Annotated in this window: 48 protein-coding genes, 1 tRNA gene and 1 pseudogene (2 of these 50 cut by a window edge); 41 read left to right on the forward strand and 9 right to left on the reverse strand. The window is 37.0% G+C overall.

From position 1 onward, the window contains the following. Positions 1-2,003 carry the 3' portion of an isoleucine--tRNA ligase gene (ileS, locus tag IGL48_RS03850; RefSeq protein WP_010824487.1) on the forward strand. 778 nt of this gene lie to the left of the window's left edge, so the window shows 2,003 of its 2,781 coding nt (coding positions 779-2,781); the start codon falls outside the window, past its left edge; the stop codon is at positions 2,001-2,003. A 51-nt stretch (positions 2,004-2,054) separates the two neighbouring features. Here ileS and zwf read toward each other — a convergent pair whose 3' ends face one another. The 3 genes from zwf to IGL48_RS03865 all read right to left on the reverse strand — a co-directional run bounded on the left by zwf (position 2,055) and on the right by IGL48_RS03865 (position 4,785). Continuing rightward, positions 2,055-3,578 carry a glucose-6-phosphate dehydrogenase gene (gene zwf, locus IGL48_RS03855; protein WP_002355906.1) on the reverse strand — a complete coding sequence of 508 codons (1,524 nt, stop codon included), beginning with the start codon at positions 3,576-3,578 and terminating at the stop codon, positions 2,055-2,057. After that, complete coding sequence (locus tag IGL48_RS03860; RefSeq protein WP_002358896.1) at positions 3,578-4,246, reverse strand: metal-dependent transcriptional regulator; 669 nt, start codon at positions 4,244-4,246, stop codon at positions 3,578-3,580. The genes zwf and IGL48_RS03860 overlap by 1 nt, the downstream gene beginning before the upstream one ends. Positions 4,247-4,416: 170 nt before the next feature. Then, positions 4,417-4,785 (reverse strand): DUF4828 domain-containing protein, encoded by a 369-nt coding sequence (locus tag IGL48_RS03865; RefSeq protein WP_002355908.1) that lies wholly within the window; start codon positions 4,783-4,785, stop codon positions 4,417-4,419. A 198-nt stretch (positions 4,786-4,983) separates the two neighbouring features. On the opposite strand from IGL48_RS03865, the gene sfsA reads away from it, so the two are divergent. From sfsA to IGL48_RS03960, 19 genes are all read left to right on the forward strand, one after another. After that, positions 4,984-5,715, forward strand: coding sequence for a DNA/RNA nuclease SfsA (gene sfsA, locus IGL48_RS03870; protein ID WP_010824488.1), 732 nt, complete (start codon positions 4,984-4,986; stop codon positions 5,713-5,715). 105 nt (positions 5,716-5,820) lie between these two features. Then, on the forward strand, positions 5,821-6,819 hold the full coding sequence (locus tag IGL48_RS03875) for a Gfo/Idh/MocA family protein (RefSeq protein WP_010822638.1): 999 nt from the start codon (positions 5,821-5,823) through the stop codon (positions 6,817-6,819). A 26-nt stretch (positions 6,820-6,845) separates the two neighbouring features. After that, complete coding sequence (locus IGL48_RS03880) at positions 6,846-8,147, forward strand: DEAD/DEAH box helicase (RefSeq protein ID WP_002378138.1); 1,302 nt, start codon at positions 6,846-6,848, stop codon at positions 8,145-8,147. Positions 8,148-8,191: 44 nt separating this feature from the next. Beyond that, positions 8,192-10,897: a sigma 54-interacting transcriptional regulator gene (locus tag IGL48_RS03885; protein ID WP_002355912.1), complete on the forward strand. Its 2,706-nt coding sequence runs from the start codon at positions 8,192-8,194 to the stop codon at positions 10,895-10,897. 228 nt (positions 10,898-11,125) lie between these two features. After that, positions 11,126-11,443, forward strand: a complete 318-nt coding sequence (locus IGL48_RS03890; protein ID WP_002355913.1) for a PTS sugar transporter subunit IIB — start codon at positions 11,126-11,128, stop codon at positions 11,441-11,443. Positions 11,444-11,584: 141 nt separating this feature from the next. Continuing rightward, on the forward strand, positions 11,585-13,048 hold the full coding sequence (locus tag IGL48_RS03895; RefSeq protein WP_002364646.1) for a PTS sugar transporter subunit IIC: 1,464 nt from the start codon (positions 11,585-11,587) through the stop codon (positions 13,046-13,048). A 43-nt stretch (positions 13,049-13,091) separates the two neighbouring features. Beyond that, positions 13,092-13,310, forward strand: a complete 219-nt coding sequence (locus IGL48_RS03900) for a hypothetical protein (protein WP_002355915.1) — start codon at positions 13,092-13,094, stop codon at positions 13,308-13,310. A gap of 13 nt (positions 13,311-13,323) precedes the next feature. Next, a complete protein-coding gene (locus tag IGL48_RS03905; RefSeq protein ID WP_002355916.1) occupies positions 13,324-13,524 on the forward strand; it encodes a DUF3188 domain-containing protein in 201 nt (66 codons plus the stop codon). Beyond that, entirely contained in the window at positions 13,524-13,934 is a 411-nt protein-coding gene (locus IGL48_RS03910; RefSeq protein WP_002355917.1) for a DUF3284 domain-containing protein, read from the forward strand. The genes IGL48_RS03905 and IGL48_RS03910 overlap by 1 nt, the downstream gene beginning before the upstream one ends. A gap of 275 nt (positions 13,935-14,209) precedes the next feature. Then, positions 14,210-14,536, forward strand: a complete 327-nt coding sequence (locus tag IGL48_RS03915) for a PTS sugar transporter subunit IIB (protein ID WP_002355918.1) — start codon at positions 14,210-14,212, stop codon at positions 14,534-14,536. Positions 14,537-14,558: 22 nt separating this feature from the next. Next, positions 14,559-14,879, forward strand: coding sequence for a PTS lactose/cellobiose transporter subunit IIA (locus IGL48_RS03920; RefSeq protein ID WP_002355919.1), 321 nt, complete (start codon positions 14,559-14,561; stop codon positions 14,877-14,879). Positions 14,880-14,944: 65 nt separating this feature from the next. Then, entirely contained in the window at positions 14,945-16,222 is a 1,278-nt protein-coding gene (locus IGL48_RS03925; protein WP_002355920.1) for a PTS sugar transporter subunit IIC, read from the forward strand. Positions 16,223-16,305: 83 nt separating this feature from the next. After that, positions 16,306-17,700, forward strand: a complete 1,395-nt coding sequence (locus tag IGL48_RS03930) for a glycoside hydrolase family 1 protein (protein ID WP_002355921.1) — start codon at positions 16,306-16,308, stop codon at positions 17,698-17,700. A gap of 57 nt (positions 17,701-17,757) precedes the next feature. After that, positions 17,758-18,951, forward strand: a complete 1,194-nt coding sequence (locus tag IGL48_RS03935) for a GNAT family N-acetyltransferase (RefSeq protein WP_065420517.1) — start codon at positions 17,758-17,760, stop codon at positions 18,949-18,951. Between the two features lie 524 nt (positions 18,952-19,475). Beyond that, entirely contained in the window at positions 19,476-20,009 is a 534-nt protein-coding gene (locus tag IGL48_RS03940; protein WP_010824491.1) for a hypothetical protein, read from the forward strand. 608 nt (positions 20,010-20,617) lie between these two features. Next, positions 20,618-20,929 (forward strand): hypothetical protein, encoded by a 312-nt coding sequence (locus IGL48_RS03945; protein WP_010824492.1) that lies wholly within the window; start codon positions 20,618-20,620, stop codon positions 20,927-20,929. A gap of 214 nt (positions 20,930-21,143) precedes the next feature. Continuing rightward, on the forward strand, positions 21,144-21,992 hold the full coding sequence (locus tag IGL48_RS03950; RefSeq protein ID WP_048949407.1) for a hypothetical protein: 849 nt from the start codon (positions 21,144-21,146) through the stop codon (positions 21,990-21,992). A 174-nt stretch (positions 21,993-22,166) separates the two neighbouring features. Next, positions 22,167-22,240, forward strand: a tRNA-Arg gene (locus tag IGL48_RS03955). A gap of 33 nt (positions 22,241-22,273) precedes the next feature. Then, positions 22,274-22,606 (forward strand): putative quinol monooxygenase, encoded by a 333-nt coding sequence (locus IGL48_RS03960; protein ID WP_010824494.1) that lies wholly within the window; start codon positions 22,274-22,276, stop codon positions 22,604-22,606. Positions 22,607-22,719: 113 nt separating this feature from the next. Here IGL48_RS03960 and ppdK read toward each other — a convergent pair whose 3' ends face one another. Further along, positions 22,720-25,365, reverse strand: a complete 2,646-nt coding sequence (gene ppdK / locus IGL48_RS03965; protein WP_010824495.1) for a pyruvate, phosphate dikinase — start codon at positions 25,363-25,365, stop codon at positions 22,720-22,722. Between the two features lie 169 nt (positions 25,366-25,534). On the opposite strand from ppdK, the gene IGL48_RS03970 reads away from it, so the two are divergent. Both IGL48_RS03970 and IGL48_RS03975 read left to right on the forward strand, forming a co-directional pair. Then, positions 25,535-26,164, forward strand: a complete 630-nt coding sequence (locus IGL48_RS03970; RefSeq protein WP_002355926.1) for a helix-turn-helix transcriptional regulator — start codon at positions 25,535-25,537, stop codon at positions 26,162-26,164. 12 nt (positions 26,165-26,176) lie between these two features. After that, on the forward strand, positions 26,177-26,989 hold the full coding sequence (locus tag IGL48_RS03975) for a pyruvate, water dikinase regulatory protein (protein WP_002366402.1): 813 nt from the start codon (positions 26,177-26,179) through the stop codon (positions 26,987-26,989). A 70-nt stretch (positions 26,990-27,059) separates the two neighbouring features. On the opposite strand, the gene mprF is transcribed toward IGL48_RS03975, so the two are convergent. After that, positions 27,060-29,591, reverse strand: a complete 2,532-nt coding sequence (gene mprF, locus IGL48_RS03980) for a bifunctional lysylphosphatidylglycerol flippase/synthetase MprF (protein WP_002358907.1) — start codon at positions 29,589-29,591, stop codon at positions 27,060-27,062. After that, a complete protein-coding gene (locus IGL48_RS03985) occupies positions 29,588-30,322 on the reverse strand; it encodes an alpha/beta fold hydrolase (protein WP_048949408.1) in 735 nt (244 codons plus the stop codon). The genes mprF and IGL48_RS03985 overlap by 4 nt, the downstream gene beginning before the upstream one ends. Positions 30,323-30,499: 177 nt before the next feature. Between IGL48_RS03985 and IGL48_RS03990 the strand changes: the two genes are divergently transcribed. Beyond that, complete coding sequence (locus IGL48_RS03990) at positions 30,500-31,084, forward strand: hypothetical protein (RefSeq protein ID WP_048949409.1); 585 nt, start codon at positions 30,500-30,502, stop codon at positions 31,082-31,084. 22 nt (positions 31,085-31,106) lie between these two features. Next, positions 31,107-32,162: an endonuclease/exonuclease/phosphatase family protein gene (locus IGL48_RS03995; RefSeq protein WP_010824497.1), complete on the forward strand. Its 1,056-nt coding sequence runs from the start codon at positions 31,107-31,109 to the stop codon at positions 32,160-32,162. 48 nt (positions 32,163-32,210) lie between these two features. On the opposite strand, the gene IGL48_RS04000 is transcribed toward IGL48_RS03995, so the two are convergent. Further along, positions 32,211-34,448 carry an ATP-binding cassette domain-containing protein gene (locus IGL48_RS04000; RefSeq protein WP_113825994.1) on the reverse strand — a complete coding sequence of 746 codons (2,238 nt, stop codon included), beginning with the start codon at positions 34,446-34,448 and terminating at the stop codon, positions 32,211-32,213. Positions 34,449-34,609: 161 nt separating this feature from the next. Between IGL48_RS04000 and IGL48_RS04005 the strand changes: the two genes are divergently transcribed. The 6 genes and pseudogenes from IGL48_RS04005 (at position 34,610) to IGL48_RS04030 (ending at position 42,141) form a co-directional block, all read left to right on the forward strand. Further along, a complete protein-coding gene (locus IGL48_RS04005) occupies positions 34,610-36,925 on the forward strand; it encodes an amidase family protein (RefSeq protein WP_048949410.1) in 2,316 nt (771 codons plus the stop codon). 79 nt (positions 36,926-37,004) lie between these two features. Beyond that, a pseudogene (locus IGL48_RS04010) lies at positions 37,005-37,924 on the forward strand (aminoglycoside phosphotransferase family protein). A 42-nt stretch (positions 37,925-37,966) separates the two neighbouring features. Continuing rightward, on the forward strand, positions 37,967-38,620 hold the full coding sequence (locus IGL48_RS04015) for a DUF4767 domain-containing protein (RefSeq protein ID WP_002376227.1): 654 nt from the start codon (positions 37,967-37,969) through the stop codon (positions 38,618-38,620). Between the two features lie 109 nt (positions 38,621-38,729). After that, positions 38,730-39,143, forward strand: coding sequence for a nucleoside-diphosphate kinase (gene ndk / locus IGL48_RS04020; RefSeq protein WP_002383435.1), 414 nt, complete (start codon positions 38,730-38,732; stop codon positions 39,141-39,143). A 159-nt stretch (positions 39,144-39,302) separates the two neighbouring features. Beyond that, on the forward strand, positions 39,303-40,913 hold the full coding sequence (aspD, locus tag IGL48_RS04025; RefSeq protein WP_002355939.1) for an aspartate 4-decarboxylase: 1,611 nt from the start codon (positions 39,303-39,305) through the stop codon (positions 40,911-40,913). Positions 40,914-41,055: 142 nt separating this feature from the next. Further along, the gene (locus tag IGL48_RS04030) at positions 41,056-42,141 is read left to right on the forward strand and encodes a hypothetical protein (RefSeq protein WP_010824501.1); all 1,086 of its coding nucleotides are present in this window, start codon (positions 41,056-41,058) and stop codon (positions 42,139-42,141) included. Between the two features lie 115 nt (positions 42,142-42,256). Here IGL48_RS04030 and IGL48_RS04035 read toward each other — a convergent pair whose 3' ends face one another. Next, a complete protein-coding gene (locus IGL48_RS04035; RefSeq protein WP_002355941.1) occupies positions 42,257-43,060 on the reverse strand; it encodes a Cof-type HAD-IIB family hydrolase in 804 nt (267 codons plus the stop codon). A gap of 205 nt (positions 43,061-43,265) precedes the next feature. Here IGL48_RS04035 and IGL48_RS04040 point away from each other — a divergent pair, with 205 nt between their 5' ends. From IGL48_RS04040 to IGL48_RS04050, 3 genes are all read left to right on the forward strand, one after another. Then, the gene (locus IGL48_RS04040) at positions 43,266-43,841 is read left to right on the forward strand and encodes a DUF1361 domain-containing protein (RefSeq protein WP_002386206.1); all 576 of its coding nucleotides are present in this window, start codon (positions 43,266-43,268) and stop codon (positions 43,839-43,841) included. A 152-nt stretch (positions 43,842-43,993) separates the two neighbouring features. After that, the gene (locus IGL48_RS04045; RefSeq protein ID WP_002355943.1) at positions 43,994-45,400 is read left to right on the forward strand and encodes an NCS2 family permease; all 1,407 of its coding nucleotides are present in this window, start codon (positions 43,994-43,996) and stop codon (positions 45,398-45,400) included. Between the two features lie 208 nt (positions 45,401-45,608). Next, on the forward strand, positions 45,609-46,805 hold the full coding sequence (locus IGL48_RS04050) for a multidrug efflux MFS transporter (protein ID WP_002381323.1): 1,197 nt from the start codon (positions 45,609-45,611) through the stop codon (positions 46,803-46,805). Positions 46,806-46,859: 54 nt separating this feature from the next. On the opposite strand, the gene IGL48_RS04055 is transcribed toward IGL48_RS04050, so the two are convergent. Continuing rightward, complete coding sequence (locus tag IGL48_RS04055) at positions 46,860-47,045, reverse strand: YjzD family protein (RefSeq protein ID WP_002355945.1); 186 nt, start codon at positions 47,043-47,045, stop codon at positions 46,860-46,862. Positions 47,046-47,162: 117 nt separating this feature from the next. Between IGL48_RS04055 and dnaE the strand changes: the two genes are divergently transcribed. The 8 genes from dnaE to IGL48_RS04095 all read left to right on the forward strand — a co-directional run. Beyond that, complete coding sequence (gene dnaE, locus IGL48_RS04060) at positions 47,163-50,492, forward strand: DNA polymerase III subunit alpha (protein ID WP_010824502.1); 3,330 nt, start codon at positions 47,163-47,165, stop codon at positions 50,490-50,492. 172 nt (positions 50,493-50,664) lie between these two features. Then, positions 50,665-51,627 (forward strand): 6-phosphofructokinase, encoded by a 963-nt coding sequence (pfkA, locus tag IGL48_RS04065; RefSeq protein ID WP_002355947.1) that lies wholly within the window; start codon positions 50,665-50,667, stop codon positions 51,625-51,627. Between the two features lie 64 nt (positions 51,628-51,691). Beyond that, positions 51,692-53,449: a pyruvate kinase gene (gene pyk, locus IGL48_RS04070; RefSeq protein ID WP_002355949.1), complete on the forward strand. Its 1,758-nt coding sequence runs from the start codon at positions 51,692-51,694 to the stop codon at positions 53,447-53,449. A 372-nt stretch (positions 53,450-53,821) separates the two neighbouring features. Next, the gene (locus IGL48_RS04075; RefSeq protein WP_002363429.1) at positions 53,822-54,391 is read left to right on the forward strand and encodes a YceD family protein; all 570 of its coding nucleotides are present in this window, start codon (positions 53,822-53,824) and stop codon (positions 54,389-54,391) included. A gap of 56 nt (positions 54,392-54,447) precedes the next feature. Then, positions 54,448-54,627 carry a 50S ribosomal protein L32 gene (rpmF, locus tag IGL48_RS04080; protein WP_002355952.1) on the forward strand — a complete coding sequence of 60 codons (180 nt, stop codon included), beginning with the start codon at positions 54,448-54,450 and terminating at the stop codon, positions 54,625-54,627. 204 nt (positions 54,628-54,831) lie between these two features. Beyond that, positions 54,832-56,253 (forward strand): NADP-dependent phosphogluconate dehydrogenase, encoded by a 1,422-nt coding sequence (gene gndA / locus IGL48_RS04085; RefSeq protein WP_002355953.1) that lies wholly within the window; start codon positions 54,832-54,834, stop codon positions 56,251-56,253. 157 nt (positions 56,254-56,410) lie between these two features. Next, positions 56,411-57,097: a response regulator transcription factor gene (locus IGL48_RS04090; protein WP_002355954.1), complete on the forward strand. Its 687-nt coding sequence runs from the start codon at positions 56,411-56,413 to the stop codon at positions 57,095-57,097. A 10-nt stretch (positions 57,098-57,107) separates the two neighbouring features. Then, on the forward strand, positions 57,108-57,671 hold the beginning of the coding sequence (locus IGL48_RS04095; RefSeq protein ID WP_002363430.1) for a HAMP domain-containing sensor histidine kinase. The gene runs 945 nt beyond the window's last position; 564 of the gene's 1,509 nt are visible here — the first part of the coding sequence; its start codon is at positions 57,108-57,110; its stop codon lies off the right edge, out of view.

Consider the following 57,671-nt stretch of genomic DNA (forward strand, 5'->3'; position numbering starts at 1 on the left):
AATTTGTAATTGCTAAAGATTTATTAGCAACAGTTAAAGAAGCGATTGGTTGGGAAGAAGTAGAAGTCTTGCGAGAATTTTCTGGTGAAAAATTAGATCGTATGACAGCTCAACATCCATTCTATGATCGAACATCACTTGTTATGCTAGGCGACCATGTGACGCTAGATGCCGGGACTGGCTTAGTTCATACCGCACCAGGACATGGTGAAGATGACTATATTGTTAGCCGTAAATATGATTTACCTGTTATTTCTCCTGTTGACAGCCGTGGGGTCTTTACAGATGAAGCACCTGGTTTTGAAGGAATTTTCTATGACAAAGCGAATCCAATGATTACTGAGTTATTAGAAGAAAAAGGTGCGTTATTAAAATTAGATTTCTTTACGCATAGTTATCCACATGATTGGCGTACCAAAAAACCAGTTATCTACCGTGCAACGCCACAATGGTTTGCTTCAATCTCTAAATTCCGTCAAGATATTTTAGATGAAGTTGAGAAAGTTGACTGGCTAATTCCTTGGGGAAAAACACGTTTGTATAATATGATTCGTGACCGTGGTGATTGGGTAATCTCTCGCCAAAGAGCGTGGGGTGTGCCATTACCGATCTTCTATGCTGAAAATGGGGAAGCCATCATTACGCCAGAAACAATTGAACATGTAGCGAATTTATTTGCAGAACATGGATCAAATATCTGGTTTATACGTGAAGCAAAAGAGTTACTACCAGCAGGCTTTACACATCCAGGTTCACCAAATGGCGAGTTTACCAAAGAAACAGATATCATGGACGTTTGGTTTGACTCAGGTTCTTCACATGAAGGAGTTTTACGAGAAAGAGAAGAGTTAACTTTCCCAGCAGATATGTATTTAGAAGGTTCTGACCAATATCGTGGTTGGTTTAACTCAAGTATTACAACAAGTGTTGCTATCAATGGGGTAGCGCCTTATAAATCAATTATTTCTCAAGGGATGGTTCTCGATGGCGAAGGCCGTAAGATGAGTAAATCGTTAGGCAATACTATCTTACCTGAAAAAGTTATCAATCAAATGGGGGCAGATATCTTACGCTTGTGGGTAAGTAGTGTTGACGCGGAAGCCGATGTGCGTGTCTCAATGGATATCTTAAACCAAGTATCTGAAGTGTACCGGAAAATCCGTAATACTATGCGTTTCTTGTTAGCGAATACGAGTGATTTTAATCCAGCTGAGCATACTGTAGCTTATGCTGATTTACGTTCTGTAGATAAATACATGACGGTTCGTTTAAATCAAGTCATTCAAGAAATCCGTGAAAATGGTTATGAAAAATATAATTTCATGCATATTTATCGGACAGTTATGAACTTCTTAACTGTGGATCTATCTTCTTTCTATTTAGACTTTGCGAAAGATGTCGTTTATATTGAAGCAGAAAATGATTATCAACGTCGTTGTATGCAAACTGTTTTCTATCAAACATTGGTTTCATTAACAAAATTATTGACACCAATTATTCCACATACAGCGGAAGAAATTTGGAGTTTCTTACAAGAAGAAGAAGAGTATGTGCAATTAGCTGAATTCCCAGGTTACGAAACGTTTACTAATGAAGAAGAATTGATGGATACATGGGCAGCCTTTATGGATTTCCGTGACAATGTCTTAAAAGCGTTGGAAGAAGCTCGTCATTCTAAATTAATCGGTAAATCGTTAGAAGCTAAAGTGACCGTTTATCCAAATGAACAAATTCGTCAATTAATGACAGCTGTTGATGCAGATATTGCTCAATTACTAATTGTTTCCGACTTTGAAGTATCAAAAGAAGTAGCACCTAGTGAAGCTGTTCAATTTGAAGACATGGCTATTTTAGTTGAAAAAGCAGAAGGCGAAACGTGTGACCGTTGTCGTTCCGTTCGTCAAGATGTCGGCTCAGATGAAAAATTACCAACACTTTGTGGCCGTTGTGCACACATTGTTGAAGAAAATTATCCAGAAGCGGTTGCTGAAGGATTCGAATAAACAAGGAAAAAGATCCGCTAGTCGTTAACTAGCGGATCTTTTTTGGCTTATTTATTGATCAAGTTGACCGCGGTCACGGTACCAGTTATCTGGTTGCCATTCCCAAGTAAAGCCATCTTTTTCTAATAAGTCGAAGGCAGCTTGCGGTCCCATTGTGCCAGCGGCATAATTAGGGAAAGAAACGTCTGTTTTATCCCAAGCATGTCGAATAATGTCAACAATGCGCCAAGATTGGGCAACTTCGTCCCAATGAGAGAAGTTTGTACTATCGCCATTTAGGCAGTCTAATAGAAGTTTTTCGTATGCTTCTGGACTATTTTCAGTCATTTCAGCACTTTGACGGAAATCAAGTTTCACTGGAGTTGTATTGAACCCTTGACCGATTTCTTTTCCATTTAAGGTTAATGAAAATCCTTCAGTTGGTTGGATATAGATAGTTAAAACATTCGGTGGTAAATCGGTTTTATCGCATTCTTCACACGTATCATCTTTGAAGACATTAATAGGTACTTGTTTAAAGACGATGTTAATGCGTGTGCCTTTTTCAGTTAATCGTTTACCTGTGCGAACATAGAAAGGGACGCCAGACCAACGGAAATTATCAATTAAAAATTTACCCGCAACAAAAGTTTCAGTGGATGAAGTTTCTGCCACATTCGGTTCATCACGATAGGCTGCAAATGTTTGATCAGCTAGCTGACCTTCGCCGTATTGGCCACGCACGAAATTTTGAAGGGCTTCTTCTTCAGAATAAAGGCGGATCGCACGTAAAGCTTTTACTTTTTCAGTCCGAATTTCTTTTTCAGAAAAGGCAACAGGAGGCTCCATAGAAAGCAAAGCAACGACTTGTAAAATATGATTTTGAACCATATCTTTTAGTGCACCACTGTGGTCATAATAGCCGCCACGATCCTCGACACCTAAGCTTTCAGCGAAGGTGATTTGGACATTATCAATGTAACGATTGTTCCATTGTGATTCAAAAATATTATTGGCAAAACGAATGGCTGAAATATTTTGGATCATTTCTTTGCCTAAGTAATGGTCAATTCGGAAAATATCTTGTTCAGGAAATGCAGCACGAATTTCTTCATTTAATTCGTAGGCAGATTCATAATCAGAACCAAATGGCTTTTCGATAATTAGACGATCAAAGCCTTCTTCCGAAATAATATGTTGTGATTTCAAGTGATTAACAATGGTTCCAAAGAATTGAGGGGCCATAGCTAAATAGTAAACGTGATTGCCTTCTAAGTGGTATTGTTCATTTAGGCGATCAGATAATTCTTTTAAGGTATTATAATGTTCCGTATCATTCACATTATGTGATTGGTAATAGAAATGACTAGAAAATTCAGTCGCCTCTTCGGCCGTGGGATTTAAGTCTTGAATGGTTTCACGAACGATTTCACGATAGTATTCGTCTGTCCATTCCCGACGTGCGGTACCAATCACCGCAAAACGCTCAGCTAATAATCCTTTTTTATATAAGCGGAACAGGGAAGGATACAATTTGCGTTTGGCAAGATCACCTGTCCCCCCGAAAATAGTAAATAATGCTACTTTTTCATTCATTAGTTTTCCTCACTTTCTCTAATCAACGGCTCAACAAAAATTGTGTTTGCTGCTTTAAAGCTGACGGATAATTCTTTGTTTTCATTATAAATGGTGATCGGTCCTTCATATGCAGCAATTTCTTTAATCGTGTATTCTTCTTGAATATTTAAATCAATGGAAACTAAATAATCCAGTAATTCTTTTTCGTCTAAGACACGTGCAATCCGAATTTTTGTGCCAACAGGGTAGTCTGTTAACGTTTGGCGTTTCTCTTCATGAATGGGTTGATTATCTTCGGGAATAACACCACCGTGTGGACAAAATTCTGGATGATTTAAATAATCCGCTAAACGGTTCACAAGCGTCTGTGAAGTAACATGTTCTAAAACTTCTGCCTCTTCGTGCACATCATTCCAAGTGTAATTTAAGTGCTCTACTAAAAAGACTTCCCAGATTCGGTGTTTGCGAATTAACGTACTCGCTTTTTTTAAGCCTTTTTCAGTTAATTGTACCCCTTGATAAGGAGAATGCTCAACCAAATCTTCTTTTACTAACTTTGAAATCATCTCACTAACCGAAGCTGCCGAAACATCGAGTCCAGAAACAATTTGTTTATTATTCACTTTAACTTCGTCGCCACCTAATTCAAAAATTAATTTTAAATAGTCTTCGCGATTTGGTGTCATAGGGGCTCATCCTTTCAAAAAAACATCATCCTAAGTTTATCAGAAAAAGGCGCATTTGACTATTTAATAATATTCAAGTTGTAAGAAAACTTTCTGAATGCTTTTGCAAGGGATGTAAAAAATAAATCACCCACCGCACATACTTCGTTTTATGTGTCGTGGGTGATTTATTAATTGTAAATGGCCCGTTCTAGTGTGTAGGTTTCATCGTCGGCTTCATCGTAAAGCGTCGCAGGGACACCATTTTCACATTGAATGATTAAATGGTAACCTAACTTGTCTAAGATAACTAAGCGTTTAGGGGTTAATTCAACAAGCAAGGCATGCGTTTGTTTGCCATCAATGAAAACATTGAAAGATGAGGTGATTTCCAAGGTGTGTTGCGTGGCTTTCTTCACGTCTACAAACCACCAATGTCCAGTATAGTTGTGTTGAAGCTCCTGTGGGGAAGGGAGCTGTTTATTTTTTTTCCAGAGGATAGAGCCTGCTAATCCAGTAAGTAAAGATGCACCAACCAAGAAAGTCCAATGTTTTTTCAAAGAAATTCCTCCTAACCTTCATTTTCATTTATTCGTCTTCGTTACCTTTATTATATAGAACTTGTCTAAAATATTCGACTAAATCGCTGAGAATTGACAAATATTTAATGATTGACACAAGATAGTAAAATTGTTGGTTTTGGTCTATACTTTTCCTTGTTTTTTTATGGTATAGTGTGTAAGAAAGGAAGTCTGTGTATGAAGTACTCGAATGTCCAACTTGCTTATTTTATCGAACGACCCAATCGGTTTATTGCACACTGTCGTTTAATGGAAACGAATGAAGAAGTGGTCACACATGTCAAAAATACTGGCAGAGGGAAAGAAGTTTTTTTACCAGGTGCTGTTGTGGCGCTTAGTTATCAACCATCGCCTAAAAGAAAAACAGATTACGATTTGATTGCAGTAAAAAAAGGTTCTTTTTGGATTAATATTGATAGCCAAGTACCGAATACATTAGTCAATGAAGCGTTAAAAAATGGTCAAATTGTGCTTCCTGGTTTAGTTGGTACGATCCAAACTGTTAAACGTGAGCAACGATTTGCACATTCAAAATTTGATTTTCTAGTGGAAACGGATGCAGACGAACAAGCTTTTGTCGAAGTGAAAGGCATGACTTTAGAAAATAAAGGCATCGGTGCTTTTCCTGACGCGCCAACACTTCGTGGCTTGAAGCATGTCACTGAACTAATGGCTGCAACTAAAGCGGGTTACCGCTGTTACGTTTTGTTTGTGGTCCAATTTGAAGAAATTAAGCAAGCAACGATTCACCAAGAGATGCAACCCGCCTTTGCTGAAAATGTGGGTGCTGCAATTGATCAAGGTGTGCAAGTCCTTGCTTACAATTGCCACGTAACACCAGCAACGATTGAACTTAAGTCACAGGTAACCTTTGATTTATTACAGGCATTTGATGATCCTAATAAATAACTTGAAGAACTCCTAGCGTTTTAAGGCAGGGTAATTACGTGACTTTTGTACGAGAGATTACTATTATAAAGAGAGTAAATAAACAAAAAATGGAGGTTTTTGATTATGATACATTTAGGCGTAATTGGTACCAATTGGATTAGTCATCAATTTGTTGCAGCAGCTTTAGAAACGGGTGCGTACGATTTAACGGCTGTTTATTCTCGGAAACTAGCAACGGCACAAGAATTTGGTTCTCGCTATGGGGATGTGGAATATGCAATTGATTTAGAGACGTTTTTTGGTATTGCACATATGGATACGGTTTATATTGCCTCACCAAATTCATTACATTTTGAACAAGCGAAACAAGCAATTTTAGCGAAAAAAAATGTAATTGTTGAAAAACCAGCTTTTTCAACGCCTGATGAGATGGCAGAAATTATTGAATTAGCGAATAAAAATCGTGTGTATTTCTTTGAAGCGGCTCGTAATATTCATGAGCAAAGTTTCCAAAAAATTGCTGAATTATTGCCATTAAAAAACCAAATTTTAGGTGCGAATTTTACGTATATGAAATATTCTTCTCGCTATGATCAAGTATTAGAAGGCAAAGAGCCAAATATTTTTTCTCCTCATTTTTCTGGGGGAGCCTTAGCGGATTTAGGCGTTTATTTAGTTTATGCAGCCTTAGGTTGGTTTGGCGTACCAAACGAAAGCCATTATTTTGCTAGTAAAATTGCGACAGGTGTCGATGGCTTAGGAACAATTATTTTACGTTATGATCAGTTTGACGTGACGTTAAATACTGGGAAAATTAGTGATTCTTTTGCGCCATCCGAAATTTACTTTGAAAACGGGACCTTGATTTTAGACAGTGTCAATGCTATTTCTTCGGCTGAGTACCATGATCGCGCAAATGAAGAACGTGATGTCTTAGATATTCAAGTAGCCGATAATCCAATGATTGAAGAAGCTCGTGATTTTGCAGCAGTTTTAAATAACCCAACAGATAAGTATTGGGGCACCAAGTATGAAGAATGGGTTGAGCTTGCTCGAAATGTCAATAAAGTAGTCACTGATTTACGTCATAGTGCCGGCATTATTTTTGATGCTGATAAATAAGAATTAAGCGATAGGAAAGGAACAATATGAGATTTTTAGAACAACTTCCAGAGGCTTGGCAAGAACAGTGGCAAGCTTCTGGCTTTAACGAACCATCAACAATTCAAGAAAAAAGTTTTACGCCCCTTCGCGAAGGAGAAAATGTTTTAGGAATTTCGCCGACAGGAACTGGAAAAACACTTGCTTACATGCTGCCTTTACTCTTAACTGTTGAAAAAGGACAGGGAAATCAATTGTTGATTATTGCTCCGTCTCAAGAATTAGCTATGCAAATTGCTGAAGTTGCTCGGACTTGGGCTAAGCCACTTCAATTAACGGTTCAAACGTTAATCGGTGGGGCAAATGTTTCACGCCAGATTGACAAGTTAAAAAAACGTCCTGAAGTGTTAATCGGAACACCAGGTCGGATTTTAGAGTTAATGAAGAATAAAAAAGTCAAAGCTCAGTTGGTAAAAACAATTGTAATGGATGAAGTTGATCAACTTTTCCAAGAGGAAGAGCTAAGTTTAACCAAACAAATTTTGACACACACACCAACCGAATACCAACTTGTTTTTTATTCAGCGACTGCTGATCGTGTCGTGAATCAAGCGCAATCTTTAAGCCAAAAATTACAGGTGATTGATGTGACGGAAGAAGATACTTCAGCAGGTCAAGTCGCCCACTACTTTATTCGGTTAGCACCAAGAAAAAAAGCTGATTACTTACGTCGTTTGGCCCATACAGAAGCATTCAGAAGCATGGTCTTTTTCAATCAAGTTGCTGATTTAGGTGCAGCAGAAGAAAAATTAGTTTATGAGAATGTGCCAGCTATTGGTCTGGCTTCAGATCAAAGTAAACAGTTGCGTAAATTGGCGATCGATCAATTTAAAGCAGAACGAGTGAAGTTGTTATTAACCACGGATATTGCGGCACGGGGCTTAGATTTCACAGGGGTCCCTTACGTCGTAAACGTAGATGTTCCTTTAACCGAAGAGAGCTATATTCATCGTTCTGGTCGCGTTGGCCGGATGGGTGCACAAGGGGCAGTGATTACGTTTATCAACGACGGCACCAAAAGAGATTATCAACGTTTGATGAAACAATTGGCCATTCCTTATCAGGAAATCTTTTTATATGATGGTGCACTTCATGAGCAGCCAAAAGCCAAAGATGAACTAGAAAAAAAGAACGTAGTCAAAGATACGTATTCAGAAAAAAAGAGTACGAAAGAAAGAAAACCAGAAACAGTAAATTCTGTTGTCAAAGAACCACAAGAAACACGCAAAAAGAAGAAAAACAAAAAGAAAAACACGAAAAACAAAGGAGCTCGTAAAGCGAAGAAATAACGCTTTACGAGCTTCAAGCAGAACGTTGTATCGAGGAGGATTCCATGAAATCTCGGAAGGAAGAAATCTTAGCGTTACTTCAAAAAAATGAAACTGGCTTAACGGCAGGAGCGGTAGCAGAACAGTTAATGATTGATCGCAGTAATGCCAGCCGTTATTTAAATGAATTATTCAAAGAAAAGAAAATTACTAGAAGTACTGGACGTCCTGTTATCTATTCAGTGCCAACAATCAATGAAGGAGAACAAGTCCATGTAGATGAGTCCACCTCTGTTAGTTTTGACACATTAGTAGGTGCCAATGATTCTTTAAAAGTGAGTATTCAGCAGGCCAAGGCGGCTATTTTATATCCACCAAGAGGTTTGCATACGATTATTTTTGGGAAAACAGGAACAGGGAAATCTCTTTTTGCTGAATGTATGTACCGTTTTGCCATTGATTCAAAAACCTTAGATGAAGATGCCCCTTTTGTCTCTTTTAATTGTGCTGATTATGCACAAAACCCACAATTATTATTTGGTCATATCTTTGGCGTAAAAAAAGGTGCCTATACTGGTGCGAATGAAGATAGTCCAGGCTTAATGGCAAAAGCAGATGGCGGGATTCTCTTTTTAGATGAAATTCATCGCTTACCGCCAGAAGGTCAAGAAATGCTCTTTACGTTTATTGATAAAGGCGTGTACCGTCCATTAGGAGAAAGTGGCCAAACCTATGAAGCCTCTGTTCAAATTATTGGTGCGACAACGGAATCCTCAGAAAACTTTTTAACCACTTTTAATCGGCGGATTCCGATGTCGATTACATTGCCATCTTTAGATGCACGGACGCTAGATGAGCGTTATGCCATCATTTCGTTATTTATTCAGCAAGAGGCAACACGTTTGGGCCAACAAATTGATATCGAACGCGAAGCAGTTTTGGCGTTCATGTTATACGATGCAGAAGGAAATATTGGTCAGGTGAAGCGGGACTTAAAATTAGTTTGTGCTAAGTCATTTCTTTATTATCGGACGCACAATTTAGAACACTTGGTTATCCGTAAACGGGATTTGTCGTTACCTGTCCAAAAAGGATTATTAAAAATTAAAGAAGTACCTGAGCGCTTGGATCAATTTGTCGACAGTAAAAGTAATTATTTATCTTTCCAACCAGGCACCAACAAAATTGTTTGGTCGCAAGATCCAGCTAGAGATATGCAAGTTTACAATGAAATCGAAGAAAAAGTCGCTGATTTGTCCGAAGCAGACTTAGAAAATGTTGATTTAGAAGAATTGATTTCTAAAGATATGAATGCGTATTTTAAAAATTATGTCGAAGAATTAACCCAACATTCTTTACATAAGGAGTTATTACCAGAAGCTATTTGGGACTTAACGAATCGTCTTTATGATATCGCAGAAGAGCGTTTGGAACACACGTACAACGAAACTGCGCGCTTTGCCTTTGCGCTTCATTTACAAAGTACGATTGAACGTGTCAAAGAAGGTCATGTGATTGTCCATCCTGATTTAAATAATGTCCGTAAAAATATGAAAAAAGAATTTCAAGTAGCCTTAGATTTATCTTCTATTATTGAAGAAGAGAACAACATAGAGATTCCTTTCGATGAAATTGGCTTTATTAGTATGTTTTTATCTATTAATGTCGGTAAAGAAGAAAGAACTCCAGAAAATAATGTTGGTGTGTTCGTCTTAATGCATGGGGATTCTACTGCCTCAAGTATGTTGAAAACCGCCCAAGAACTTTTAGGAACGTCAATCGGAACAGCGATGAATATGCCGTTAACGATGGAAGTTCAAACAATGTATGAACAATTACGAAACCAAGTAATTACGCAAAAAGAATCGTTAAATAATGGGATTTTATTACTGACGGATATGGGTTCATTAAATTCGTTTGGAAATATGTTGTTTGAAGAAACAGGTATCCGAACGAAGGCGATTACAATGACGAGCACAATGATTGTCTTAGAAGCTATTCGAATGGCAAGCGTGGGACGAAGTTTAGAGGACATTTACCAAAATATTCAACTTTCTTTTGAAAGCGTTGTGAGAGAACAATTTCGTTCTAGTCTGCAAAAACGTCAAAACGTTAAAAAAGCAGTAATCGTGACGTGCTTTACTGGAGAAGGGGTTGCCGCAAAACTATACCAACGAATCTTACCAGTTATTGATGAAACAAAAGTGGAACTGATTCAAATGCAATTTATTGAACGAGAAACGTTTAAAAAGCATATCGACAACTTGATGGAAGAATATGAAATTAAGGCCATTGCGGGAACTGTGGATGTTGAATATCAAAATATTCCCTTCTTTTCCGTCTATGATATTTTTGATGATGAAAAATTAAATGTATTGAAACGGATTGCTAGTGATGAAGTGGCAATTGATACAATTGTTCATTCACTAAGTGGCGTCATTACTTCTGTGGACTCCTTACAAAAATTAATTCTCATGTTACAAAAAACAGTTCATCAAATACAAACAGACATGCATATTATTGTTGAACCAGGGGTGGATGCCGGAATCATGATTCATTTGGCTTTTCTGGTAGATGCTTTAATTAAAGGAGAAGAAGCAAGAACTTTTCCAAACTTAGCGGAATATGTTAAAACACATCGTTTAGAAATCGATGTCGTACGCACGAATTTTATGTTAATTGAACGGGCGTATCGTGTGACGATCCCGGAAGCAGAAGTTGCGCATGTTACCCAAATGTTTTTAGAAAATGAAATTAAAAGTAAACAATAATAAATAAAAAAACATCAAGAAATGAGAAAACGCTCTCTTTTTTCTTGATGTTTTCTTTTTGTAAGTTACACACAATTTCATGTGTGTAAGCGTTTTCTTTTAGTGTGTGCACGCTTTTTTTGATAGCTAAAGCTGTTATATCAGTATTTTAATGAGGAAAAAACTTGGCACAATTATTGCTATAAATAAAGTGTATAACGTCATAACTTTTAAGGAGATGAAGAAAAAATGGCAAAAAAAACAATTATGTTAGTTTGTTCCGCAGGAATGAGCACAAGCTTATTAGTAACAAAAATGCAAAAAGCAGCAGAAGATCGTGGCATGGAAGCAGACATCTTTGCAGTATCGGCTTCTGAAGCAGATACAAACTTGGAAAATAAAGAGGTGAATGTTTTACTTTTAGGTCCACAAGTTCGTTTCATGAAAGGGCAATTTGAACAAAAATTACAACCAAAAGGGATTCCTTTAGATGTAATTAACATGGCAGATTATGGCATGATGAATGGCGAAAAAGTTTTAGATCAAGCAATCTCATTAATGGGATAAGGAATTAAAACGTTTAGGAAAAGTGAATAGCAAATAAGGATAGTGCATGTTACCAAAGGTTTTATTTTGTACGCTCGATTCATTCGTTTAATGAGGCTGCTGCCTTTTTAATAAATATAAATGGATACAGGAGGAATAAAAATGAACGGATTAATGGCATGGATGGAAAAATATATCTTACCAACTGCCGCAAAAATTGGTGCACAGAAACATCTGGTGGCACTAAGGGATGCTTTTATTGGTACATTACCTGCGACAATGGCTGGATCAGTCGCCGTAATGATTAACGCAATTATTCGAGATCTTCCCCAAGAGTTTGTCTCAACTTATGCGGCAAGTTTGGAAGCAGACAAAGGTATTTTTGCAGTATTGAATGTCATCATTGGGATTAATGGTTTTGTTTGGAATGGTACATTGGCTATCGCTGGTTTGATTTTCGCTTTTTCTTGGGGCTATAACTTAGCGAAAGCATACAATGTGAATGAGCTAGCTGGTGGGATTGTCAGTTTAGCTACCTTAATTTCAGGTGTTGCTTTTGCACCAAATAACACAGCTGAATTAGCTGTGAAAGTGCCAGAAAAGATTGCCAACGCAATTAATGGGGCAGAAATTGGTGCGTCAATTGCTAATAATCAATTGACTGTCAATCCATGGGGTTGGTTAAATCTCAACCATCTAAATGGTAACGCTTTCTTTACAGTGATGATTATGGGCGCTTTATCAACCATTATTTTTTGTAAATTAATGCAAGCGGATTTAACAATAAAAATGCCTGATTCTGTTCCGCCAGCAGTTTCAAAAGCGTTTGCGGCAATTTTACCAGCAACAATCGCATTGTATGTCGTAGCAATTATTAACTTTACGGTGTCAAAACTTTCAGGCGGTCAATTATTAATTGACTTAATTCAAAAATATATCGCGGAACCGTTCCTTGGGTTATCACAAGGACTAGGCGCTGTGTTAATCGTAACAGTTTTTGTTCAAATTTTCTGGTTCTTTGGTATTCACGGGCCAAACGTTTTGGCACCAGTTCTTGAAGGCATTTGGGGACAAGCACAATTAATCAATATTGATATTTTCCAAAAAGGTTATGAAGGAAAAACAGGAACAGCTGCGGTTTTAGCCGCTATTGACGACGGTAAAGCCTACATGTGGGTCCGTGGTTCGTTTGATGCTTTCGCTTGGTTTGGTGGTTCAGGCGGTACAATCGTCCTAATTATTGCAATCTTGTTATTCTCCAAACGAGCAGATTATTTAACAGTCGGTAAATTATCATTAGGACCTGGGATCTTTAATATCAATGAACCGATTATGTTTGGTTTACCAGTTGTTCTGAATCCAATTATGTTTATTCCATTTGTAATTGCGCCATTAGTTGCTACTACAATTGGCTGGGTTGCAACGTATCTTGGGCTAGTCGCACCAGTTTCTCAACAAGTCGCATGGGTGACACCGCCGTTGCTATTATCTTTCTTAGCGACAGGTGCCGACTGGCGCGCACCAATCGTAGCGTTGGTATGTATGGTAGTCACTTTCTTGATTTGGACACCGTTTGTTATCGCTGCTAACAAAATGGATCCTGCATTAGGCGAAAGTGAGCAATAGGCAATAAAAACAGTAATTACTTGTATAGAAAGGAGCGAGCGGCATGATTTCGATTGCAAGTGCAATGAAGCAAGAGGAAATTATTACTTTACTAGAGGCATATCAAGGGGAAAATGAAACATTTACTTTTAAAGAAAAGAATGGTATTAAGTTATTTTTTGAAGTTGAAGGAGACCCTGAAACTGCTGCACAAGTTGCAAAACAGCTGATTAAGGAACAACCTTGGGGTGGCGTTTTATACTTCCAAGCAACGGTAGTCTAAAAAGATAGGATGGATGAAAATGATTAGAAATGGATTATTTTTATGTAGTATTGGCTTCTTGATTGTTTTGTATTCGTTGAATCCCAGCTCCTTAAACTATGATTTATTAAGTCTGACAACGGGGATTTTTTTCATTGGACTTGGTGGTTACCTGTTTTTTAAAGGAAAAAAAGTTGCTGAAGAAGAGGCGACAAAGGATGAGGTGAAACGGTAATGGAAATTACGAAAACATTAACTATTTCAGCAGATGAATTTTACACGCAATTAATGAATTCTGTTATTTTTGATATCCGTAAGCAAACAGGCAAAACTCTTACAAGAAAGCAGTTGCGTAAGTTTGAATACATCAAAGAATATAGTAAAAATAGTCGCGCGAAAATAGTTATTGAAGAAGCTGTAGAAAATAAGACCTATCAATTTCGAACATCCACAACTAAAAATGATTTCTCGGTGCGGTATGAGCTCCAGCCAATTGATGAAAAAAGCTGTGAACTGCGTTATACAGAAACAATGGTTTCTTATGGGGCGTTACAAAAACTGAATGACGCAGTATTAGGTATCTTTTTAAGTTATTTTAAAAAGAAACAGTTTTATAAAATGCTTAAAATGATGGAAACTGCTTAAAGGGAAAAAGCGGCTTTTGTCCAGTTGATTCTCTTCAGCTTTAGAAAGTGAGCGATGAGTCGTTTCGACTTATCGCTCACTTTTTTTTGTTGCCCTATTATTTTGGAAACGCACACAAAAAAGCTGTGTGTAATCGTTTTATTTTTAGTGTGTACACGCTTTCTATGTTGAAAAACGTTGTCATATCAAGGTTTTCAATGTGTTAAAACTTGGCACGCTTCTTGCTTATATAAAGGTGTAAAGTAAAACAAAGAGAATTTAGGAGATGAAGGAAAATGGCAAAAAAAACAATTATGTTAGTTTGTTCCGCAGGAATGAGCACAAGTTTATTAGTAACAAAAATGCAAAAAGCAGCAGAAGATCGTGGCATGGAAGCAGACATCTTTGCAGTATCGGCTTCTGAAGCAGATACAAACTTGGAAAATAAAGAGGTAAATGTTTTATTATTAGGCCCACAAGTTCGTTTCATGAAAGGGCAATTTGAACAAAAATTACAACCAAAAGGGATTCCTTTAGATGTAATTAACATGGCGGACTATGGCATGATGAATGGCGAAAAAGTTTTAGATCAAGCAATTTCATTAATGGGATCATCAAACTAGAGCAGAAAATGGGGTAGAGGTAATGGACGGACAACAGAACTTAGAAGCAATCATGGGTTTAATCATGTATGGCGGAAATGCTAAAAGCGATGCAATGGAAGCGATTGCCGCAGCAAAATCGGGGGATTTTGAATTAGCAGACAAAAAAATTGCAGATGCAGAAGAATCACTTGTACATGCACATCATTCGCAAACAGGAATGTTAACAGAAGAAGCAAAAGGCAATAACATGCAAGTAACATTGTTAACAGTGCATAGTCAAGATCATTTAATGACTGCGATTGCATTTACAGATTTAGCAAAAGAAATTATCGATCTTTATCGCCGTATTGATAACGAGTAATCTCGTTGTCAATGCGTCTTATAAGAAAAACGCGTTTGAGAAAGCGTTAATTAGGAGGAATAACAATGGACGGATTTGTTCAATGGATGGAGAAACACTTTATGCCGAAAGCGTCAGTTATCGCAGCGCAACGGCACTTGGTAGCAATTCGTGACGCGTTTGTCGTAACGATGCCATTAATGATTTTAGGGGCTTTGGCGGTATTAATTAATAATATTCCAATTCCAGGATATGAGGACTTTTTAAACAAAATTTTCCCAATGATGTATAACGATGCACCAATTTGGAAAAGCTTTGGTGGCAACATTTGGAACGGTACATTCGCAATCTTTGCCGTTTTAGTAGCCTTTTTAGTAGCACACAATTTAGTTAAATCTTATGGAAAAGACGGCATTGCAGCCGGTACAGTTTCTGTAGCTTCATTCTTCGCAGTTGGCGGCTTAGAAGGCATGGGCGCAACTGGATTATTTATTGCTTTGATTATTGCACTTATTTCAGGAGAACTATTCCAACGTTTATCTGGCAATCCTAAATTAGTTATCAAAATGCCTGATGGTGTACCACCAGCAGTAGCAAAATCATTTGCGGCATTATTACCAGCAATGATTACAATCAGTTTATTTAGTTTAATTACATCAATTCTATTTGCTTTAGGAATTGACAATATCGTTATTTCATTCTATGAAGCAGTTCAACAACCATTTATGGGACTTGCAAACAGCTACCCATCAGCATTATTGTTAGCTTTCATTACACCATTCTTATGGTTCTTTGGTTTACATGGTGCCAACATGGTTGACCCATTAATGCAAACAATCAACGTACCAGCGATTGATGCGAACATTAAAGCTTTAGAAGCAGGTAAAGCAATTCCTTATATTGTAAACAAACCTTTCTTTGATTCATTTGTAAACTTAGGTGGAACAGGAGCAACATTAGGTCTGTTAATTGCTATCTTTATCGTTGGTCGTCGTAACAAACCATACAAAGTCATTACAAACTTAAGTTTAGCACCAGGACTATTTAATATTAATGAACCAGTTATGTTCGGTTTACCAATTGTTTTAAACCCAATTATGTTTATCCCATTCATTTTAGTCCCAATGGTTCTTGTAACTGTTGCGTATGTGGCGACAGCAACTGGTTTAGTACCAGCTGCAACCTTTATGCCACCTTGGGTAACACCACCAATTATTGGCGGATTTTTAGCAACGAAGAGTATCGCCGGCGGAGTTTTAGCAGCTGTTAACTTATTGATTTCTATTTTGATCTACATGCCTTTCGTAAAAGTAGCAACAGATCAATACTTGAAACAAGAAGCAGCCGCAGAAGCAGCTGAGTAAAAAATCGAAGGATTGAATCGTCCGGACTCTTACGGAGGGTTCAATCCTTTTTTTAATGATTAAATCGTAAAGGAGCAAATAACATGAAATATCAATTTCCAGAAAATTTTTGGTGGGGTTCTGCAGCCAGCGGTCCTCAAACAGAAGGCGTTTTTGAAGGTGATGGTAAAGGTCAAAACATTTGGGATTTTTGGTATCAAGAAGCGCCAGAAAAATTCTTTCAACAAGTCGGTCCAGATAAGACCTCACAATTTTATAAAAAATACCAAGAAGATATTCAGTTAATGAAAGAAACGGGACATAACTCTTTTCGAACATCCATTCAATGGAGCCGTTTAATTCCAGATCCTACAACAGGAAAAGTCAATCAAACAGCAGTTGATTTTTATAATCAAGTGATTGATGATTTATTAGAACACGGGATTGAGCCCTTTATGAACTTGTATCATTTTGATATGCCGATGGTACTTCAAGAAAAAGGCGGTTGGGAAAGCCGTGAAGTGGTTGATTTGTATGTTGACTTTGCCAAAACCTGTTTTGAATTGTTTGGCGATCGCGTGAAAAAATGGTTTACGCACAATGAACCAATTGTACCAGTTGAAGGTGGTTATCTCTATGGCTGGCATTATCCTGATAAAGTGAATCTAAAAGAAGGGATTCAAGTACTCTATCATGAAGCTTTAGCTAGTGCCAAAGCGATTGCCGTCTATCATTCTATGAACTTATCAGGTGAAATTGGCATTATTTTAAACTTAACGCCGACTTATCCTCGTGATGAGCACAACGAAGCCGATGTAAATGCGGCTAAATTTGTCGATGGTTTCTTTAACCGTTCGTTTTTAGACCCGGCTGTTAAAGGTCATTTTCCAGAAGATATGGTTGCCTGGGCGAAAGCAAATGACTTGTTGCCAGAAACAACGCCAGAAGATTTAGCAATAATTGCTGAAAATACTGTGGACTTATTAGGAGTAAACTACTATCAACCACGTCGTGCCAAAGCAAAAGAAACACCTGTTGAAACACGACCAGAAGGTTTACTTCCAGAAGATTTTTATGATGTCTACGATATGCCTGGCAAAAAAATGAATCCTTACCGTGGCTGGGAAATCTACGAAAAAGGTATTTATGATACATTAATGAATTTAAAAGAAAATTATGGCAACATTCGCTGCTACATTTCAGAAAATGGCATGGGCGTAGAAGGAGAAGAACGCTTTGTCAATGAACAAGGAGTCATTGAAGATGATTATCGGATTGAATTCGTGCAGGATCACTTGAAATGGGTGCATCAAGCGATTCAAGAAGGTAGTAATGTTCAAGGATATCATATGTGGACGTGTATGGATAACTGGTCTTGGCTTAATGCCTATAAAAATCGTTACGGCTTCATTGCTGTGGATTTAGATGATGATGCGAAACGGACCATTAAGAAAAGCGGTCGTTGGTTCAAAGAAATGACAGCAAATAACGGCTTTTAGAAAGAGAACCGTTTCTGTGATAAAATGAATTGATACAATGTGCGAGGAGGAAAGAAAATGACAACTAAAAGAGTCAAAAAAATGGGCAAAGAAGAAATGAAAGAGATGTTTGATCTTGTCATCTATGCTTTTAATCAGGAACCCACGGCGGAACGCCAAGAACGTTTTGAAAAATTGTTATCACATACGCAAAGCTATGGCTTCCTAATTGATGAGCAATTAACAAGTCAAGTGATGGCGACACCTTTTCAAGTGAATTTCCATGGTGTCCGCTATCCCATGGCTGGAATTGGCTATGTGGCTTCTTATCCAGAATATCGTGGTGAAGGCGGCATCTCTGCTATTATGAAAGAAATGTTGGCTGATTTAGCGAAACAAAAGGTTGCCCTTTCTTACTTAGCACCGTTTTCATATCCATTTTATCGTCAATATGGCTATGAACAAACATTTGAACAAGCGGAGTATACAATTAAAACGGAAGATTGGCCACGTGTTAAACGAGTTCCAGGTACCATTAAACGAGTTTCTTGGGCTGACGGTAAAGAGGTCATTAAAGACGTATACCTTGAAAATCAAAGAGCGCACTCTGGTGGTGTGATCCGTGAAACTTGGTGGCTGGATTATACGCTGAATCGTGCAAGTAAACCAAATAATCAAGCGATTTATTATTCGTCAGAAGGGAAAGCAGAAGGCTATGTGATTTATCGGATAGCTGCTGGCACCTTTGAAATCGTAGAATGGAACTATTTAACTAATACAGCTTTTAAAGCTTTAGCTGGGTTTATTGGCTCACATAGTGGTTCCGTCCAATCGTTTCATTGGATTAATGGTTTTGCTGGAAAAGATTTAAATGATTTAATGCCAACGCCAGCAGCTTCTGTAAAAATTTTACCTTACATGATGGCACGAATCGTTGAGTTACAAACATTTCTTGAAAAGTATCCATTTCAATCAGGAGAAAAAGAAATGTATTCTTTAGAGATTGAAGATTCCTATGGGCCATGGAATGAAGGTATTTGGACAATCACAATTGACGAACAAGGAAAAGCGACAGTGACTAAAGGTGCTGTGGAAAAGGAAGGGACTGCTGCTTTGAAAGCAGATATCCAAACGTGGACGCAACTATTCTTGGGCTATCGTTCAACAGAAACGTTATCTTTTTATGAACGCTTGCAAGGAGACGCAACGACAGTTCAACGTTTAGACCAACGTTTAGTCAAAGGCATGCCAATTTTAGAAGATTATTTTTAAAAGTGTGTTTATTCGCAAAAAATGAAAGAACCTACTATAATAAAAATGTAAAAAGAATTATTTTAGAAAGGTGATGGGGACAATGGCGAAAACGAAACAAGAAAAAGTTGCACGCAATAATAAAATTGGGCAATATATAGCTATTGCGACAGGACTTTATTATTTAGGAAAAATGATTCTTGATCGGCGGCAAAAAAAATAATAGATAAACGAACGACGTGTTTCACTGAAAGAAAGTATCTCGCATAATTGTTCATGCGGGATACTTTCTTTTTGTCTATTGACAGATGTAGTGAAGACTTCTAAAAAAATACATGTTGTGGAAAGGAAAAGGCTTTTATAGAGATAAAACAAAAACTGTCAAGAAATGAATTTAAGTATTATCCGGCAGAACCCAAGGTAAACCTCTCCGAATATTGGTAATATTCTCGGCGTAAATATTATAACTTTATGGCGTATAGAAGAAATAGTAATAGTAACTTCTATATTTTTTGATATACTTATTAAAGTAAGGAGAGGAAGGTATGAATATAAGTATAGATTTAGGCAATTTCTGGGAAATGCTGAGCGGGTTAGGTACATTTGGAGCGGTTTGTTTATCAATGTGGATTGTTAGAAAAGAAAGCAAAGTGAAAATTCGCTTACTATTGAAAGAAGAACTCAAAAAAAATAAAGATAACCATAGTTCATTTAGTAATGGTGATAGTTTATTAAAAATATGTGCATATAATTCTGGAAAAACAACCGTAGGAATTGCTTTTATAGGTTTTGGTGTGGGAACTAAAAAGAAATCATTTTCAATAAAAAATCTCATGAAAAATAAAAAGGAAATAAAAACTTATATTAAATATGTAGATCAAATATTTGATATACCTAAATTGGAATTGATAGAACCAGGTCGTATTACGGAAGAATATACTATAGATAAATTGTATTTATATAATACAGGCAGAAAATATGTTGAAGAAAGTGGAAATTTAAAAGTGTATGCAGAATTTTTAGATTTCAACGGAAAACAGTATATAAAAGAAATTGAAATCGAAAAACCTGATCTTTAATTGGAGGAGGTACTTTTGTGTAGAATTCTACATTTTAGAGATAGCTCCTAACATTTGTCGTTACGACAGTAAATATATTTTATTCTACATACTATAAAGGCAAGCACAGAAGAATACAAAATAAGTATTCTAAAAATAGAAAACAATATGTATGATAATAGAAATCGCTGGAGACGTAGTAACGCTACTTAGAAAGTATCCTTATTCAAAAAGAGGTTTGAGATAATAGTATACGAGGCTATAATAAGGTTTAAGAGGACATTTTAATTTAGTAATAGCTGTGTTTTAGATGGAACTATAAATGAGGATTCGAGTTTGAAAGAATTGTAAAACACGATCAATATGTTATTAGTTTTTATCAGATTTTAGATGAATATACTGAAGAATATAGAAAGCTAAATAATAACTTAATATGAAACAGAGTTCTTTAGAAGCATCTATTTGGTATAGAGATATTTGTCTATGAATTTAACCATAAGTATTTAAGTAATAATCGTTTAGTACAAATTTTTATTATATTGAGTGAGTATGCCTTTGTTACTAAAAAACTTAGGTTGTTTTTGTGGATTAATTAAATATTTTAAAATTATTCTATATAGGAGGCAGTTATGAATTATGATGATGAATTGTTTTTTGTAGAGCATTTAGTATCAAACGTAGATACAGAATTGTATCTTATTCAGAGAAAAAAAGATGGAGTACAGTTAAAGCTACATGTGGGTGGAACTGCGTATCGAGTTGTTGATTTAAACAGTAATATTCAGAAGTTCTTAAAAAAACAAATAGAGTATGGAAAAAGATTGATAGATATTTTGAATGAAGATGCAGAAGTTGTAATTAAATCATTTGATGTTGAAAATAACATGTATAAACCATTAAATGATGAGCTGCTTAAAACTATCACAAATAAATTTAAGTAAACAAACGATTAATATAGCTATACCCCATTCAAAATGTAAAATGAATTTTAAAAATTTTTAACTTAGCACGTCCATTATGGTCGTGTTTTTTTATAATTTGTATCACTTTCTATTGTTGAAGAGTGTCAAATTATTCGTTGAAATATGCAAATTTGCATTTTATTTTATTGTATATAAATTGTTATAATTCAAACAAAAAGGAGTTTATAAAAAAGTGGATAAATACTGGGATATTTTTAAGGCACTATTTTCTATTGGTGCAGTTGGTACTGGTCTGAAATTCTTGATAGATAGAATTTGGTCTACGGATATAGAATTTGATTTAGAAAACAACTATGGTCGAGCATTTCGAGAATTGTTTAATTATGTTTTATTTACTTCGTACGTACTATTCATAGGAGCGCTACTGTTTTCTTATATGTTAGGTGATTTTTTTGGAAATAAAAAAATTGATGTAATTACTGGAGCTCATTATAGTTTTAATCAAATAGAATTAGACAAACTTTTAAAATTAAGGTATCGAAAACTACTCTATCTACTTTGTATATCATTAGCATCATTGATTTTTGGTATATATTATGCATTAAGAAATTTTTGGTATTATAATTATAGAAGAAGATCATATGTACTATTGGGAGGAGAAACTTATTTTGTTAAAAAAAGGATTTTAAAAAATAAAGTACTATTAACGAATGATAAAGGAAAATATAGGATTATAAATTTAGAGAATTTAGAGAAAACGGACTTTATAAAGGAAACATCTAGTGAACGTAATAATAAAAGGTATATCTCATATTATAATAATTTTCAGAAAAGAAAAAAATGGAGTGAAAAAGATGTATTAAGCAAGATATTTTTTATACTTCTTCTTTTATTTGTTGGAGTAATTATATATTTGTTTGATGTCATTCAAGAACACAATATTTTTTATAGAGTGGGCTTGGGAGTTATGTTTTCTGTGGTTGCTCTTTATAATTATTATCAATACAAATGTGGAAAGAAAAAATTAGAACATATGCAAACAGTTCATTTTACTTTATCTTTTTTACCTAAAAAAGAATAAAAAAATATTCTATTAATTATGTTTTTAAAAGATTATTGGTGTGGTGGATTTGTCTGTGTAAAGGTCTGTATCTTTAGTCAAAACTATGTGTATTTAATGGAATAGGCTAGTTTGCAAAATCCTATTGTATCAAGTAAAATGAGACTGTATATTGTTAATTAAACAAGGTACTTTGTTCTCGTAGCTCAGTAGGATAGAGCAACCGCCTCCTAAGCGGTAGGTCGCTGGTTCAATTCCAGTCGGGAACGTAAAAAGGCAAGTAAATTTAGGGGGGAAGACAGATGGCGATTACTATAAATATTTATTATAGTGGGATAAATGGACGTGCAAGAGAATTTGCCAAAGAAATGATTGCTAGCGGAATTGTAGAGGCGATTCGTGCAGAAAAAGGGAATAGTCGCTATGAATACTTTTTTCCAATGGACGATGAAGAAACAGTTCTGCTGATTGATAGTTGGACAGATCAGGAAGCATTAGACAAACACCACGCTTCTCCAATGATGACCCGTATTACGGAACTTAGAGAAAAATATGATTTGCATATGAAAGTAGAAAGATATGTATCAGATGTAACAGACCCCTTGACAAAAGATGCCGCGTTTATAAGAAAATAACTAGAGTGCAATCATTGATCTTAAAATTTAGTGCTAGGAACATCAGCCGTTTCGACTGATGTTCCTAGCACTTTTTATCTTGTAAGGATGAATCATTTGTTACACACGTTAAATTAAAGAAGGACCATTTGCTCTTCAGTCACAGCCGGTTCGGTTAAAATTTTGGCTTGGGCAGCTGCGAGTTTCGCAATAGGTACCCGATAAGGTGAGCAAGAGATGTAGTTTAGGCCAAGTGTTTGGAAAAACGTGATGGATTGCGGATCACCACCGACTTCTCCACATACGCCAATACTCATGTTTGGTTTAGTACGACGCGCTTTCTCTACAGCTAATTGAATCAGTTGACCAACACCTGTTTGATCTAGTGATTGAAACGGATCTTGGGTAATGATTTTCTTTTCCCGATACGTATTAATGAATTTACCGATATCATCACGAGAAAAACCATAGGTCATTTGTGTTAAATCATTTGTTCCAAAGCTGAAAAAGTCTGCTTCTTCTGCTAACTGATCCGCAATCAGACAAGCTCTAGGTAGTTCAATCATTGTCCCAATTTCGTAAGGGAAAGGAGTCATTTTATGTTCTTCAAAGAGACCATCAATCGTTTCTTTTAAAATGCGTTTGAGATAGAGAAGTTCTTCTTTTTCGGCGATTAGAGGAATCATCACTTCTGGATAAACAGTAATTCCTTCTTTGACTAATCGAATGGCACTAGTAAATAAGGCTGTAACTTGCATTTTGTATATTTGTGGTTGGGTCACACCTAAACGACAACCACGATGACCCAACATTGGATTGGTTTCTTGTAACCGTTCAATTTGTTTGGCGATGGTCACTGGGAACCGTTGTAGTTGCTTCGCCAATAATTGAATATCATTCTTTTCATGAGGTAAAAACTCATGCATCGGCGGATCCAGCAAGCGGACCACCATGGGCTTGTCTTGAACTACTTTCAGCATTTGATAAAAGTCTTCCTGTTGAAAATGAAGAAGTTGCTCCAACGCATAGGTTGCTTCCTTTTCAGACTCTGCTAAAATCAGGCGACGCATTTCCAAGACACGCTCTTCACCGAAAAACATATGCTCTGTTCGCGCTAAACCAATCCCCGCTGCGCCAAAACGGATAGCAGTCTCTAAATCTTGTGTAGTTTCTGCATTGGCACGAACAGTTAAATCAGCATACGCATCTGCCCAAGACAAGAGCTCTTGAAGGTCATCGTTATTATCAGCAGAAATTGTAGGAATTTCGCCAAGATAAATTTCCCCCGTTGAGCCATCGACGGAAATGATTGTTCCTTCTAAGATGACTTGTGGCCCGCAGTGTAGTTGTTTGGTTTCTTCATTGACGGTTAAACTTTCACAACCAGTCACACAGCAAGTTCCCATTCCTCGTGCGACCACAGCGGCATGAGAAGTCATTCCGCCACGACTGGTCACAATTGCTTCGCTTACAACCATGCCTTCAATATCTTCTGGTGAAGTTTCTTGACGAACAAGAATGACTTTCTTTCCTAGATTGGTCAGTTCTTTGGCTTTTTCTGCTGTAAAAACAATTTGGCCACTTGCTGCACCAGGACTAGCAGGAAGTCCCATAGCTAAACGTTCCATGTGTTGTCGTTTCTCTTGATCAAACACGGGATGAATTAATTGATCAATCGTATCAGGTGTCACACGCAACAGTGCTTCTTGTTTAGTAATGCGATTTTCTTTGGCTAAGTCTAAAGCAATTTTAACCGTAGCTGCGGCGGTTCGTTTCCCGTTTCTTGTTTGTAAAATATATAATTTTTCATTTTCAATGGTAAATTCAATATCTTGCATGTCACGATAATGATATTCTAAAAGTTCTGCGTAATGGCGAAAATCTTGATAAACTTTTGGCATAGTCAAACGTAAACGACGAATGGGTTCTGGCGTCCGAATACCAGCCACTACATCTTCTCCTTGCGCGTTCAAAAGAAACTCTCCAAACAGTTGATTTTCCCCTGTGACCGGATTTCTAGTAAAGACAACGCCAGTGCCACTGTCTAGTCCACGATTGCCGAAAACCATTTCTTGAATGTTGACAGCTGTACCTAAATCATGTGCAATATGATGTAAGTTTCGATAAACCACCGCACGTTGATTATTCCATGAATCAAAAACAGCTTTGATTGCTTCAAAAAGTTGTGCGACAGGGTCTTGCGGGAAGACCACATGATGTTGTTCGAAAACTTCTTGGTAGCGGACAATCAAGGCAAAATGATCTTCTTCTTGAAAAGCGGTAATTTTTTTGTTTAGCTCTTGTTCCAAGCGCTCTTTTTGTTGGTCAAATAATTCTTTGGGAATGTGATAGACGACGTCTCCAAACATTTGAATAAGTCGGCGATAACAATCAAAAGCAAAACCAGGAGAGGTTAAGGTCGCAAATTTTTTCACACGTTGATCATTTAAACCTAAATTTAAAATAGTATCCATCATACCAGGCATCGAGAAGGCAGCACCGCTGCGAACGGAAACTAAGAGAATCTCATTGTCTGCGGTAAAAGATTTGCCTGTTTCAGCTTCTAGATTTTTAACCGCTTTCAAAATTTCTGATTGTAAGTGTTCTTCAAAGAAAGTAGCATCTGCCAAATAGTCCATACAGCAACGGGTTGTAATCGTGAATCCTTGTGGAATCGGCAAACCTAAGCGTGTCATTTCTGCCAAGTTTGCCCCTTTACCACCAAGAGTCTCTTTACCTTCATTGTGTGTTTCGTTAAAAGAATAAATAAACTTTTTCATGCGTGACCTCCGTTTAATATGTGTCTTATATGTTCAATAAACATCATAATAGACGGAAATAAGTTTGTCAATAGAAAAAGTTTCTTGTCAATATGTTGAAAAAACAATAAATATGTGTATAATTGTAAGCGAATGCACAATTTGTTTAAGAGGAATTGAGGAGGAAATGATGAAATTAAGTAAACGACAAGAGCAAATTATCGCTGTTGTAAAAGAGCATCAGCCAGTTAGTGGTGAACGCATTTCGGACATACTAGCCGTTTCACGTGCGACATTGCGTTCTGATTTGTCTTTTTTAACACTTTCAGGAATTTTAAAAGCAAGTCCGAAAGTTGGGTATACTTACGAAAGTGATAATATGGAGGCTTTTTTCTTTTTTGACGTTTTTCAAACAAAAGTTCAGGAGATCATGAGTCCACCATTGATGGTTGCCCAAGACACCTCAATTCGAGATGCGATTACCAACTTGTTTATGTATGATGTCGGTTCTCTTTATGTCATGGATGAAGCAAAAGAATTATTAGGGGTTTTGTCACGAAAAGATTTATTACGGGCCTCTTTAAATACAAATATTGATGGCACACCTGTTGCTGTTTGTATGACAAGAGTGCCACATGTGAAAACCTGCACACCAGAATTTACTATTCTTGAAGCTGCTGACACTTTGCAAAAATACGAAGTGGATTCTTTGCCAGTCGTTGAAAAAGAAAATCCTAAAAAAGTTATTGGAAAAATTACGAAAACGAAAATTTTAACCTATATTACGCAACAAGCGAAAGAAGCCGCACAAAATAGATAAGGGAGCTTAATTATGAAAAAAGAGATCATTGTTTATACTATTTCCGATTCACTTGGAGAAACATCACAAAAATTGTTAGCTGCAGCAAGCGCACAATATCCAGATATTTCTTTTCTTAATCGATACAATTTTTCTTTTGTCACAACAGAAGAAGAATTATTGGAGATTTTAAAAGATGCCTTAAAAGATAAAGCCTTAGTTGTCAGTACATTAGTCAGTAAACAACTAATCACAGCGGCGAAAGAATTTAGTGAACGAACAGGGTTGTTATATTTAGATTTAATGGCGCCATTTTTTGAATTAATTCAAGCGAAAGCCGGAGTAGATCCTATTGAAGAGCCTGGACGACGCCATCAACTAGATCGTGCTTACTTTGATAAAATCTCAGCGATTGAATTTGCTGTAAAATATGATGATGGTAAAAATCCTCAAGGGTTTCTTGATTCTGATATATTGTTGTTAGGCGTTTCGCGGACCTCAAAAACGCCAGTCAGTATGTATTTAGCAAATCAAGGCTACCGCGTTTCTAACTTACCATTAATTCCAGAAGTTCCATTGCCGCCAATTTTGGAAGAAATGGATCCACAAAAAATGATTGGTTTAGTTTGTTCGCCAGAAATATTAGGACAGATTCGTAGCAGTCGGTTGGCTTCCTTAGGTTTAGGTAATGAGACCAGTTATACCAATGTTGAACGGATTGAACAAGAATTAGCTTATGCTGAAGAAATTTTTGCGAAGTATGGCATCCCAGTGATTGATGTAACCGCAAAATCTGTCGAAGAAACAGCCTTTTTAATTAAAGAAAAACTAGATGAAAGAAATTAAAAAGCTTGGCAACCTCACTAAATTTCAGTGAAGTTGCCAAGCTTTTTATACTTAATTGGGATTCTTTTTGTTAGTCAATATTTTTTTGATCGACAATGAGTAAAGCAATCATCACGTAGACAATCCAGCTACTTTTAGAATAAAGTGTATAGCGTGGTTGCCATTTGCTAGCAAATTTTTCCTTGTATTCGCGTAATCCTTGGAAGGAGTAAATTTCTGAACCAAATTCATAAATTAACGCAGCAATCCGTTCTTGAATAAAACTTTTTCTTGATTGACCAACGTTGGCTAACGGAGCCATCCCTAAATTGAAATAATGAATATTTTCTGTTTTCATATATTCAAATAAATGAATAAATAGGAAATCCATACTTCCAGAAGGGGCTTTTTCTTTATGGTGACGCATCAAGTCGATGGTACCAACTTCATTTGTGTAACTAGGAATGATATTAGCGAAAGAGACCATTTCTCCTTCGGCATTTCGGACAACAGCAATTGGGTTTCTTTGAAGATACGCTTCATCGAAAAATCCTAGTGAAAAGCCTTTTTCTTTTCGATTGTCTAACCAACTATCCGAAATAGCTTTTAATTCGTGCATTTGTTCGGCACTAAAAGGAGGTTGGAGTACGTCAAATGAATAGCCGGCTTTGGTAATTTTATTAAACACTGCGCGGGTACCTTTGAATTTTTTCCCAGACATCGTAAATGTTTCTAGATTAACTAAGGCTTCTTCGCCCATTTTGATAAATTCGTAGCCGTATTCGTGTAGTAACATCACGCTGTCCTCATTGGTTTCGTAAAAGACGGGTACATAGCCGAAACGATCTGTTTCTTTAAGGAATGCATCAATCGCCGCAGGAAAATCTTCTTTGTTCCCAGAAGGGTTGCCCATCACAACGCATTTATTATTAATGGTGTTGAATTGTAAAAAGACAGTCGGTTCTTCTTTGGGATATAAGAAAACCTGTTTATCATGAAGAAAGACAAGTTCACTGTCAATATTCCCGCCATAAGTTGTTAAGATATTATGCAAGATACTATCTTCTGGAAACTCACCCACTTGGTGTTTTTTCCCTTGGAGGTAGCGAACAAATAGAAAGTTAAAACTCATAACTAAGAGGATAGCGATAAATCCTGACAACCAGATCCGTTCGGAAGGGAACAAGAAAAATTCCACAAAATGATGACGATGGTGTGGGAAGTTCGGTAAATTATAAACACCAATTACCAGGTATAACAAAGTCAACAAGCCAAAGATAAACCCATCAATCGTCATCCACTCCCAAGAGTAAACCAGTTGTTCACGGTACAATTCTGATTTTGAAAAAATAACGATAAATAATAAAATAGCTAAATAGAAAATGGAAAACATACTAAAGTCAACAACAAATGAATACAAGATAGCACCAATTAATAAAATAATCGTTGGATAATAGGCTCTTTTAACACGATCAGCAATCCCACGTCCCATAATTAATAATGCAAAGCCTAAAACAATACTCGGAATTTGAATAATAATATGTGAACGGAAGGGGTTAATATCTCTTAACCAATGCACTTGAGTGAAGGCTTCTGGAATAGTGGCTAGGAGCACCATCATAATTCCTGAAAAATAAAGTAAAACCACTTCCAGCTTGTGGGCAATTTCCAAAGTAATTTGTTTTAGCAGTTGACGATAATGAGTATCCAACTTTTGGCTTAAGTGTTTTGTAAAGAACAAACAGCCAATTAAGAAAGGAATAATATAATAGAATAAACGATAGAGCAATAACCACAAAACAATAATTTCACGATCGACACCTAAGTTGCTCAGTCCTAAAATCATCATGACATCAAAACTACCTAAAGCCCCTGGAATCATCGAAGCAATCCCAATAATCGAAGCTGCTACATATAAAGGAACAATATCAATTAAAGGAATCGGTACATCTAATAAGTAACCAATACTGATAAAGGTAATTAAAACACCTGTCCATTCTAAAAACGAAGAAACAACTAAAGATAAGCGATTTTTTGCATCGAGGTTACCAAAGGAACTATTTTTTTGGAAATGTAAAATAAGATAAAGTAATGGGAAATAAAGACCGCCACCTAATAACCAAATCCAATATTGCTGTAAATAAGCCATCTTTGGATCAAACTGAACAAGGAAAAAGCAAAGAATACTATAAATAGATAGACCGGATAACACAAAAAGTAAAATATGGGTTAACGCAGGTAAAATTTTCTTTTCCTCTGTTTTATTTCCATAAAATTCAGAACGAAGTCCCATGCTGACCAAACCACCGAATCCACCAATATTATTGATGGTATTGACAATCCAGCTAGATTCAAGGAGTTCCCGTTTTGAGACTTTCAAGTTTAAAATGCGATTTAATGTTAAGTCATAATTTAGCATCGGAGTAACGGAAACTAAACCGATAACCATCATCAATAACAATTTCCATAGCGGAATCTCATCAAAAATCTGTTTTAACTGTTCAAATGAGATCGTTTTACCAATTGATAAAAGTTGGGCAACAACAATAATTGAGACCGCAATAACAAACAGTGTTTTTAGTAATCCTGTATGCGTTTTGATCCAATGAATAATTTGTTTCATTTAGACACCTTCATTTCCTTTAAGAATTTTTCGATTGTTTTATTAAAAATATCTGGTGAGTTTTTGGCAAATAAATGACCCTGTTTATTTACCAAGACCAATTTACCAGCAGGAATGGCATCAGCAATCGCCCGTGAATGGGAAAGCGCAATTAAATCTCGACTGCCAGTAATAACAAGAGTAGGACAGGGGATGTGTTCTAAATCTTGTTTTGTCAGTCCAGTATCTTCAAATAACAGAGCCACGATAGGGAGCCGTGCGCGCAATTTTTTTGAAAAAAAGGCGCCAATACGACAAAACCAATATTGAAAATAAGTGGCAATCGCTACATATTTTTTTAAACCAGACATGGTGACATTTCCAGAATTTAAGACGAGTTTGTTGACGAAATCAGGATATAAATGGGTAAAAACCATGGCAATATTTGCTCCGTCACTAAAGCCCAATAAATTAATTTTTGTTAAGTGTTCTTGTTGAATAATACCAGCTAAATCTTCTGCCAAAAGCGGAAAAGTTAATTGACTTTGTGTATTGGTGGAACGTCCATGTCCGCGTGTATCCACCGCAATAACTTGATACTCCTTGGAGAAATAAGAAATTTGATAATTAAAAAAAGTATGATCATTGCCATTACCATGAAGTAACACAAGGGGGTAATTTGTTTCTTTGCCAAAAATTTGATAAAAAATTTGACTGCCATCTATTGTTTGAAAATATTTTTCTATTGCCATTCTCCGTCACCTATCTCATCTATAATCAATCGAGTCCTCTCTCATTATAGAGTCTTTTGTCTTTTTTTTGTAATAAAAAACAGAAAATTTTCCGAACAGTTTTGTAAGGTGTTGTAATATAGTGTGATATAGTAGAAGATAGCCACCTAAAAAATTAGGCTAGAGGAGGAGAAGTTGATGTCTTTAATCGTTTTAATTGGTGCCCAAGCTGTCGGGAAAATGACCGTTGGCAAGGCTTTAGAAAAGCAGTTAGATGCTAAATTACTATTTAATCATCAAACCATTGACTTATTTGCAAACTATCTTGGGTATACGGAACGTGCGTTTCAATTGTCTGATTCCGTTAGAAAGGAACTTTTTCATGCCTTTGTAGAAAATCCAGCCACAAATACAACAAAAAACATTATTTTTACAGTGGTGATTGCTTTTGATCAAGAACAGGATTTTCAATTTTTAGAAGAAATATCAGAAATTTTTCTTAGTAAACATGAGTCCGTTTATTTCGTCGAACTCGTCTCTTCAACAGAAATCCGCCTAGAACGGAATGTTCATCCAGAGCGGCTAGAGGCAAAACCTTCAAAACGCGATGTCGACTTTTCTCGAAAAGAATTACTCAATACCTTTAAAGAACATCGATTAGTAAGCCACGAAGGTGAACTAGAAAGTACATTTCCAAATGTAAAAATAACGAAAATAAATAATTCAAACATGACACCAGAAGAAGTAGCAACGAAGATAATTACTACTTTTGGTTTGACATAATGTGAAAGGAACATCGGAATCAATGAAAAAGTTTTTTAAATATCTCGGTAGCTTGATGGTCCTTCTTCTAAGCATAGCTTTAATTTTGATAGGATATTTAACCTTCCGAGAGTTTCGACCGCGAGCGGTTGAACCAGTTGCTATAAATAAACAATTTTCAGAGCAAACCATCGAAAAAAAGCAATCCATTTCTTTAGTCACGTATAACATAGGCTATGCCGGCCTAGGACAAACAGAAGATTTTTTTATGGACGGTGGCAAAACTGTCCAACCAGTTAATAAGGCAATGGTCCAACAGAATTTAACAGGCATTAAAGAAACCTTAAAAGAATTACCAGCGATGATTTACTTATTCCAAGAAGTCGATCGTCGCTCGCAACGTTCTTATGAAGTCAATCAAGAGGAAGAATTACAAAAACAGCTACAGCTGAACAGCGCATTTGCTTATAATTTTAAGGTAGATTATGTGCCCATTCCTTGGCCGCCGATTGGACGAGTAGAAAGTGGTTTATTAACATTATCAAATGAAAAAATAACAGAGGCCAAACGCATTGCTTTACCCAATCCCTTTCGTTGGCCCGTTAGCATTAGTAACTTAAAACGAGCGCTTCTAGAAACGCGCTTTCCAATTAAAGGCACAGACAAAGAATTAGTGGTTTTTAACTTACATTTGGAAGCCTATGACAATGGGGAAGGGAAGATTGCTCAAAGCAAAAAGTTAGCTGAGGTATTATCCCAAGAATACGCTAAAGGAAACTATGTAATTGCTGGAGGTGACTTTAATCAAGTTTTCAAAGGCAGTCATCGATATCCTGACCTAGGGGAAGCTGGTTGGGCACCAGGAGAAATTGATCCAGCAGACTTACCTAAACATTTTTCACTTGCTTATGATGATCAACAGCCGACTGTGCGGGTGCTTAATAAGCCATACACTGGCTCCTATGAAACATCCCAAGTGTATGTAATTGATGGTTTTATTGTTTCTGATAATGTGGCTGTTCATAGCGTGAAAACAAAGGACGAACAATTTAAATATACAGATCACCAACCTGTGAAGATGGAAGTTGGGTTGAAATAAAAAAAGTACAAACGGTGCTTGTTGCTTGCACCGTTTGTACTTTTTATTTTACAGATAGCCTTTAGTAATAGAATGAGTGGAATTTAGCATATTTGCTGGGGTTCCTGTAAAAAGAAGCTGTCCGCCATTTTCTCCACCTTCGGGACCTAGTTCAATCAACCAGTCGGCACTTTTAATCACATCAATGTGATGTTCTAATAAAATCAAGCTGTTTCCTTCTTCTACCATTCGATTGAAAAGTTGAAGACTTTGTTGGATATCAATTAAGTGTAAACCATCTGTAGGTTCATCCATTAAATAGATAGCTTTTTTTTGGTGAAGTGTGTCTGCTAATTTTACCCTTTGCAATTCGCCACCAGATAATGTTGAGAGCGATTGATTGAGTTTAAGGTAGCCTAAGCCAACTTCCAGTAAATTTTTTAATGAAAGAGCAAAAGGCTGGTCTTTGAAAAAATCATAGCCATCTTTAACGCTTAAAGCTAGTACTTCAACGATATTTTTTCCGTTATACAGATAATGAAGCACCTCTTCTTTGTAACGCGTTCCGTGACAGGTTTCGCAAACACTAGTAACATCCTCCATAAAAGACATATCGGAGACAATTATTCCTTTCCCCTTGCAAGTAGGACAGGCGCCTTTGGAATTATAGCTAAATAAAGCTGGACTAACATGATTTTCTTCCGCAAACAGTTTGCGGACCTTATCAAAAATATTAAGATAGGTCATAGGTGTGGATCGTAAATTTGCGGTAATGCTTTTTTGTGAAAGATGAATAATTTCTTGGTTATCAGCTTGGGCTTTTTGATAAATTTCTTCCGCTAATGATGATTTACCTGAACCGGCGACCCCACAAATAACAGTCAAAACTCCTAACGGAACTTCGATAGATAGATTGTTTAAATTATGCAGTGTCGCATGTTCGATTGATAAAGACTTCCTTGCTTTTCTTGGTTGGTCGTTTAAAGGGAGCGGCTCTTGAAGCGCTTGACTAGTCAAGGTTTTGGAGGCTAAAAATGCGTCATACGTTCCTGAAAACTGGACATGGCCACCATTTTCGCCTGCGAAAGGTCCTATATCGATGATAAAATCAGCTTCTCTAATTAATTGTGGATTGTGTTCCACCAGAACCACGGTGTTTCCTTTATTTTTTAAATTGAGCAACGCACGACTGATCCGTTCGATGTCCTTTGGATGTAAGCCAGCACTTGGTTCATCTAAAATATACATAATATCGTTTAAGGCGCTGTTTACATACTTAGCAATTTTAATCCGCTGTGCTTCACCACCAGAAAGTGTTTCAGTTGCTCGTCCTAATGTGAGGTAGGAGAGACCGATATTAATTAATGCTTCTAGACGTACAAGTAGCTCTTCTTGAATATTTTTTATTAAGGAAAGGTCCATCGAACGAATAAAATAATGTAATTCAGTGAGTGGCATGTCAACAGCATCAGCAATACTTTTCTGATTAATTTTGCAGCTACGAACACGTTCATTGACTCTACTTCCTAAACAATCAGGACATCTTTTTACGGTAACAAAGTGATTAAGGTATTTTTGATGACGTTTGCCTTCGTCTGTATGCAATATGCTACGTTGCATGCGCGGGACGATTCCTTCATACAAAGCTGTATGAGGCCACTCTTTGGGTGGATTAGCTAGTTTTTGTTGTGGAGCATATAAAAATAATGCTAACTCTTCAGGAGAATAGTCCTTGATTTTTTTATCCAAATCAAATAGACCACTATGGGCATAACGCTTCCACCGCCAGTTGCCAACTGTAAATGTGGGGAAATCGATAGGCCCTTCGTTTAATGATTTGTCATAATCAACTAGCTGATGAAGATTGATTTCGGTAATCTTTCCTAAGCCATCGCATGTTGGACATTTTCCATCCGGATGATTAAACGAAAAAGTATCTGAATAACCAACAAATGGAGAACCTGCTCGTGAAAACAGCAAACGTAAAAATGTATAAATATCTGTGTACGTTCCCACTGTCGAACGAGAATTACCTGCTACTTTTTTCTGGTCAATGACAATTGCAACAGGAAGATTCTCGATTTTTTCAACTTCTGGACGACCATATTTGGGTAAGTAATTTTGAACAAACGAACTAAATGTATCATTTAGTTCACGACGTGATTCAGCGGCTAATGTGTCAAATACTAAGGAGGACTTTCCTGAACCCGAAAGTCCAGTAACAACAGTTAGTTGCTTTTTAGGGATATTGACAGAGATATTCTTCAAATTATTTTGTGTTGCGTGCTTAATTTCAATCCATTCCATTAAAAAACCTCCGTTTCTATTCTATTTTAGCATATAAAAAGAACCTAGCCTAAAAGTTGAACATGGGAATTTTCAAGAGAACTTTACTTTTTAATCGCTTTCATTTATGCTATAAGTAATACAGATTTTTTAACTGTATTAATAGATAAAGGATGTGACTTATGAAGAAGTCGATTTTGTTCAAAAAGTTAGGGATTATTTTATTAATTAGCCAAACACTGGTAGGGGTACCAATGTTGGCACAAGAAAGTATACTAGAAACAACCGTTCAAACAGAGACGGAATCAGTAACAACAGAAACCAGTCAGACTGTAGCTAACTTGGAATCTGAAACTACTAGCCAAACGGTGATGCAGGAAAAAGAATTCTCTTCGGCAATCGCCGAAAGCAGTAGCCGAAATGTGGTTGCAGTAACCACTGAAACCACAAATGAGATACAAAATAGTGATACAGATGTAAAAGCTGTTTCTGCAGAGAATGCTTTTTCAGAAGCAGATTATAAACAAGCAACTGCACTGGAGTTAGCAACTTTAGTAAGAGAAAAAAAGGTGACGAGCGAAGAATTAGTAAAAATTGCGTTGGCCATCACTAAACGTGAAAATCCTACATTAAATGCGGTCATTACTTTACGAGAAGAAGCGGCTTTGACAGAAGCAAAAGCTTTACAAGATACAGGTCAACCATTTCTAGGTGTGCCGCTCTTACTAAAAGGGTTAGGACAATCCTTGAAAGGTGAAAGCAACACGAACGGTTTTGGTTTTCTCCAAGATCAAGTAGCTGGTGGGACATCGACCTTTGTCAAAGCACTACAAAATGCCGGATTCATAATCATTGGTCAAACGAATTATCCAGAATTAGGTTGGAAGAATATTTCAGATTCAAAGTTATATGGCGTTTCCGTCAATCCATGGAATCCTAACCATTATTCAGGTGGTTCTTCAGGCGGAGCGGGTGCTAGTGTCGCCGCGGCATTTGTTCCCATTGCTTCTGGAAGTGATGCTGGTGGCTCTATCCGCATCCCTGCTTCTTGGACAGGCACCGTAGGCTTGAAACCTTCTAGAGGAGTAATCATTGGCAATTCTAATAGTGCAAAAGGTCAAACTGTTCACTTTGGTTTAAGTCGAACCGTGGCGGATACAAATGCATTATTTGAAACCTTATTAACCCAAAAAGATCTTCCTGCGGGACATTTAAGTCAAGCGCAACCCATTGCTTATACAACAGAATCCCCTGCCGGAACGCCTGTAAGTGCCGAAGCAAAAGAGGCGGTCGCTGAAGCTGTTGCTTTTTTAAAAGACCAAGGGTACACATTGGTTGAAGTGAAGCACCCTGTTGATGGGGAACGTTTAATGAAAAATTATTATACTGTAGCTGCTGGCTCAGCAGGAATTGCCGATTTTATGGCGCGGCAGAAATTGAAAAGACCGCTTGAACGAAATGATGTAGAACTGTTAACATGGGCGCTTTTTCAAACAGGAAAAAATATAACGAGTGAAGAGACAACTGCGGCTTGGACAGATATTGCTTTACAAGCACAAGCGATGGACGAATTTTATCAACAGTATCCTATCTTATTAACACCAACGACAGCTGCCACGGCACCTAGTATTGATAATCCGTTACTAAAACCAGAACATGCAGCACAGATGGAAAAAATTGATCAATTGTCACCAGCAGAACAAAAACAATTGATTTATGACCAATGGCTGACGGCGTTCACATATACACCGTTTACACAACAAGCAAATTTATTTGGACATCCAGCATTAAGTGTACCAACTTACGTTTCAAAAGAAGGACTGCCTTTGGGGATTCAATTTAATAGTGCATTAAATGAAGACCGAACATTGCTACAATTAGGTGCTTTATTTGAAAATAACCACAAGATAAATCAACCACATGTAGAAGAACCAGACAAAGACAAAGAGCCAGATGCAAGCGGCGAACCAGAAAAAGACAAAGAGCCAGATGCAAGTGGCGAACCAGATAAGGATAAAGAACCAGATGCAAGTGGCGAAGCAGACAAAGACAAAGAACCAGATGCAAGTGGCGAAGCAGACAAAGACAAAGAGCCAGATGCAAGTGGCGAAGCAGACAAAGACAAAGAGCCAAATGCAAGCGGCGAACCAGACAAAGACAAAGAGCCAGATGCAAGTGGCAAACCAGATAAAGACAAAGAAACAAAAACAAGTGAAGAACCAATCGAAGGAAAAAACCAAAACCCAGACAAAGCTGGAAAAACTACTAGTGAGTCATCCTTAGATAATTCGCTGAATTCATCAGCAAATCAGGGAACCAAATCAACAGAAAGTACGCATGCTTTTTCTGATAAAAATATGATTGGGAAAAAAGAACAGCTTCCCAAAAAAGTATTACCAAAAGCAGGTGCAGAAGTACCTAGTACTTTCTGGATTGTTTTAGGAGGAGCTTTCTTAGTAACGAGTGGAACGATTTATATAAGGAAAACTAGAAAATGATAACCAGTCAAGGCTAGAGACAATTTATCCCCAATTGTCTCCAGCCTTTTTTCTTTGGTATACTAAAACCAATAGGGAAATGGAGGCGAAAGTAATGAGGGCGTTTGAGAAGATTCCAGCGTTTCAGCAATGGCAAAAAGTTGAAGCTATTCACCGTGGTTGGTCAACTGATTTAAAGTTTAAAGTTACCAAAAATCAAGAAACCTTTTTATTGCGAATTTTTCAACAAGAAGAGTTATTAGCCAAACAACAAGAATATCAATTTATCAAAAAAGTAGCGGCGTTAGGATTTCCCAGTTCTAAACCTTTTTTATGTGCACCTATTCCTGAAAGTGAACAAGGATACATGTTATTAACGTATCTAGAAGGTGAAGACTTAAGCGATGTTTTACCCGCTCTTTCTCCCAAAAGACAACTGAACTTTTAGGCGTAGAGTCAGGCCGCTATTTAAACAAAATCCATAAGCTTTTGTTGCCCGAAAGGATTAGTCAAAGAGAGATTGCGCAAAATTTATACGAAAAAAAGCAGAGCCAACTAAATAAGTATAAGGAATCTCAATTTTGTATGCCGTACCAGCAGCCAATAATTTCATATTTAGAAAAACAATTACCGTTATTGCAACAACGGCCTGTAGTTTATCAGCATGGAGATTTCCATGCAGGAAATTTTATTTACTTGCCAACTAGGCAGGTCGGTGTGATTGATTTTAATCGATGGGATTTTGGGGATCCTTATGAAGAATTTTACAAGTTACAATTTTTTTCAAGAAATGTTTCGTCATTGTTTGCTTATGGTCAATTACAAGGTTATTTTGCTGGGAAAGTTCCTACCTTATTTTGGCAGTTTCAAAAGCTTTATACTTTTCACGCAGGACTCTATTCTTTAGTTTGGGCACTGAGCTTTGGTGAAAAAGAAATCAGGACTATGGAACAGCAATACCAACAATTACTAGTTCCCAAATGGTTTTCAACTATCCAAAGAAAGGGATTGAGATTTTAGGTTTATTTCGATAGAATAAAAATAAAAACAGGAGTTTAAGGAATGAAACTAAACGGGATTATTATGATAGCGGTTGTTGGAAGCGTTTTATCTAGCTGTGGTTGGCAAAAATCGAAAGAGGAATCACAGAAAGTACAAACCGTACAAACAAACAATGTAAATACTGAAGAAACAAGAGCAATTTCAGCAACCGAAGTTAGTCAAACCACGGCGTTGGAATTAGAGCAAACAACGCAAACACAAGAATTAACTGAATTAGTTACAGAAGAAGGGACGATTTGGAATCAGCAAAAAGCAAAACAGTTAGGACAATACATGGAAACCTGGGGTCAAGAACGCAATCAGAACTATCAAGCGTACCAACCAGGTCACTCTGTAGCTTTTTACACGATTCAAGTGCCTGATGATTTATTGAGTTATGAACCTAAAATACAACCAGCTATTGGGAACAATCCCATTTGGTTAAATTGGTCAGAAACAGGCAGCGAAGGGGGTTATTGTCTGGTGGCAGTATACTCTGACAGTGCGACACAAGTTGCCCAGAAGCATGTCTATTTATTTACTTTAGTGAATGGTGAAGCCAAAGTCTATGTGAGTAAAGAACAGCCAGTAGAGGAGCAACCTTATTTGTTTTTAAAAGAAACAAGTAATACAGAACTGAAAGAACAATTCACAAACCTTGTGAATAATCTTTAATTTTTTATTTAATCAAAAGGAAAAGAAGATTTATCATTGACAAAGTATCCGCTTTCATTTTATTCTGTAGCTACCCCTTGGGAAAGGGCAAAAGGAAGTTTTGAAAGGGATGGAAGAAAAAATGAAGGAAACAAGTTTAGTAATTATTAAGCCAGATGGCGTTGAACGAAAGTTAGTTGGCAAAATCATTCAACGTTTTGAAGATAAAGGTATTGACTTATTGCACCTTAAATTCGAACGACTAACAGTAGAAACAGTGAAGGAACACTATGAGCATTTAAAAGATGAACTATTTTTCCCTGAATTATTAGCCTATATGACAAGTGGCCCAGTGGTTGTGATGGTCGTTGTAGGGGACAATGTGGTTAAAAAAGTGCGTAAATTAGTTGGAGCAACGAATCCGTTAGATGCTGAAAGTGGCACCTTACGAGCGGATTATGGGTTGTCTGTCACCAAAAATTTAATCCATGCTTCTGATTCTGTTCAATCAGCAAAAATTGAGATGCAACGGTTCTTTGGTTAATCAGCAAAAAAGAAGCAATCCTTTATTTTTTATAAAGGATTGTTTCTTTTTTATTAATTGTCAGAATATTCCGCTTAAATGGTTGACATCTGGAGGTAGAAGAGTAGTATAGACTACATACTAAATACTAAATGACTGCGTGTGCTTCAGGAGGATAAAATGATAACAAGTGATGAATTGACAGAAAACCTTAGTCCGTTTGAATTAAGTCTATTTTTAGAGAAGAAATTACATGAAGAAAATCATAATTTAGAAACATTGTTAAATGCAGGGCGAGGCAATCCTAATTGGACGGCGCCAACACCAAGGGAAGCCTTTTTTTTATTAGGTCAATTTGCTACAAAAGAAACGTTAAGAGAGGGGAGCGAACAAACGGCTGGTATGATTCAGCCAAGTTTTGGTAGAACGCAACGCTTCTTAAACTTTTTAGCAGAAAATCCTAGCAAAGGGGCAACCTTCTTACAAGAAATTTGGACAGCAGAGCATAACTATTTTGGGATGGATAAGGAAATGTGGTTAGATGCCATGTTAGACTATGTGATTGGGGATAATTATCCGAATCCTGTTCGTTGCTTGAAGGCGTGTGAACAACCGATTAAAGCATATTTAAATCAAGAATTATTTTCCAGCGAAGCACAACCGTTTGATATTTTTGCCGTTGAAGGTGGTACAGCAGGGATTTGTTACTTGTTTGATACGTTGGCAAATAATTATTTACTAGAAAAAGGTGATCGTATTGCGTTGTTATTACCAACGTTTGCTCCTTATCTAGAAATTCCAGAACTACCACGTTATGATTTTGACGTGGTTAAAATCAAAGCAGAGCAAATGATTATTGATGGAAAAACGACGTATCAATACTCAAACAAGGAAATTGATAAACTAAAAGACCCGTCCATCAAAGCGGTTTTTGTCGTAAATCCCAGCAATCCAACTGCTAATGCTATGGGAAAACCTACCATTGAACAAATCAAACAAATCGTTGCAGTGGATAACCCTAAGTTAATGATTTTAACAGATGACGTTTACGGAACCTTTGTGCCAGCTTTCCGTTCACTATTTACGGAGTTACCTTACAATACAGCCTGTATCTATTCTTATTCTAAATACTTTGGCGCTACCGGTTGGCGTGTGGGGACTATTGCGGTCAGTCAAGAGAACATCTTTGATCAATTATTAAAAGAATTGCCAGTGGCTCGAAAAATGGAATTACAGGCACGTTATGCTACATTGAATGCAGACACAAGCCAAATTAACTTTATCAGCCGCTTAGTTGCAGACAGCCGCGATATTGCGTTGAACCATGCAGCGGGACTTTCTTCTATTCAGCAAGCGATGATGGCTTTATTTAGTTTGTATGCTTTGTTAAAAGACGGTCAAGCATATAAAGACGAAGTGATGGATATCTGTCATACGCGTGAAAAGCTCTTGTTCCGCACCTTAGGCATTGAAGAGCCTTTAGCAAGTTTAAATACAGCATACTATTGTGAAATTAACTTTAGAGATTGGACAGAAAAACGTTATGGCCCAGAATTTTCAAGTTATTTAACGAAATCGTGGACGATCACAAAAGTATTAACTTCGTTAGCAGAAAAAGAAAAATTAATGCTTTTAAAAGCGGATGCTTTCGGGAGTGACAAATGGTCAGTTCGAATTTCTTTAGCCAATTTAGCTACTAACCAATATAGTGAAGTTGGTAAACGAATGATTCGCCTATCTGAACACATTAAAGAAGAGTGGTTGCGCCAAAAGCGCCAAGCAATTAAATAAAAAAACGCTAAGTCTCTTAAGCTGCAAGAGGCTTAGCGTTTTTGTTTATTATTTATTCATTTTTCCGTCAGTTTTGGTTTATAAATGTTTGCTACACTGGAGATAAGAGGAAATTAAGCGTTTATAAAAAGGAGAGAAGTGAATGAAACATATTAAAGGAATGTTGGTTTTTATCGGATTATTTATTTTGGTTGGTTGTGCGCCAGATCAAGAGTCAACGAAACAAACAACAAGTGGACCGCAAGAGACAAAGCAAGTGAAGCAAGTTACCGTCACCAATCAAACGACTTCTGCGGTGGAAAAACAAGCGCCGACTAAAAATGACGAACTGATTGCTAATCAATTGACTTTTGATTCTCATGAATACACTTACGAAGTGGTTACAGGGGCCACACAAACGACATTTGGGACAACCCCACCAGCAAAATATACACCAGAAGAAAAAAAGGAAAAAATGTTTTGGTCCAATCAACCGCCTTTGGGATTAATGACGGGTAACTATTATAAAAATGAAGGTGTATTTACCGGCGGAAATTACGGCATTGTAGAGATTATTACGGAACCTGAAACGCAAAGGATTCTGAATGTTGAGTTTACAGAGTTTGCTAGTGATCCTTATTATGATACACGCTATTCGGGTGTCAACAAACGCCTGTCGGATTATCCTGAATTTCAAGCAAGCAACACGCGCACAGACGATACGTTAGTCACCGTTGTTAATGGTATTACTTATGTAGAAAAACAAATGCGTGACGAAAATCGTGTCACAGGTAATTTTTATACGGTACGCGGTTCATCAACTTCTGCGCGTGAAGGATTAATGCCTTTAGCAGCAGAGATGGACACTTGGCTAAAAGAGCCAGCGAAAGAAACGTATATCAGTTACACAGAAGATTTAGGCAATGGCCTAATCGCTCGACTTCAAGTGATAACAGAAGAGCAGAAAATAAAACATGTCAGCTATGATGAATACTTTTCAGATGAACAGGAAAAAATCACAGAAACAGCTCTGCGGCCTTTTTATCGTCAATCGAAATATTATTCACCAGGATACAATAAACAAACCAACAATTCTTTTATTCATTTTGTAGATGCACTAACAAAGGCCATTACGACACAACAAACTTTATCCGTTAACGAAGAACAAGAGCTACAGCATCCGTCTTTTACTACTTATCAAAGATTGGCTGAAAAAATCAGCACGTTTCAAAATTCATTGAAGGAATAAGAAAAACGAAAGTAGGGCACAAGTCGTTTCGACTTATGCCCTACTTTTGTAATCTTAAGATTATCAGCTAAACCAAAGTGAGTTCTTTTTAAAGAAATACTTTTATTTTAGCCTTTTATAGATCTAAATAATTTTCTAAGTAATCTGCTAAACCATCTTGATCATTTGTTTTTTCAGTGACATCGTTGGCTACGGATTTAATTTTATCCGTGGCATTGTTCATAGCAACACCCCAACCAGCATAACTTAACATTTCTTCGTCATTATGTTCATCGCCAAAAGCAATGATATCAGCTGGTTTGACAGATAAAAAGTTCGCCACTTGATCAACGCCATGGGCTTTTTGAATTCCTTTTGCGACCATTTCTAAAATAGGCATTGGACCGCCCCAAGTGCGGACATCAATATAATCACCATATTGTTTTGTCAATGTATCAGCAACTTTTTCAGCTTGGTTTGGTGTGGTCCGAACCATCATTGAGGTAGGATTTGTTCGTAAATTTTTAGCAGTAAGTAAATTATCTAAGGTTGCTTTGGAAGCAAAAAATTTCGGATCGAACCCATCTAACGTATCGATATAAAATGTTTCTTTGTTTTCAGCAGCAACAAAATCTAATTGTAATTCTTTTTTCTGTGCCAAAATGTCAAAGACTAGGTCACGCTCAATATTGGCTTCGCTTTCCAAGTCCCATTTTTTCTCTGGAATGTGGACTAAAGCGCCGTTAAAGTTAACCATAGGGGTCGTTAGGCCAAGTTGTTGGTAAAATTGATGACTCATTCTATAGGGACGTCCAGTGGCAATACTGACGTAATGACCGTTGTCAATCGCTTTTTTTAGTGTTTGTTCGGTTTTTGGACTGATTAAAGACTGTGCATTTAATGTTGTGCCGTCTAAATCAATAGCAATTAATTTTTTCAAGTAAAAATTCCTCCTAAATGCCTTTTACTCAGTCTAGCATAAAACCGAAGATTATCAAGGGGAGAAGCATGTTCATTTATAAGGTTTAAAAAAAAGCTTAAGAAGTATGCTACACTAAAATAAACCGTTTGAAAAAGGAGCGCAGAGCATCTTGAAAAATTCTAGAAATTATTTACGAGTGATCACCTTAATCTATTGTATCTATATGTGGTTATTTGCTACGCATTTTCATTTTATGGCGTTGAACGTGTTGTTAGCCTATATTCCAATTGAACTTAGTTATCTTTTAAACGCAGAAAAACGTAAAAGGGATTGGTTGATAGGTTTTGCTTGGTTAATTTTTTATCCTAATGCGCCGTACCTATTTACGGATTTTTTTCATTTAGAAACGCTATCTATTTATCGAGGCTTTAATACGATTTTTGCAAACCAAATTGGTGATTGGTGGGCGTTTGTTTGCTTAACCAGCGGGATTGTTATATATGGACTTTTAGGGATGAAAACAGTAACAACTGTTAGTCAGAAATTGCAAAGTTATTGTGACTATAGAACAATTGTAGTCTTTCAAGCCAGCCTTCATTTCTTGTCTGCTTTGGCGATTTATGTTGGACGTTTTGATCGATTACACAGTGTCTATCTTTTTATGAGTCCAATTGAAACAGTGAAAATTATCTTTTTTGACTGGTCCCTTCAAAAATTAATGTTTATTTTATTAATGATGTTTCTACAGATGCTGTTGTTTGGGCTAATCCAATTATTAGGAAAAGAAGAAGCAATGTAAAGCTTTTTCTTTTTTTTATATCTGTAAAACACGAACATTATATAGAAAAATATATATAATAGTTAATATTTCGTTGTAAAAAGATAGCGATTCTCTTATAATCAAAGAGTAATTATTCGAAAACATGGATTTTAAGGGAGAGAAGTGCAATTATGAATACGTTTTTCAAATTAAAGGAAAACAAGACAACGGTATCAACTGAAATAATGGCAGGGGTTACGACCTTTTTTGCAATGAGTTATATTTTATTTGTTAATCCGTCCATTCTTTCAGAAACAGGGATGCCTTTTCAGGCTGTTTTTTTAGCGACCATTATTGCTTCAATCATCGGTACATTAATTATGGGGCTGTTTGCTAATGTACCTTACGCTCAAGCACCGGGGATGGGACTCAATGCTTTCTTCACGTTTACGGTCGTTTTTGGGATGGGGTATACATGGCAACAAGCATTAGCAATGGTTTTTATTTGTGGTTTGATTAATATTTTGATTACAGTGACAAAAATTCGCAAAATGATTATTAAAGCAATTCCAGAGAGTTTACAACATGCTATTGGTGGTGGGATTGGAATTTTTGTCGCTTATGTAGGGTTGAAAAATGCTGGCTTACTAAGTTTCACAGTACAAGCAGAACCTCAAAATGGTGTTGTGAATGGTTCGAGTATCGTGCCCGCTTTAGGAAATTTTGATAATCCAGCCATTATTTTGGCGGTAATTGGGTTAGTTTTAACAACGATTTTAGTTGTCACGAATGTTCGTGGGGCTATTTTAATTGGCATTGTGGTTACTACGTTAGTCGCAATTCCAATGGGGGTGGTAGACACTGCTTCGGTTGATTGGCATGCTAATTCGTTGGGCAATTCATTTAAAGAATTAGGTACAACATTTGGCGCTGCTTTTGGTGCTGAGGGCTTACAGTCATTGTTTAGCGATTCTTCAAAAATTCCTCAAGTTTTAATGACCATTATTGCCTTCAGTTTATCAGATACGTTTGATACAATTGGAACATTTATCGGTACGGGACGTCGAACAGGGATTTTCTCTAAAGAAGATGAATTAGCTTTAGAAGATAGTAAGGGTTTCAGCACTAAAATGGACAAAGCTCTATTTGCAGATGCTATTGCAACATCTATCGGTGCGATTTTTGGTACATCGAATACGACAACTTATGTAGAAAGTGCAGCAGGAATCGGTGCGGGTGGTCGAACAGGTTTGACATCGGTAGTGGTAGCAATTCTATTTGCCCTAAGTAGTCTTTTTTCACCACTTATTGCTATTGTGCCAGCACAAGCTACGGCTCCAGCGTTAATTTTAGTGGGAATTATGATGTTAGCTTCTTTCAAAGACATCAATTGGACGGATTTAGAAGATGCGATTCCAGCATTTTTTGCTTCAATTTTCATGGGATTATGTTATAGCATCTCTTATGGGATTGCTGCTGGGTTCATCTTTTATGCAGTGGTGAAAGTAGTCAAAGGAAAAGCCAAAGAAGTTTCACCAATTATTTGGGTCATTGATGCGTTGTTTATCTTAAACTTTGTAATCTTAGCTATTTTATAGTAAACAGAAGTGAGGCTGAGATAACAGCGGTTAGCTTCGAAGGTGTTGCATTTGTTCAGCTATTTATCTTAAGCCCAAGTGTTAAGAAGTCTGGCAGATTGGTCGTTTTGGCCGGTCTGCCAGACTTTTTTTAAAAGAATTTTCTTTTGAGAGATTCACTCTTTTAGAGTATAGTGGTAGGTGAAGAGGTGATAAGGTGGATAAAAGTATGAAAATAAAATGGAAGCAGAATTTGTTAGTCGCATGGATTGGTTGCTTTTTTACAGGGGCGAGTATTAGCTTAGTTATGCCGTTTATTCCAGTATATGTTGAACAATTAGGGACGCCTAAGAGTCAAGTAGAGTTGTTTTCTGGATTGGCAATTTCTGTCACGGCGTTTGCTGCTGCGATTGTTGCACCGATTTGGGGAAATTTAGCTGATCGAAAAGGTCGGAAAATTATGATGATTCGGGCTGCAGCAGGAATGACGATCACAATGGGGGCGTTAGCGTTTGTCCCTAATGTATACTGGCTGTTGATTATGCGTTTTATGAACGGGATTTTATCCGGCTATATTCCTAACGCAACAGCGATGATTGCGTCGCAGGCGCCAAAAGAGAAAAATGGCTGGGCTCTAGGAACATTATCAACAGGTGCAATTGCTGGGACGTTAATTGCGCCATCGATTGGCGGTGCGTTGGCACAGTGGTTTGGAATGGAAAATGTCTTTATTATTACCGGCGTTATTTTATTCATTACAACGTTGTTGACTATCTTTTTAGTTAAAGAAGATTTTCAACCAGTTGAGAAAAAGGATTTATTAACGACGAAAGAAATTTTTAGTAAGATGGATCATGTTTCAGTATTGATTGGTTTGTTTGTGACTACGTTAATTTTACAATTAGGAATTACAAGTATCAGCCCAATCTTAACGCTATATATTCGATCTTTAAGTGGCGATACAGAGAATGTATTATTTGTTAGTGGTTTGATTGTTTCGATTGCCGGCGTTTCAGCAATTATTTCTTCTCCAACTTTGGGAAAAATTGGGGACCGCATTGGGAACCAAAAAGTTTTATTAGGCGGATTAATTCTTTCTTTTATTTGTTACATTCCCATGGCGTTTGTGCAAACACCTTTTCAGTTAGGTGTTTTACGATTCCTTTTAGGTTTTTCAACAGGTGCTTTAATGCCATCAATCAATACGTTAATTAGTAAAATAACGCCAACAGAGGGCGTAAGTAGAGTTTATAGTTACAATCAGATGTGTAGTAATTTCGGTCAAGTTTTAGGACCGATGGTAGGGTCGACTGTTGCCCATGGTTTTGGCTATTCTTCTGTTTTTCTGGTAACCGCTTGTTTCGTTTTAGGAAACATTGGGCTGTCCTTCTTTAATTTCCGAAAAGTTTTAAATAAAAAGCTCTAAACAGTTGAAAAGATAAAAAAACCAGTTACAATAACTTTAGTAACTGGTTTTTTCTTATTTAACAGGTTTGGTTTCTTTCGGTACTGCAAAGTGTGCAATTAATAAAATAATAACGGCTGTTGCCAACGATAGAATCGTTGTCATTTTAAAGTCGTATGAACCACCAGATAATGCACCGCCGATATATCCAACGACTTGGCCTAATGCGAAGGTCCAGAAAAATACAACAAGATAACGCATATGAGCACCTCTTTTCTAGCTCTTAGTTTAGCATATTTTCTTTAAAAGTAAAGAATCCGCGATAGGAAAATAAGAGAAGAGGAAAAAAATAGCAAGGATTCAAAAAGGAGCTGTCCAATGTCATTTCCACAATTACATACCGTTACTTCCTATTCGCTTTTATCTAGTACGGTTAGGATTCGTTCCTATGTAAAACAAGCGAAAGCGTTAGGTTATCAAACATTAGCGATTACCGATATCAATGTCTTGCATGGGGCGGTTGAATTTTATGAAGCATGCCAAAAAGCGGGAATTCAACCAATTATCGGTTTAAGATTAGAATATACCCCAGCAGAAAAAGAAGGGCATTCCGAGTTGCTTTTATTTGCTAAAAATTTAAAAGGGTATCAGCAATTAATGCAACTATCTAGCAGCAAAATGACGACAGAGGGTCCCTTTTACTTAGCGGAACATCAATCCTTATTAAGTGATTTATTTGCCGTGACTTTGTCAGCCAAAGGAGAAGTCGCCCAAACATTTTTTGAAGATGAACAACAAGCGGTTCACGCTTTCCAACAACTTGCTTCATATTTTGATCCCCAGTCGTTATTTGTTGAACATTCTTTTTCAATGAATCAACAACGCAATCCAGCGCTCTTTTCTTTTTACCAAAGAGAACAATTACCTGGCGTGGCTTTGCAAGAGGTACGTCATTTAACAAGGGAAGAAGGCTTTGCCGTTACTGTTCTTGAGAGCATCAAAGAAAATAATCAATTGAATATTACAAGCCAAACACCGGAAATAGAAGGTCTGAATTACTTGCGTGAAGCAGAGACGACAATGGAACAAATGCTTCAAATAGCTGGTGCAGAAGTGGTCCAGAATACGATTCAGCTAGCTGAAAATTGCCGAGTTGACATTCCTTTACATCAAAAATTATTACCGCATTTTCCTGTGCCTGATAATCAAACGGCTGGTTCTTATTTACGCACATTGTGTTTAGAAAAATTACCAGAAAGAGTGCCTCATCTAAATGAAGTTTACCAAAAACGATTAGAAAAAGAGTTAACCATCATTCACAATATGGGTTTTGATGATTACTTTTTAATCGTTTGGGATGTGATGGACTTCTGTCATAACAATCAAATTGTTACAGGCGCTGGCCGAGGTTCAGCTGCAGGCTCTTTAGTGTCCTATGTGCTATCAATTACAGATGTAGATCCAATCAAATATGATTTGCTTTTTGAACGTTTTTTGAATCCAGAACGCTACACGATGCCCGATATTGATTTAGATATTCCTGATAATCGGCGGGAGGAAGTTTTAGCTTATGTCAGTCAAAAATATGGTCATTATCACATGGCGCAAATTGCCACGTTTGGTACGATGGCTGCGAAAATGGTTTTACGGGACGTTGCACGTGTTTTCGGGTTGTCCCAGAGTGAAGCGAATCGTTGGTCGGCAGCTGTCCCCAACAAGCTGAAAATTACGTTAGAAGAAGCGTACCAAGAGTCGAAACGGATGCAAGAATTGGTCAATTTTTCGCCAAATAATCAATTGCTCTATAAAACAGCTGTTCAGCTAGAAGGCTTGCCTCGCCATGTTTCTACGCACGCAGCAGGTGTGGTAATTAGTGATGAAAATCTTTTGAATTTGGTTCCGTTACAACCAGGATCGAATGAAATTTTATTGACCCAATTTACTATGAATGATGTTGAAAAAATTGGTCTTCTGAAAATGGATTTCTTGGGCTTAAGAAATTTATCTATCATTGATGATACCCTCACAGCTATTAAACGCGTCTATAATCAAACCATTCATTTAAATCAGATTCCATTAGATGACGAAACAACGCTGGCTTTATTTAGAAAAGGGGAAACAAGTGGTGTTTTCCAGTTTGAATCTGCTGGAATTCGGAATGTATTAAGAAAATTAGGACCAACTAGCATTGAAGATATTGCTGCTGTCAATGCCTTGTATCGTCCTGGTCCGATGCAAAATATTGATGTTTTCATCCGCCGGAAAAAAGGCTTGGAACAAATTAGTTATCCAGAGCCTAGTCTCGCCCCCATTTTAGAAAATACGTACGGAATTATTGTTTACCAAGAGCAGATTATGCAAGTTGCTGCGAAAATGGCAGGCTTCTCTTTAGGGCAAGCTGACATTTTACGTCGGGCCATTAGTAAAAAGAAAAAAGATGTGCTAGATGAAGAACGAAATCATTTTGTTAATGGTGCGCTACAACAAGGCTATCCCCAAGAGACAGCTAACCAAGTGTACGATTATATTGAGCGCTTTGCTAATTATGGCTTTAACCGCTCGCATGCATTTGCCTATTCCTTTATTGGTTTTCAAATGGCTTACTTGAAGGTTCATTATCCGAGTGCTTTTTATGTCGCATTGTTGCATTCTGTTCGTCATAATCCAACAAAAATTAAAGAATATATTGGCGAAGCTAGAAAAAACAAGCAGACGATTTTGCAGCCGTCAATTAACCAAAGTCACTACAGCTTTTACCTAAATCAGCAACAGCAAATTTTATTTGGTTTTAGTTCTTTAAAAGGAATCCGCCGAGACTTCATTCAAAATATTTTAAATGAACGCCGAGAAAATGGACTGTACAAAACGTTCGATGAGTTTCTTTTGCGAATTGACCGTAAGTGGTTGAAAGTTGAAAATATCGAACCATTGATTGCCATCGGTGCATTTGACGAAATTGCGCCTAATCGCCGTCAATTAGCGGTAGGTTTAGAGAGTAATATCCAAAGTATTCTTCTCAGCGGTGGTAGTATGGATTTGTTAGAAACATTGAAGCCAAAGGAAGAAGAAATTGCCGATTATCCGCTAGAAGAGCGACTAGAACAAGAAGAACAATATTTAGGGGTCTATTTATCAGGACATCCGACAGAAGAGTTCAAAAAAACACGCTTAGCCAAGCAAACGCAACTTGTTCATGAACTTGTTGAAAATCAGCCCACGAAATTATTGATTTATGTCAAAAACATTCGGACGATTCGGACCAAAAAGGGAGAACAAATGGCCTTTGTTGATGGGGATGATACAACAGGAAGTATTTCACTAACGTTGTTCCCAACTGTTTTTCGCCAGTTAAGACAGAGTGTCGAGAAAGGGCAAGTTTATTATGTGGAAGGAAAAGTGGAACGCAGTACGTACAATCAAGAATTGCAAATATTGGTTCAACGAATAGAAAAAGCGCAACAAGTAGAAACATCAATTAGTGACGAAACGTGTTTTATCAGAATTACAAAAGATGTCGAACAAACGGACGTTTTTCAGAAAATGAAAGAGGTACTCAGTCGTCACGCTGGACATATTCCAGTGATTGTCTATTTTGAAAAAACAGGAAAGAAAATAGTATTAAATGAAGAAAATTGGGTCGCTCATACAAGCGCTAGTCAGCAACAATTAGCTTACGTTTTAGGCGAGCAAAACGTCATTTTCAAATGATTTACGGTAAAAAATACTAGTTGTTTTCAACTTTTTTCATTTTTTTCTTCTTAACTCAAGACATTTTGGTTCTTTAATGGTAAAATGAATGACGTAATATTTTTGTATATCAATTTTTGCGAAAAGGTTTCTTTTGGCAGTTGAAAGTATATTATATGAGGTGAAATAGCGAATGAAACGCATTGGTATTTTAACCAGCGGGGGAGATGCCCCTGGAATGAACGCTGCAATTCGTGCAGTCGTACGCAAAAGTATTTTTGATGGAATCGAAGTTTACGGTATTAACTATGGATTTGCCGGTTTAGTCGCAGGCGACATCCGTCGTTTAGATGTTGCTGACGTTGGCGATAAGATTCAACGTGGTGGAACATTCTTGTACTCTGCTCGTTATCCTGAATTTGCTACTGAAGAAGGGCAATTAAAAGGAATCGAACAATTGAAAAAATTCGGTATTGAAGGCTTAGTTGTTATTGGTGGAGACGGTTCTTATCATGGCGCAATGGCTTTGACAAAACGTGGTTTCCCCGCTGTTGGAATTCCTGGAACAATTGATAATGATATTCCTGGAACAGATTTCACAATCGGTTTTGATACAGCGATTAACACTGTTTTGGAATCAATTGACCGAATTCGTGATACAGCGACTTCTCATGTTCGTACATTCGTTATCGAAGTAATGGGACGTAACGCTGGTGATATCGCATTGTGGTCAGGCGTGGCAGGCGGAGCAGATGAAATCATTATTCCTGAACATGATTTTGATATGAAAAACGTTGCCAAACGTATTCAAGAAGGCCGCGACCGCGGGAAAAAACATTGCTTAATCATTTTAGCAGAAGGCGTAATGGGCGGAAATGAATTTGCTGATAAACTTTCTGAATACGGTGATTTCCATACGCGTGTATCAATTTTAGGACACGTGGTTCGTGGGGGCTCGCCAAGTGCTCGTGACCGTGTATTAGCAAGTAAATTTGGGTCATATGCTGTTGAACTTCTAAAAGAAGGCAAAGGCGGTTTATGTATCGGTATGTTAGATAACCAAGTAGTTGCAGCTGATATTATTGACACGTTAGAAAACAATAAACACAAACCAGATTTATCTCTTTATGAGTTAAATCATGAAATTTCTTTTTAATCTTGTATATTAGCTAATCTTATTAGCTTTGTATAAACAAATTTGGAATAGGAGCGTTTTAGTAATGAAAAAAACGAAAATCGTATGTACGATTGGACCAGCTAGTGAATCCGTTGATATGCTAGTAAACTTAATTAATGCAGGTATGAATGTTTGCCGTTTGAACTTTTCACATGGTGACTACGAAGAGCATGGTGCTCGTATTAAAAACATTCGTGAAGCTGTAAAAATTACAGGGAAACGCGTAGCGATCTTACTAGATACAAAAGGTCCTGAAATCCGCACAAATGACATGGAAAATGGCGCAATCACAATGAAAATTGGTGACTCAGTACGTATTTCTATGACAGAAGTTTTAGGAACAAATGAAAAATTCTCAATCACTTATCCAGAATTAATCAATGATGTAAACGTAGGTTCACACATTCTTTTAGATGATGGTTTAATTGATTTAGAAGTAACTGATATCGACCGTGATGCAAACGAAATCGTAACAGTTGTTAAAAACGAAGGCGTCTTGAAAAACAAAAAAGGCGTTAACGTACCAGGCGTTTCTGTAAACTTACCAGGGATCACTGAAAAAGATGCTAACGATATCCGTTTCGGAATTGGTCAAGGAATTGACTTTATCGCAGCTAGCTTCGTTCGTCGTGCTTCTGACGTTTTAGAAATCACTAAAATTTTAGAAGAAGAAAACGCAACACACATCCAAATCATTCCTAAAATCGAAAACCAAGAAGGTATCGATAATATCGATGAAATCTTAAAAGTTTCTGATGGTTTAATGGTTGCTCGTGGTGACATGGGTGTTGAAATTCCAACAGAAGATGTTCCAGTTGTCCAAAAAGCTTTAATTAAAAAATGTAATGCTTTAGGTAAACCAGTTATCACTGCAACACAAATGTTAGATTCAATGCAACGTAACCCACGTCCAACACGTGCGGAAGCAAATGACGTAGCAAACGCAATCTACGATGGAACAGATGCAGTAATGTTATCAGGCGAAACTGCAGCAGGGGATTACCCATTAGAAGCTGTTCAAACAATGGCTCGTATTGCAGTTCGTACAGAAGAAACATTAGTTAACCAAGATTCATTCGCATTGAAATTATATAGCAAAACAGATATGACTGAAGCAATCGGACAATCTGTTGGCCATACAGCACGTAACTTGGGTATCCAAACAATCGTTGCGGCAACAGAATCAGGCCATACAGCACGTATGATCTCTAAATACCGTCCAAAAGCACATATCGTTGCAATTACGTTCTCAGAACAAAAAGCACGTAGCTTATCATTATCATGGGGTGTTTACGCAACAGTTGCTGACAAACCATCAAGCACAGATGAAATGTTTAATTTAGCTTCAAAAGTATCACAAGAAGAAGGTTATGCTTCAGAAGGTGATTTAATCATTATCACTGCTGGTGTTCCAGTTGGCGAAAAAGGCACAACAAACTTAATGAAAATTCAAATGATCGGTTCTAAATTAGTTCAAGGTCAAGGTGTCGGCGAAGAAGCAATTATTGCAAAAGCCGTTGTTGCAGGAACTGCTGAAGAAGCAGTTGCTAAAGCGACTGAAGGAGCTATTTTAGTTACAAAAACAACAGATAAAGAATACATGCCTGCAATTGAAAAAGCATCAGCATTAGTTGTTGAAGAAGGTGGTTTAACTTCTCATGCAGCTGTTGTAGCGATTGCGCAAAATATTCCAGTTATCGTAGGTGCTGCAGATGCAACATCATTAATTAATAATGACGAAGTGATTACTGTTGATCCTCGTCGTGGTATTGTTTACCGCGGAGCAACAACAGCTATCTAAATCTAATTAATTCAATCATTTGATTTTAAGCAATATGTACTCGGACGCAAAGCTGGGACAAACCGATTCGTCAGTTTGTCTCAGCTTTTTTTACAAGGAAGACAGTAGTATGAAATGTTCAGAAACACGTATTCAGTAAATAAAGAGTTGGGCGCAAATAGTAAAATTATGTCTGAGTTTTAAATTATTTATGTTATTTCACACAAAAATTTTGTTATTTAATTAAATAAGCGCTAAGTTATCTTCAACAGAAAAACAATTATAAAAAAAACGAAAGAAAAACAGGAAATAAGAAAGGGCTGTCAAGAAAATTTCATTGACAAAGCTTTCATACCCCTGTATAATAGCTTTTGTTGCTTAGGAGTGATAATTATGAAGTGGTCTTTGTTAGAATTAAATAAATACAAAGAAGAGCCGCTAGTGTTTTCAGAAACATTGCATCTTAAAGAAGAGCTTCTTCAACGAGATGATACCTTGTTGGATGTAAGTCCAATCAAAGTAGAAGGCTTATTAGCAGTCAATAAATCAGAATATTTACTTCATTACACTATTCAGGTAACTGTAACCGTTCCTTCATCCCGTTCTTTAGAACCTGTGGCTTTGCCAATGCAAATCACGGTCGATGAAGTCTTTATGACAAAAGAACAAATGGATACAAGAGATGAACGATTTGCAGCTGAAGAGATTATTTTATTGGACAAGCCAACAATTGATTTAGATGAATCTGTCGAAGACAACATTCTATTGTCCATTCCAATTCAAGTGCTTACAGAAGAAGAACAAAACAGTCAAGAAATGCCAAGTGGCAATGACTGGGAAGTGATTTCAGAAGAAGCATATTTGGAAAGTAAGCAGAAAGCAGCAGAACAAACAGTGGATCCTCGTCTGGCTAAACTATCAGAATTACTCAGCGATAATGCTGAAGAGGAAGATAACAGCTAGGTTGGAATATATTGTGTATGTAAATACACGCATCTTTACAAGGAGGTGGAACAACAATGGCAGTACCAGCTAGAAGAACTTCTAAAGCGAAAAAAGCAAAACGTCGCACACACTACAAATTAACAATCAAAGGCTTAAATGCATGCTCAAACTGTGGTGAAATGAAAAAAAGCCATCACGTATGTCCAGCATGTGGTCACTACGATGGAAAAGACGTAATGTCTAAAGAAGCATAAGCATAAAAACATTTTTTGAAATGTTGAATCCCCTAGGCTAACCATGGAGCCTAGGGGATTTGTATTTTTTTAAGAAAATATGAAGAAATTGGAAATTTATTGGCACTATATTGTTTTCATATGAAAGATAGTGCGTTATAATAGTGAGGATTATAAGAGAATGCTCATAGAATTTTCGTTGATTATAATATAGGAGGTCATAAAATGACAAAACAACAATTTGGCGTAGTCGGCATGGCTGTCATGGGGAAAAATCTTGCTTTAAACATTGAAAGCAGAGGCTATACAGTTGCGCTGTATAACCGTACAGGATCAAAAACAACAGAAGTGGTTGAAGAACATCCTGACAAAAACTTTCAAGCAACATACTCAATTGAGGAATTTGTGAATGCAATTGAAAAACCTCGTCGAATTATGTTGATGGTTAAAGCTGGACCTGCAACAGATGCGACAATCCAAGAATTGTTACCACACCTTGATAAAGGCGACATCTTAATTGATGGCGGTAATACGTTCTTCAAAGACACAATGCGACGTAATGAAGAACTAGCAAACTCAGGAATTAACTTTATTGGTACTGGCGTTTCTGGCGGAGAAGAAGGAGCCTTGAAAGGACCATCTATCATGCCTGGCGGACAAAAAGAAGCGTATGAGTTAGTTGCGCCAATTCTTGAAAAAATTTCAGCTAAAGCAGAAGACGGTGAACCATGTGTGACTTACATTGGCCCAAATGGTGCTGGACATTATGTAAAAATGGTTCATAATGGGATTGAATATGGGGACATGCAATTAATTGCTGAATCCTACGACTTAATGAAACAAATCTTAGGCTTATCTGTTGATGAAATGGCAGAGATTTTCAAAGAATGGAACGAAGGCGAATTAGACAGTTACCTTATCGAGATCACGGCTGACATTTTGACACGTAAAGATGATGAAGGAACCGACCAACCAATCGTTGATGTTATTCTTGATGCAGCAGGCAACAAAGGAACAGGTAAATGGACAAGCCAAAGTGCGTTAGATCTTGGCGTACCATTACCATTAATTACAGAATCAGTATTTGCACGTTTTATTTCGGCTTACAAAGAAGAACGCGTAAAAGCAAGTGGCATTTTATCAAAACCTGCAGCCTTTAACTTTGCAGGTGATAAAAAAGAATTGATTGAAAAAATTCGCGAAGCATTATACTTTAGTAAATTAATGAGTTATGCGCAAGGTTTTGCACAACTCCGTGCAGCTTCTGAAGAATACGGATGGGATTTACCATTTGGTGAAATTGCAAAAATCTGGCGAGCAGGTTGTATTATCCGTGCACAATTCTTACAAAAAATTACCGATGCATATGAAAAAAATCCAGCACTTGAAAACTTGTTGTTAGATGAATACTTCGTAGAAATTACGAAAAAATATCAACAAGCCGTTCGTGAAGTTGTTGCGATTGCTGTTCAAGCAGGTGTTCCTGTACCAACATTCTCATCTGCAATTGCTTATTACGATTCTTATCGTTCAGATCGCTTACCAGCGAATTTAATTCAAGCACAACGTGATTACTTCGGTGCTCATACGTACGAACGCACAGACAAAGAAGGAATCTACCATTACAGCTGGTACAACGAAGAATAAACACGCTGGAGACCATGAGTGTGGCTCACCATGCTCATGGTTTTACTGTGGCTTAAAAAAGAACCAGACAGATTGAGTAGTAATTCTCTAATAAGTAGTAAGGAATAAAAAGGTTGAGCTTGAGTATAGCTTTTAAAGAGAAAGGACAATTAATCAAATGAGCAACATTTTAATTATTGAAGATGAAAAGAACTTAGCGAGATTCGTTGAGCTTGAATTAAAACATGAGGGGTATACGACAGAAGTACACTACAATGGTCGTACAGGATTGGAAGCCGCTCTTAACAACGAATGGGATGCTATCCTTCTTGATTTGATGTTACCAGAATTAAATGGATTAGAAGTATGTCGCCGTGTTCGCCAAGTGAAAAATACACCAATTATTATGATGACTGCGCGTGATTCAGTAATTGACCGTGTTTCTGGCTTAGACCATGGAGCGGATGATTATATTGTTAAACCATTTGCAATTGAAGAATTGTTAGCTCGTTTACGTGCGTTACTTCGTCGTATTGATATTGAGGGCGATAAAAACGTTGCAAAACAAACAACGATTACATATCGTGACTTAACAATTGAAAAAGAAAATCGTGTCGTTCGTCGTAATTCTGAAATGATTGAATTAACAAAACGCGAATACGAATTACTATTAACGCTAATGGAAAACGTGAATGTTGTCTTGGCACGTGATGTGTTACTAAATAAAGTTTGGGGCTATGAAACAGAAGTAGAAACAAACGTTGTGGATGTGTATATCCGCTACTTACGAAATAAAATTGACGTACCTGGAGAAGAAAGCTACATCCAAACTGTCCGTGGAACTGGCTACGTTATGCGTTCGTGAGAACTAATTAATGAAAAGAACGATTAAAAAAGAACTGGAAGGCCCATCTTTAACTATAAAGTGGGCTTTCGCAAGTTCTTTCTTTATATTTGTAGTTTTTACCATTTTTGCGGTGATTACCTATAAGTCTTCTGTCAGTCTTATTGTTGCCAAAGAAAAGGAAAATGTCGAAGCAACGATTGCAGAAGTAACAAATCGATTAGCTAATGCCAATGAAAATTTAACGGTAACAGACGTTTTTGACTATTTAAAAACGCCGAGTGAAAGAGATGAAAACTACTATAATAAGCATACAGCAGTAGAAGGTTCGTTTATGGAAATGGACAGTTTCATATCTGAACTAGGACAACCAGAACTTTATTTATCTGTGTATGACACAAACCAAAAGCTAGTTTTTAAAACACAAAATGAATATGATAAGTTATTACAATTGGATCGACAATTACCTGTTGTTCGAACCGTTTTTGATAAAACCGGTTTTTATTCCGTGGAACCTATTTTTTCAAAAGAAACACGAGAAAAGATTGGCTATATTCAAGCGTTTTATGAACTTTCTTCTTTTTATGAAATTCGT

The organism is Enterococcus sp. DIV1090, from assembly GCF_050537975.1.
In the GTDB taxonomy this organism is placed as follows: domain Bacteria; phylum Bacillota; class Bacilli; order Lactobacillales; family Enterococcaceae; genus Enterococcus; species Enterococcus faecalis.

Coding starts and splice junctions, on each gene's coding strand:
- zwf (WP_002355906.1), bottom strand. CDS start 3,578: ATGAATGAAAAAGTAGCATTATTTACTATTTTCGGGGGGACAGGTGAT.
- IGL48_RS03860 (WP_002358896.1), bottom strand. CDS start 4,246: ATGACACCAAATCGCGAAGACTATTTAAAATTAATTTTTGAATTAGGT.
- sfsA (WP_010824488.1), top strand. CDS start 4,984: ATGAAGTACTCGAATGTCCAACTTGCTTATTTTATCGAACGACCCAAT.
- IGL48_RS03875 (WP_010822638.1), top strand. CDS start 5,821: ATGATACATTTAGGCGTAATTGGTACCAATTGGATTAGTCATCAATTT.
- IGL48_RS03880 (WP_002378138.1), top strand. CDS start 6,846: ATGAGATTTTTAGAACAACTTCCAGAGGCTTGGCAAGAACAGTGGCAA.
- IGL48_RS03885 (WP_002355912.1), top strand. CDS start 8,192: ATGAAATCTCGGAAGGAAGAAATCTTAGCGTTACTTCAAAAAAATGAA.
- IGL48_RS03890 (WP_002355913.1), top strand. CDS start 11,126: ATGGCAAAAAAAACAATTATGTTAGTTTGTTCCGCAGGAATGAGCACA.
- IGL48_RS03895 (WP_002364646.1), top strand. CDS start 11,585: ATGAACGGATTAATGGCATGGATGGAAAAATATATCTTACCAACTGCC.
- IGL48_RS03900 (WP_002355915.1), top strand. CDS start 13,092: ATGATTTCGATTGCAAGTGCAATGAAGCAAGAGGAAATTATTACTTTA.
- IGL48_RS03905 (WP_002355916.1), top strand. CDS start 13,324: ATGAAAATGATTAGAAATGGATTATTTTTATGTAGTATTGGCTTCTTG.
- IGL48_RS03910 (WP_002355917.1), top strand. CDS start 13,524: ATGGAAATTACGAAAACATTAACTATTTCAGCAGATGAATTTTACACG.
- IGL48_RS03915 (WP_002355918.1), top strand. CDS start 14,210: ATGGCAAAAAAAACAATTATGTTAGTTTGTTCCGCAGGAATGAGCACA.
- IGL48_RS03920 (WP_002355919.1), top strand. CDS start 14,559: ATGGACGGACAACAGAACTTAGAAGCAATCATGGGTTTAATCATGTAT.
- IGL48_RS03925 (WP_002355920.1), top strand. CDS start 14,945: ATGGACGGATTTGTTCAATGGATGGAGAAACACTTTATGCCGAAAGCG.
- IGL48_RS03930 (WP_002355921.1), top strand. CDS start 16,306: ATGAAATATCAATTTCCAGAAAATTTTTGGTGGGGTTCTGCAGCCAGC.
- IGL48_RS03935 (WP_065420517.1), top strand. CDS start 17,758: ATGACAACTAAAAGAGTCAAAAAAATGGGCAAAGAAGAAATGAAAGAG.
- IGL48_RS03940 (WP_010824491.1), top strand. CDS start 19,476: ATGAATATAAGTATAGATTTAGGCAATTTCTGGGAAATGCTGAGCGGG.
- IGL48_RS03945 (WP_010824492.1), top strand. CDS start 20,618: ATGAATTATGATGATGAATTGTTTTTTGTAGAGCATTTAGTATCAAAC.
- IGL48_RS03960 (WP_010824494.1), top strand. CDS start 22,274: ATGGCGATTACTATAAATATTTATTATAGTGGGATAAATGGACGTGCA.
- ppdK (WP_010824495.1), bottom strand. CDS start 25,365: ATGAAAAAGTTTATTTATTCTTTTAACGAAACACACAATGAAGGTAAA.
- IGL48_RS03970 (WP_002355926.1), top strand. CDS start 25,535: ATGAAATTAAGTAAACGACAAGAGCAAATTATCGCTGTTGTAAAAGAG.
- IGL48_RS03975 (WP_002366402.1), top strand. CDS start 26,177: ATGAAAAAAGAGATCATTGTTTATACTATTTCCGATTCACTTGGAGAA.
- mprF (WP_002358907.1), bottom strand. CDS start 29,591: ATGAAACAAATTATTCATTGGATCAAAACGCATACAGGATTACTAAAA.
- IGL48_RS03985 (WP_048949408.1), bottom strand. CDS start 30,322: ATGGCAATAGAAAAATATTTTCAAACAATAGATGGCAGTCAAATTTTT.
- IGL48_RS03990 (WP_048949409.1), top strand. CDS start 30,500: ATGTCTTTAATCGTTTTAATTGGTGCCCAAGCTGTCGGGAAAATGACC.
- IGL48_RS03995 (WP_010824497.1), top strand. CDS start 31,107: ATGAAAAAGTTTTTTAAATATCTCGGTAGCTTGATGGTCCTTCTTCTA.
- IGL48_RS04000 (WP_113825994.1), bottom strand. CDS start 34,448: ATGGAATGGATTGAAATTAAGCACGCAACACAAAATAATTTGAAGAAT.
- IGL48_RS04005 (WP_048949410.1), top strand. CDS start 34,610: ATGAAGAAGTCGATTTTGTTCAAAAAGTTAGGGATTATTTTATTAATT.
- IGL48_RS04015 (WP_002376227.1), top strand. CDS start 37,967: ATGAAACTAAACGGGATTATTATGATAGCGGTTGTTGGAAGCGTTTTA.
- ndk (WP_002383435.1), top strand. CDS start 38,730: ATGGAAGAAAAAATGAAGGAAACAAGTTTAGTAATTATTAAGCCAGAT.
- aspD (WP_002355939.1), top strand. CDS start 39,303: ATGATAACAAGTGATGAATTGACAGAAAACCTTAGTCCGTTTGAATTA.
- IGL48_RS04030 (WP_010824501.1), top strand. CDS start 41,056: ATGAAACATATTAAAGGAATGTTGGTTTTTATCGGATTATTTATTTTG.
- IGL48_RS04040 (WP_002386206.1), top strand. CDS start 43,266: ATGTGGTTATTTGCTACGCATTTTCATTTTATGGCGTTGAACGTGTTG.
- IGL48_RS04045 (WP_002355943.1), top strand. CDS start 43,994: ATGAATACGTTTTTCAAATTAAAGGAAAACAAGACAACGGTATCAACT.
- IGL48_RS04050 (WP_002381323.1), top strand. CDS start 45,609: ATGAAAATAAAATGGAAGCAGAATTTGTTAGTCGCATGGATTGGTTGC.
- IGL48_RS04055 (WP_002355945.1), bottom strand. CDS start 47,045: ATGCGTTATCTTGTTGTATTTTTCTGGACCTTCGCATTAGGCCAAGTC.
- dnaE (WP_010824502.1), top strand. CDS start 47,163: ATGTCATTTCCACAATTACATACCGTTACTTCCTATTCGCTTTTATCT.
- pfkA (WP_002355947.1), top strand. CDS start 50,665: ATGAAACGCATTGGTATTTTAACCAGCGGGGGAGATGCCCCTGGAATG.
- pyk (WP_002355949.1), top strand. CDS start 51,692: ATGAAAAAAACGAAAATCGTATGTACGATTGGACCAGCTAGTGAATCC.
- IGL48_RS04075 (WP_002363429.1), top strand. CDS start 53,822: ATGAAGTGGTCTTTGTTAGAATTAAATAAATACAAAGAAGAGCCGCTA.
- rpmF (WP_002355952.1), top strand. CDS start 54,448: ATGGCAGTACCAGCTAGAAGAACTTCTAAAGCGAAAAAAGCAAAACGT.
- gndA (WP_002355953.1), top strand. CDS start 54,832: ATGACAAAACAACAATTTGGCGTAGTCGGCATGGCTGTCATGGGGAAA.
- IGL48_RS04090 (WP_002355954.1), top strand. CDS start 56,411: ATGAGCAACATTTTAATTATTGAAGATGAAAAGAACTTAGCGAGATTC.